We start from the raw sequence: 56,872 nt of genomic DNA on the forward strand, positions 1-56,872 counted from the left end.
TTGCGCTTCGGCGATCCGCCGCCGGGGTCGTTCGTCGCGCGCAAGCTGGTCGACACCCGCATCCTGACCGTCGCGGCCCCTGCCTATCTCGCCGCGCGCGGCCGGCCGTCCCATCCGTCGCAACTCGGCGCGCATGACTGTATCGACTTCTGGGACGCCGCGCATGGCCGCGCCTATGACTGGGAATTCCGCCGCGGCGCCGAGATCCTGCCGGTGGCGATCCGTGCGCGGCTGATGACGTCGGATTCGGGGACGATGCTCGACGCCTGCCGGGCCGGCGCCGGCATCTGCCAGATCATGGCGCTCGGCACCGGCGCTGCGGTCGCCGACGGATCGCTCGTCGACCTGTTCCCCGACTGGGATGGCGAACGCTTCGTACTCCACGCGATCCACCCGTCGCGCCGCCACCGCCCGGCCAAGGTCGGCGCCTTTCTCGACTTCGTCGAAGGGGTGCTGGCCGGGCGATGACGCGCGGCGGAGGGCCGCCTTTCGCAGTCCTCCTCAGGCCGTCCGCGCCAGCTTCTCCGCCGGATCGCCGGGCCGCACGAGGTGGATGTCGGTCCCGAACCCCTCGCCCAGCCCCGGCTTGAGCACCTGCCGGCCGTCATAATGGCCGCCATTCTGGGTGCGGAAGGCGATCGGTGCATCATCGAACAGCCCGGCCAGCCGCGCATCCCAGGCCGCGGCGACCGCGGGCCAGTCGGCCTCGGCGAGATGGTTGCTCTGGAAGATCGCGAAGGGCGGCAGCACCGCCATGCCCGGATAGAAGAACATGCCGTGCTGGATCGGCCAGAGGATCTCCTCGAGCCGGCCATTGACCCCGCGATCGCCATAATGGGGTTCGCGGCCGCCGATCGTCACCGCGAGCATCGCCCGGCGGCCGCTGAGCACGCCCTCGCCATAGCGCTCGCCCCAGCGTTCACCGCCATGCTGGCCGACGCCATAAGCGAAGCCGGCGGCATAGACCCGATCGATCCAGCCCTTGAGGATCGCCGGCATCCCGAACCACCATAAGGGGAAGCTGAAGATCACCGCATCGGCCCGGAGCAGCTTCGCCTGTTCGGCGGCGACGTCGGACATCTGCGTCCCCGATGCGAAGGCGTGACGCGACTCCGCACCATAAGCGAGCCGCTCGGGCCGCGCCCGGTCCCGGAAATCGTCGGCATCGGCGACCGCCTTCCAGCCCATGGCGTATAGGTCGGAGACCTCCACCGCATGGCCCTGCGCGGTCAGGGTGGCGACCGCGCGGTCCTTGAGCGCGCTGGTCAGCGACCGGGGTTCGGGATGGGCATGAACGATCAGGATATGGGCCATGATTTCCTCGAATATTTCGCCGGCGCATCGCGACGATCGCCGTCGACGGCCTATCTGGCGACGGCCCAGCCATAGTTGAAATCGAATATCCTCTGTGCTGGTATAAATCCTATGGATATCTTTACGCTCGACCTGACCCTGCTCGCCACGCTCGACATGCTGCTCGCCGAGCGCAACCTGTCGCGGGCGGCGCGGCGGCTGAACCTGAGCCAGCCGGCCTTGTCGGCGCGGCTGGCACGGCTGCGCGACCTGTTCGGCGATCCGCTGCTGCTGCCCGCGCCGCGCGGGATGATACCGACCCAGCGTGCGCTCGAGTTGCAGGCACCGCTGCACGAGGCGCTCGAAGGGGTACGCCAGGTCGTCCAGCAGGGGGCGGCGTTCGATCCCGCCCGCGCGACCGCGACGGTGGCGATCGCCGCGAGCGACTATGGCCAGCTCGCGGTGCTGATGCCGCTCGCCCGGGCGCTGCGCCGCGAGGCGCCGGGCATCCGCATCGCCGCGCGGACGATCGATGCGATGGCGCTCGCCGGCCTGACCGAGCGTGGCGAGATCGACCTGGCGCTGATGACCCCCGAGACCGCGCCCGACATGCTGCGGATGCGGCGGCTCTACCGCGAGGATTATGTCGCGATCGCCCGACACGACCATCCGGCGGTGCGCGGCACGCTCGATCTCGATGGCTTCTGCGCACTCGACCATGTCATCGTCTCGCCGCAGGGCAGCGGCTTCCACGGCCCCACCGACGACGCGCTAGCGGCGGTCGGGCGCAGCCGCAACGTCGTGCTGTCGGCGCCCGGATTCCTGGTGGTGCCCGAGATCGTCGCGCGGTCGGACATGATCGCTCTGGTCCCGCGGCGGATCGTCCGCGACCGCGCCGACCTGCTTCAGCTGCTCGCACCGCCGGTGCCGGTCGCCGGCTTCGAGATTGCGATGGTGTGGCACGATCGGACCACCACCCACCCGCTCCAGCGCTGGCTGCGCGACAGGATCGTCGCGATCGTCGCCGATCATGCCGCCGAATAGCCGGGCATCGTTTCGGGAGGATCGGGCAAGAGAAAGCGAGGATCGGAAGATCGGCTGCGCCGGAGGCTCCCTATATCGGGGCGACACCCGAGAAATGGAGAGACTGGTCATGACCGCAATCTTCGGCGCCACCACCACGACCGACGAACTGCTCGACGGCGTATCGCTGGCCGGCAGGCATATATTGGTGACCGGCGTCTCGGCGGGCCTCGGCATCGAGACCGCCCGCGTCCTCGCCGCGCATGGCGCAAGCGTCGTCGGCGCGGTGCGCGATCTCGCCAAGGCGCGCGCCGCGACCGAGGCGGTGCGCCAGCAGGCCGAAGCCGCGGGCGGCAGCCTCGATTTCGTCGAGTTCGATCTCGCCTCGCTCGCCAGCGTGCGCGCCTGCGCCGACGCGCTGGTCGCCGACGGCCGCGGGTTCGATGCGGTGATCGCCAATGCCGGGGTGATGGCCTGCCCGCAGGGCCTGACCAAAGACGGGTTCGAGACCCAGTTCGGCACCAACCATCTCGGCCATTTCGTGCTGGTCAACCGGATCGCGTCGCTGCTGAACGACGGCGCGCGGGTGGTGAGCCTGTCGTCGGCGGGGCATCGCTATGCCGATGTCGATCTCGACGATCCGAATTTCGAACGCACCCCTTATGAGCCGTTCGTCGCTTATGGCCGCTCGAAGACGGCCAACATCCTGTTCGCGGTCGAATTCGACCGCCGCCATCGCGACCGCGGCATTCGCGCGACCGCGGTCCACCCCGGCGTGATCTACACCGAGCTGGTCCGCCACATGAGCGAGGCCGAGGTCGAGACGCTGATCGCCCAGGTCGCGGCCAGCCATGCCCCGGGCGAGCCGCCCTTCCTGCTCAAGACGATCCCGCAGGGCGCCGCGACCTCGATCTGGGCCGCGATCGTCGCCGATGCCGATGCGGTCGGCGGTCGCTACTGCGCCGATTGCCGGGTCGCCCCGATCAGCACCGACGGCGTCCGCGACGGGGTGCGTCCCTATGCGATCGACCCCGACCATGCCCGCGCCTTGTGGGCGAAAAGCGAGGCGATGGTCGGCGAGACCTTCTGAAGCGCCTGCTCCACTAACCCTTCTTCGTCATCCCGGATGCCATCCGGGATCTCACATCTTCTTCCGCCGCCAAAGGCAAAGAGATTCCGGATCAAGCCCGGAATGACGAAGGAAGGGAGCGCCCGGCAATCATCGGCGGCGGCCAGACATGAAACCGCATCGCCAGCAATATTTCCTCACAAAGCCGGGACATCGGAGCAAAACAGGATCGCCATCTTCTGTTTCAGTAACAATGAGCAGGAGAATATGATGTTGCTTCGCCTCGCCCTCGCCGCTTCGCTGGCCGTCGGCGCGACCGCCGCCTCGGCGGCCGGGATTTCGGAAACCCACACCCGACTGATGCTGCCGCCCGCGAAGGGCCTGGCGCCGGTCTATCGCCCGATCGCCGCCGACAAGGATTGCGCGGTCAAGCCGGCGCAGGTGACCCCGCCGGGCAAGACCGCGCTGCCCGACACCGCTTATGCCGCACGCTGCGCTTCACGCTGACAGTGATGGAGAGGGGCCGGCCGCCAAGGCCGGCCTGAAACGGCAAAGGGGCCGCGGTTCGCACCGCGGCCCCTTTTTCGTTACGCTACAGATGATGCTGCGGAGCCGGCCCCGATGGGACCGGCTCCTTTGCCGTCAGAAAGCCGCCGAGATCGAGAACACGACCTGCTTGCCCGAGATCGGCTTGCCGTTCTTGGTCGAGCCGAAATTGGGACGCAGATAGGTGCCGTCCGACGTGCTGATGTTGGTGTCGGTATAGGCGACCCCGAGCACGACCGGGCCGAGCGCATAGTCGGCGCCCGCCATCCAGTCGAGATATTCGCCGGTCGGCGCGACGCTGGTGCCGTTCGGGCCGAGGCCCGAATTGCCGTGCGAATAGCCGAGATGCGCCTTCACCGTGATCGGCGTGTTCGGGATGCCGCCGCTGACGTCGCCCCACAGATAGAGATTGTCGTTCTTCTTGCCCGGCGCGTCGGGGATGCCCGTCGCATAGGAAGCCGCGTTGTTGTACCATTTGCCGAGCGCCTGCTGCTTGGGCGCATAGGCGACGCCGGCGAGGATCGTCGCGGGGCCATAGGTGGTGCTGAGCTTGATATAGGGCTCGGCGAAGTCGGTGTCCGACGCGCCGCCCGGATACATGTACCACAGCAGGCCGGCGTCGACGGTCAGGCCGTTGCCCAGCGTCTTCTTGAAGCCGCCATAGAGGTCGAGTTCGGTGTTCGAGCCGCCGAACGTGCCCCAGCCCGACAGGTTGGACGCCCAGGTGCCGGCATAGAGCCCGCTCTCATGGGTGACGCTCAGGCCACCCTGGACCGCCAGTTCCTCGTCGGACTGCGAAACGCCGCGGAAACGATAGTCGGACACCAGCGCCACCGAACCCGAGACGGTGAAGGGCCCGGCAGGTGCCTCCTGCGCCGCGGCCGGAGCGACCGCCAGCAGCGAGGCGGCGGTGGCAAGCATGATCTTGGTGCGCATTCAAATCCCCTTATATTGCCTATGTCCCTCCTCCCGTTCAGCGTCGCGATTTTATCGGTGCGGATCCAGTAGCTGGTCCGGCGATCACTATTGAACGATCGAGGACTAACATCGCCCGGCGGTTTGATAATGGGATTTGCGACCGCGTTTACTATGTTGTCACGAATAGTGACTTTGATGATACGGTTATTGTCTGGTGCAATGCTGCAATGTTAACGATATTGTCTAATTCATGTCGAAATGTTTCCGGATGTCGGACAATTATCGGCGCAGGCGGGGCGTGCTCCGTCCGAAACTGGTCCGGCCCGAAGCTGCGGAAGGGGGACCTCCGCGACTCCGGGCCGGTGGGACAGCCTCCGCGCGAAGGGCGCTGCGCGGGGCTACAGGGGGGCCGACCAGGCGTGCCGGCCCCCAAGCTCGATGTGTCTCGTCAATGCGCCGGGGCGAGCCCCTTCAATCGCGTGGGATCGCCATTGAACTCGATGCTTCCGCCACCCGCGCGGCGACGCTGGAGCCATTCGCTGAGCATCTCGGCGCAGGTATGGTCGATATGGCGCAACCGCTGGATGTCGATCCGGACCGGGCGCCCGGCCGGGGTGGCGTCGAGCGCCGCCGACAGCCGCGGCAGCGACAGGAAGGTCGCGGTGCCGTTGAGCACGATCACGCAGCGCTGGTCGTCCTCGCTCTGGTCGACCTTCAGCCGCAGCCTGCGGGCATGCGGGATCAGTTCGATCAGCGTCAGCGCGAGGCCGACGATCACCCCGGTCAGCAGGTCGGTCGCGACCACCATGATCAGCGTCGCCGCCCAGATCACCGCCGGCAGCGGGCCGTAATTCTGGAACAGGTGACGGACATGGTGGAGGCTGACCAGCCGCCAGCCGGTGACGACGAGGATGCCGGCGAGCGCCGCCATCGGGATCTCGCGCAGCAGCCAGGGCAGCAACGCGACGAAGGCGAGGATCCAGGCGCCGTGCAGGATCGCCGACAGCCGGGTCATCGCACCCGCCTGGACGTTCGCCGACGAGCGCACGATCACCCCGGTCATCGGGATCGACCCCGCGGCACCGCACAGCATGTTGCCGATGCCCTGCGCGCGCAATTCCTTGTTATAGTCGGTGCGGACCCCGTCATGCATCCGGTCGACCGCCGCCGCCGACAGCAAGGTCTCGGCGCTGGCGATGAAGGCGATGGCGAGCGCGGTGACGAGGATCGACGGATCGATCAGCCGCGACAGGATATCGGGCCCCGGCAACACGACGGCGGCGACGATCGATTCGGGCACATTGACCCGCACCACGTCGAGCCCGCCAAGGAAGGCGACCAGCGTGCCGGCGACGACCCCGACCAGCGCGCCCGGCACCAGCCGCAGCGCCGCGGGCCGGAACTTCTCCCAGGCGAGCATCGTCCCGATCGTGATCAGGCCGACGAGCACCGCCAGTTCGGCGCCGGCGATACTGGTCGACAGGCCGAGAATCTGGCCCGGCATCGCCGCGAGATTCTGCAGACCGCTGGGCAAGGGCTTGTCGTCGAACATGACGTGGAACTGGCCGACGACGATCAGCACGCCGATGCCCGCGAGCATGCCGTGGACGACGCCCGGCGAGATCGCGCGGAACCAGCCGCCGAGGCGGAAGATGCCGGCCGCGACCTGGAAGATGCCCGCGAGGATCAGGATCGGCCCGAGCGCGGACAGCCCCTGTTTCTGGACGATCTCGAACACGATCACCGCCAGGCCGGCGGCGGGGCCGCTGACCTGGAGCGGTGATCCCGCGAGCGCGCCGACGACGAGACCGCCGATGATCCCGGTGATCAACCCCTTTTCGGGCGGCACCCCCGAGGCGATCGCGATGCCCATGCACAGCGGCATCGCGACGAGGAAGACGACGATCGACGCGGTGAAGTCACGCGACAGCGTCTTGCCGCTGAACATGGACAGCAACGATGTCATTCGGCGGCTTCCGCATGCGCGAACTGCGCGGCGGCGAGGCGCTGCACGGCGGGAACCGCGATCGGCAGCGGACGCTCGGCGCTCAGCAGTTCGAAGGCGCCGGTTTCGCCGTCGAGGCCGAGGATGGTCCCGTCATGGATGTCGACGAACCAGCCATGGAGCGCGATCCTGCCGCGCGCGATCTCGGCGGCGACCGACGGATGGGTGCGCAGATGGTTGATCTGGGCGACGACATTTTCCAGGCTGACCGCGCGGACGCGCTCGGCCTCGTCGAGGTGCGGATAGGCTTCGTTCACCACCTCGAGCGCGGCGTGCGAATGGCGCAGCCAGGCGGCGACGTTCGGCATCCGGCCGAGGCCTTCGAGATTGTTGAGGCCCTTCATCGCGCCGCAGTCCGAATGGCCACAGACGATGATGTCGCTGACGCCGAGCACCATCACCGCATATTCGACGGTCGAGGTGACCCCGCCATTGGCCGAGCTGTAGGGCGGGACGATATTGCCGGCGTTGCGGCAGACGAACAGATCGCCGGGCTGGGCCTGCATGATATGTTCGGGAATGACGCGCGAATCCGCGCAGGATATCATCAGCGCCTTGGGGCTCTGACCATCCCGCACCAGCTTGCCATAGAGCGCAGCCTGGCCGGGAAAAACCTGCTTCTCAAAGCTGAAGACGCGACCGAGAAGCTCGTTCATGGGAGTACTCCTTGCAACATGCGCCCACATCGGGGGCGGATGATACAAGGATGGCGATCGCATTTTGCCGCAGTGCAGCGTTTTTGTAACTTAGTGTTTCTACGCGCTTTTCGGCAATCTAATCTCGACTTTCAGCCCGCCCTGCGGCCGGTTCGACAGGCGTAGCGTGCCGTCCTCGCGCTGGACCGCGGCGTCGGCGATCGCGAGGCCGAGCCCCAGACCAATGGTGTTGCGGCTGCGCGCCGGGTCGAGCCGCTGGAACGGCTTGAGCACGCTTTCCATCGCCGCCTGGGGAATGCCGGGGCCGTCATCCTCGACCGCGATCACCACTTCGCCGGCGGTCGAGCGCAGGGTGACGGTGACCGACTGGCCATATTGGAGGGCATTGTTGACGAGATTGCCGATCGCCCGCTTCATCCCGCTCGGGCGGACGCGGACGTCATAATGGTCGGGACCGATATAGCGCGCCGCGCGGCCATGGTCGCTGGCATCGTCGACGATCGTCGCCAGCGTCACCGCGATGTCGATCGGCACCGGATTTTCGGGATCGCTATCGCCGCCGAAAAAGGCCGACAGCGACGACAGCATCGCATCGACCTCCTCGAGATCGCGGGTCATCGCCTCGCGCAGCGCATCCTGATCGATGCCGTCGGCACGCAACCGCATCCGCGCGATCGGGGTGCGCAGGTCGTGCCCGACCGCGGCGAGCGCCTGGGTGCGGTCGTCGATCAGCCCCGTGATCCGCGCCTGCATGCCGTTGAAGGCATGGATCACCCGGCGCACCTCGCTGGGCCCCTGTTCGGCCAATGTCGTCGGCCGGCCATGGCCGATCGCGTCGGCGGCGGTCGCGAGGCTGCGCAACGGGTTGAGGATATGGCGGACCAGCAGCCCGCCGAGCAGGATGATCGCGAGCGCCGGCACCAGCGCGAGCAGGATGCGGTTGGCGAAGAAGGTGCTTTCCTCGAGCAGCCGCGGCGCGATGAATTCGACCCAGCTGCCGTCGCCGAGCCGCATCTGTCCGAACACGACATTGTTGCGCCCCGGCGACTTGAGCCAGAGGCGCAGCTGGCGCTGGGCGAGCGCCGGTTCCCAGACCGTGACCTGCGACCGCATCTGCGGCAGCGCCGGGGCTGCCGGCGGCGGCTGGCCGCGCTCGGCGCGCCAGCGGATCGTATAGCGTTCGGTGGTGAGCTGGTCGGCGAGGTCGGGCCGGTCGGCGATTTCGCCCGCGGCGAGCACCTTGTTGACGATCACCAGATGCTCGGCGAGGCGATGCGCCTCGTCCTCGCGCACCGACAGCCGGCTGGCCCGCTCGTAGAGAAGCGTGCTGACCGCGAATTCGATCACGACCGTCAGCAGGACGATGGCGAAGATCTGGCCGATCAGGCCGATCGATCGCCGATGAAACAGACTCAAAAGCGGTGCACTTCCTCGTTGAGCATATAGCCGGTGCCGCGCACGGTAACGATCGGCGGCACCCCGCCGCGCAGCGACAATTTGCGGCGCAGCCGGCTAATCAGCACGTCTATGCTGCGGTCCGACGAGTCCGACAAGCGGGTGCGCGACAATTCGATCAGCCGTTCACGGCTGAGCACCCGCTGCGGATGATGGAGGAAGCTCGACAGCAGGTCGAATTCGGCTCCGGTCAGGTCGACCACCGCGCCGCTCGGGCTGAGCAGCTCGCGCCGCGGAAAATCGACCAGCCAGTCGCCGAAACGCGCCTTGCCCTCGCCGCCCGCGCCGTGGCGGCGGTCCATGCCGCCGCGGCGCAGCACCGCGCGGACCCGGGCGATCAGCTCGCGGGTCCCGAACGGCTTGGGCAGATAATCGTCGGCGCCCAGCTCGAGTCCGACGACGCGGTCGGTCTCGCTGTTCTTGGCGCTGACGAAGATGATCGGCACGTCGCTGCGCTGGCGGATCTGGCGGCACAGGTCGATGCCGTTGGTGCCGGGCAGCATCACGTCGAGCAGGACCAGGTCGACCGGCGATGCCTCGAAGCCTATCCACATCTCGGGAGCCGAGCTGGCGGGACGCACTTCGAAGCCATTTTCCTGCAATGCGCGCGAGGTAACCGTGCGCAGGCCGGGATCGTCCTCGACGAGAAGAATGGTGGGTGCTGTCACGTCTGTTTGTGATCCGATTGTTGCGATGATGTCTTGTGTAACACCGAACTAGGTACGCGTTTCCCGGGGGTCAACCGCCCAGCCCCAAGGCTTTCCGCACAGCAACAATTTGTCATCAACCGGCCGCTGGACAGCAAAAGGCCGCCTCCAGATTCGCCATAACGGCCCCGATGGCGGGGTATTGCCAAGGAGATGACGATGCGTTTTGCCAGGATCGCGATGACCGCGCTGCTGATCGGTGCCCCCGCTGTCGCGCTTGCGAACGTCGAATTGCCAAATAAAGTTTACGGGCTGACCCCGGAAAGGGTGCGGGCGGCCGCGCTGGTCGAGGACGACGCGCTCGAACATGTGACGACGATCTCGACCAAGCCCGCTTATGACCGCTTCAACCGGTCGCTCGACACCGTGGCGCTGGCCGACAATCATCTGCGCGCGGTGATCGACAAGCGCACCGGCGCGACCCGCTACGAGGTCCACCAGTTCACCCGCTACTGGGGCCCGCGCCGCGACTATACCCTCGCCCATTATGAGAGCGTCGACGGGCTGAAGACGGTCAAGCCGCTCCACGCGCGCGACGGCACCGACGCCTGCCCGAACGAGGAGACCAACGGGCTGTGCTCCTTCTCGAAAAATGTCGCGTTCGAGGTCGACGAAGCGACGATCCGTCGCCTCGCCGCGAGCTATGCGCCCGGCGCGAAGACGAGTTGGGCTTTCAAGCTCAAGGACAGCGCCGGCGGCGACGTCCGCGACGCGCTGGTCCCCGCCGAGGCGGCCGGCCTGCTCCAGGCGGTCGACGCCTATCGCGCGACGCTGGCGCCCAGGCTCAGCATGAAGTGACGGGATTGGCCGGTTCCGTGGGTGCGGGACCGGCCCTTTTTCGCGCCTCTCTTTAACTTCGTCATGCTGAACTTGTTTCAGCATCCACCGTGCGACAAGGGGCCGTTCCCGAGAGGAAGAGTAGATCCTGAAACACGTTCAGGATGCGGTTTCAACGGCAGCGCACCAAATCTTGCCTGCCGCCCGTTTCAACCGGCCCCGCCCAGATAGCTCTCCGCCAGCGCCGGATCCGCCGCGACCTCCGCAGCCGGCCCCTGCGCGACGATGCGGCCCCCGCTCAGCACATAAGCGCGGTCGGCGATCGCCAGCGCCACATCGGCCATCTGGTCGACGATCAGCATCGCCACCCCCTCGGCGCGCAGCCGGTCGAGCTGGTCGAACAGATCCTCGGTCGCCTTCGGGGAAAGCCCCAGCGAGGGCTCGTCGAGCAGCAGCAGCCGCGGCTCGGCCATCAGCGCGCGGGCGATCGCGAGCATCTGCTGCTCGCCCCCCGACAACAGCCCGGCGCGGCGATGCATCAGCCGGCGTAACACGGGGAAGCGATCGAACATCGCCTCGAGCCGGTCGGCGGCGCCCGCGCGGCGGGTGAAGCCGCCGAGGCGGATATTGTCGCGCACCGACAATTCGGGGAAGACCTGCCGCCCTTCGGGCGACAGGGCGATGCCGTGGCGGACGCGCGCGGCGGCACCCCAGCCATTGGCGCGCTGCCCCTCGAACAGCAGGTCGCCCGCCGCCGGCGCGAGCAGCCCCGACAGCACCCGCATCAGGGTCGACTTGCCCGCACCATTGGCGCCGAGCAGCGCGACGGTCTCGCCGGCCTGGATGTCGATCCAGATATCGTCGAGCACCGGCGCCGCGCCATAGCCGGCACCGACCGCGCCCAGCCGCAGCAGGTCGGCGCGCGGGCGCGCGTCGGCAAGGTGGACGCGCGGCGCCCGCGCCGGGCCGCTGCCGAGATAGGCGGCGCGGACCGCCTCGTCGGCCTGGACCTGCGCCGGGGTGCCGTGCGCGATCGGGATGCCCGCGGCGAGCACGACGATGTCGTCGGCGGTGCCCATCACCAGCCCCATATCATGTTCGACCAGGCCGATGCCGATGCCAGTAGCGGCGATCGCGCGCAGCAGCTCGGCCAGCGCCCGCTTCTCGGCCTGCGACAGCCCGGCGGCGGGCTCGTCGAGCAACATGATGTCGGGATCGGTGGCAAGCGCGCGCGCGATCTCGACCAGCCGGCGGTCGACATGGGCGAGGTCGGCGGCCAGCGCGGCGGGATCGCCGGCATAGCCGCAGGCGATCAGCAGCGCACGCGCGGCGGCGCGCTCGTCGCTGCGGTCGGCCAGCGCCCGGTCGAACAGCCCGCCCGGCCGCCCCTTGCGCATCGCCAGCTGGACATTGGCCTCGACGCTGAGACTCCCGAACAAGGCCGAGCTCTGATAGCTGCGGGCGATCCCGGCGCGGGCGAAACCGAAGGCGCGGCCGAGCGGAAGCGGCGCATCGCCGATCGCGATCGCCCCGGCCTGCGGGCGATAATAGCCGCTCAGCATCGCGAGCGCGGTCGACTTGCCCGCGCCATTGGGCCCGATCAACGCGGTGATCCGTCCGGGGACGACCGCGATGTCGAGCCCATCGACCGCGCGCACCCCGCCGAATCCGATCGCGAGACCGCTCGCGCTCAGCCCGGCGCGCGGGCGCGCCGCGGCCAGCGCGATCCGTGCGGGAGCGGGACCGATCCCGGTCCGAATCCCGACCAGCCGGGCGAGCGCACCGGCGACGCCGCCCGGCGCCACCCACAGCACCACCAGCACCAGCAGGCCGTAAGCCAGCGTGCGATAGGCCTCGAACGCCGACAGTATCTCGGGCAGCAGGCCGACGATCAGCGCGCCGAGGATCGGCCCCGACAGCGTCCCCGCCCCGCCGATCACCACCACCAGCACAACCATGATCGACAGCGAGAAACCGAAGCTCTGCGGGGTGACGAACGCCGCCATCGGCGCGAACAGCCCGCCGGCCAGCCCGGCGCAGAAGGCCGACAGCGCGAAGGCGGCGATGCGGATGCGCACCGGATCGATGCCGATCGACGCCGCCGCGACGTCCGAATCGCGCACCGCGCGCAGCGCCGCGCCCCAGGGGCCGGCGGCGATCCGGCGCGCGGCGACGAAGGCGGCGGCAGCGGCGAGCAGCGCGATCGCCACCGCACCGCGATCGCCGAGATCGATCCCGAAGAGATGGATCGAGGGGATGTCGAGGATGCCGTTCTGGCCGCCGGTCAGCGGCTCATACTCGATCAGCGCCTGCTCGACGATCAGCCCGAAGGCGATCGTCACCATCGCCAGATAGGGGCCCTTCACCCTGAGCGCCGGGATCGCCAGCAACACCCCGAGCGCCGCCGCGACCGCGGCGCCGACCGGCCAGGCGATCCAGAAGCTGATCCCGTAGCGCGAGGTTGCGATCGCGACCGCATAGGCGCCGATCGCATAGAAGCCGGCATGACCGAACGAGATCTGGCCGTTGAGGCCGATCAGCAGGTTGAGCCCGATTCCGACCAGCGCGAGCAGCGCGATCTGGCCAAGCACGAACACATAATAATCGTTGAGCAGCAAAGCCGCGGCGAGCGCCCCCGCCAGCCCGGCGAGCGCGAGGCCGGCGGCGAGCGCCGGGGCGAGCAGCAGCCGGCTCATATCTTGCGCACCGCGGCGCGGCCGAGCAGCCCGTCGGGGCGCACCGCGAGCGCGGCGATCACCACCGCGAAGCTGATGATCAGGGTGAAGCCCGATCCGAGGCCCAGCGTCACAAGCGCCTCGCCGACCCCGAACAACAGGCCGGCGATCACCACCCCCCAGGCGCTGCCGAGCCCCCCGAGGATCGCGACGGCGAACGCCTTGAGGCCGAGGATCATCCCCATGTCGGTCTGCACGTTGAGCAGTGGCGCGATCATGATCCCGCCGACGCCGGCGAGCATCGAGGCGATGACGAAGGCGATGCCGATCACCGCGCCGGCGGGAATCCCGACCAGGCTGGCGGCGTCGCGGTTCTGCGCGACCGCGAGCATCGCGATCCCGCCGAGCGTGCGGCGGCGGACGAGGTCGAGCAGCGCGGCCAGCCCGATCGCGACCGGCGGGATCAGCAAATGGAGCGGGTGGACGCCCAGATCATGGCCGGCGAGGCGCACCGTGCCCTCGGCGAGCGACGAGCCGAGGCTGCGCGGCTCGGCGCCGAAGATCATCATCGCGACATTATCGGTGACCAGCCCGAACGCGACCGTCGCCATCAGCCAGGCATCCGACCGCTGCGCCAGGAACGGCCGCACCGCGATCCGTTCGACGACCAGGCCATAGCCGCCGCAGAGGATCAGCGCGACCGGGATCGCGGCGACCATCGGCAGCCCGGCCTGGACCAGCATCAGCGTCGCGACCGCGCCGAGCATCGCGCATGACCCTTGCGCGAAGTTCATCGCCCCCGACACCGACGCGGTGATGTGGAAACCGAGCGCGATCAGCGCATAGACGCTGCCGAGCGCCAGCCCGCCGAGGATCGCGGCGATCATGGGTGCGCACCCTGACGATCGCCCGCCAAACCCCAATCGCCACCCCGGACTTGTTCCGGGGTCCACTGGACCGGTAGCGCTCCGCTCGAAATCGATGCGCTCGTTGCCCGGTGGACCCCGGAACAAGTCCGGGGTGACGGATAAGGGACGTGCGAATGTCGATGCGCCATCACGCGCCCGCTCAAACCGCCGGCGCCGGCGCGACCGGCCGGATATGATCGCCCTCGAACTGCGCCCAGATATAGTCGGTCTCGGTCAGCGCATCATGGCCGCCGCCGGCGAACGGCTTGTCGTAGCGCTTGATCAGCCCGTCATAGCCGTCGACCTTGGCGAAGCCCTGGCGGATCGCGTCGCCGTCGATCGATCCGGCGGCGGCGATCGCCAGCGCGGCGAGGTGCATCGCATCATAGGCGTTGGCGACCCCGACCGCCGGGGTGACGTCCTCGGGGCCCTTGATCTCGGGATATCTCGCCTTGAGCGCCGCCATCACCCGATCGCGAACCTTGGCCCGCTCGGGCGACGGCGTCCCGAAGAAGCTGTAGGTCTGGATGAACTTGACCCGCGACGCATGCGCGCCCGCCAGTTCGCCGAAGCGACCGCCGGCCGGGCCCCAGTGCGACACCACCGGCACGTCCCAGCCCATCCGGTCGAGCGACTTGACCACCTGCGCCGACGGACCGACCGTCGCGACCATCATCAGCACGTCGGCGCCGGCGGCGCGCAGCCGGCTCAGCTGCGGGGTGATGTCGACATCGGTGCCTTCGAACTTTTCGTAACCGGCGGCGGGCAGGCCGGCCGCGGCGAGCGCGGTCGCCAGCCCCTTGGCGTTGGATTCGCCCCAGGGGTTGTTCTGCAGGATCATCCCCGGCTTCTTCGCGGCATAGCGCGCCTTGGCGAAGCCGACCATCGCATGGTCGACCCGCTCGTCGACCGCCGAGACCCGGAACACATAATTGGGATCGGTGCCGTTGGCGGTGATCGCGGTGCCCGCCGCCCAGGGGACGACGAACGGGATCTTCGCCGCGGTCGCGACCGGCACGATCGCGCGGGCGACCGGCGTGTCGAGCCCACCGAACAGGATCGCGACGCCCTCCTTGTGGATCAGCTCGCGCGCGGCGATCACCCCTTTGGCGGGATTGCTCTCGTCGTCGCGGCGCACCAGCTCGAGCATCCGCCCGCCGAGCAGCCCGCCGGCGGCGTTGATTTCGTCGATCGCGATCGTCAGCCCCTTCGAGATCGCCTCGCCGGCGCGCGCCGATTGTGCCGACAGCGCGGTGATCAGCCCGATCCGGATATTGCCGTTGCGCTTGCAGCCGCCGACCGCGACGGTGGCGGCGGCGCCCAGGATCGCGGCGATGATGGCTCGGCGGGAAGGATCGAACATGATTCGCACCTCAGCAGGATTGTCGGACTTTGCCGTTGGCGATCAGAAACATTATTTACGACAAATCGTCAACGATTTTATTATTTATTGATTTACGATTTTTGATCCCATAAGGTGACATCATCGGATCGACGGCGTGTCCCGCAGCCGCGTCGATCCGGCCGGAGGATGGTTTCGGGCAGATGTGCAAAGCGTCGCCCGCGAAAGGCATGACAGATGGAACGGAAGATGCTGGACATGGACTCGGATCAAGACGCCCCGGCCCCGCGCAGGACGCGCGGACGCCCGCCCAAGCCGCGCGCCGAGGCGCCCGCTCCGGTGGCATCGCAGGCCGACGCCGACGCCGCGGTCGATATCGAACGGAAGATCTACCAGACGGTGTTCGACGGGGTGCTCAACCAGCGGCTGACGCCGGGCACCAAGCTGCCCGAACCGGCTCTGTGCGAACTGTTCGGGGTCAGCCGGGCGGTGATCCGCAAGGTACTCCAGCGGCTCGCGCACGACCGGATCGTCGAGCTTCGCCCCAATCGCGGCGCGGTGATCGCCGCCCCCACCCCCGAGGAGACCCGCGAGATCTTCGAGGCGCGACGCGCGCTCGAAATGGCGCTGGTCGAGATCGCGGTGATGCGGCACGGTGGCAAGCCGATCGAGGAGCTCGACGCGCTGATCGACAAGGAGCGCGAGACGCTCGACAACAGTTATCAGCCCGCCTGGGCGCAGCGCGCGCGCGATTTTCATCTCAAGATCGCGACGCTGGCGGGCAACCCTATCCTCAGCGCCTATCTGACCGAGCTGATGTCGCGCTGCTCGCTGATCGTCGCGCTCTACGCACCGGCGGGCAATGCCGAATGCGAACATGCCGAGCATCGCAAGATCGTCGCCTATATCGCCAAGGGCGACGTCGCCTCGGCCCGCGCCGAAATGGCCGCGCATCTGCGGCATCTCGAGGACAGCATCATCCTGCAGCGGCCAGCCTCGGCGCAGTCGCTCGCGCAGATGCTCAACCTCGGATGATCGCCGCCGAACCACCCTTCCCGCCCACCGATCATGTCGATTTCGGGGCGCTCAGCGCCTATCAGCGCTACAAGCTGATGGCGAGCCTGATCGTGCCGCGGCCGATCGCACTGGTGACCAGCATCAACGCCGACGGGGTGGTCAATGCGGCGCCGTTCAGCATGTTCAACATGCTCGGCGAGGACCCGCCGCTGGTGATGATCAGCGTCAACCGGCTGACCGACGGCGCGCTCAAGGACACCGCCGCCAACATATTGCGATCGAAGGAATTCGTCGTCCATATCGCCGACGAGGCGATCGCCGCGCAGATGCATGGCTGCGGGGTCAGCCTGCCCCCCGACCAGAGCGAACTGGCGCTGGTCGGGCTCACCCCCACCTCCTCGCTCGGGGTCGCCCCGCCGCGGATCGCCGAGGCGCCGGTCGCGTTCGAATGCGTGCTGTGGGAGGTGATGGAGACCGACAGCCGCTATATCTTCTTCGGCAAGGTGCTCCACCTCCACGCCCGCGAAGGGCTGGTCGATCCGGTCGCCTGGCGGGTCAACCTCCAGACCTATTTCCCGGTCGCCCGCTTCGGCGCCAGCTTCTACGTCAACACCCGCGAACGCTTCTCGCTCGAGGGCGACGGGGTGGCGGAAGTGCGCGAGACGCCGATCGATTCGATGTAGGCTTGGCCTGGGCTGCTCCGCGAGAAGGCGCCTCCCCTCCCCCATCACCGTCATGCTGAACTTGTTTCAGCATCCACTCTCATACTCGGGAACGCTCCCCCGTCGCACGGTGGATGCTGAAACAAGTTCAGCATGACGGCGATTTTTGGGTGCTGGCCGGGCGACTCTGACCAATGCCGTCGCCCCCATGCGCATTCCCACGAATCGTCAACGATTCGCGAAACGAATCGTCGCAACCGCCTCCGACCGACGCTTTTCCGCGGCTTTCGCCACCGCCAAGCTCCTCCCCACATCCGTTAACCCTCGACAAAATCAACGTTTACGAATTATTTTTAAATCGTTGACGATTTTTGCTTGGATGATGAACGGAGTTGAACCTATTGTTGCACTGCGATGACGCTCTCGCCGGCTGCACAGGGGCAGACCGGCGGCACCGATAGGGGGTGCGGCAGCAGGCCGGGCGGGTTCGATAAAGGGGTTCGACATGACACGTCCGTGGAAATACGCGTCCGGTGCGGCCTTCGGGGCGATCAGCCTGGCGATGCTCGCCGCGCCGTCCGCAGTGCACGCGCAGATCATCACCGGGTCGATCAACGGCCGGCTGACCGATGCCGGCGGCGCGCCAATGGCCGGCGTGCCGATCACCATCGTCCATGTCCCCTCGGGCACCACCACCAATGTCGTGACCAGCGGCGACGGCGCCTTCGCCGCGCGCAACCTGCGCCCGGGCGGCCCGTACAGCGTCACCGCCAGCGCGCCGTCGGGCAAGCGCACGGTCGAGGTCGCCGCGATCAACACCGGCGACGCCTATCAGCTCGACTTCGCGATCGAGGACCAGGCCGCCGAGATCGTCGTCACCGGCGCCACGGTGCGCGGTGCGGGGCTCAAGACCGGCCCCAGCTCGAACTTCTCGGCCGCGCAGATCATGACCGCGCCGTCGATCAGCCGCGACCTCAAGGATCTCGCCCGGATCAACCCGTTCGTCGCGATCGATCCGACCAACAGCGACGCTTTGGTGTGCGGCGGCGCCAACAACCGCACCAATTCGCTGACGATCGACGGCGTCCGCCAGAACGACGATTTCGGGCTGCAGGCGAACGGCTATCCGACCCAGCGCTCGCCGATCTCGCTCGACGTGGTCGAAACGCTCGGGGTCGAGCTCGCCCCCTATGACGTCAATTACGGCCAGTTCGGCGGCTGCACCCTCAACGCCACCACCAAGTCGGGCGGCAACCTGTTCCACGGCACCGCCTTCTTCGAATATACCGGCCAGCAGCTCCAGGGTAAGGATTTCGAATATACCGACTTCCAGGACGGCACCGATCAGAAACGGGTGCTCGGCGGCAAGTTCCACGAGAAGACCTATGGTGCGACCCTGTCGGGACCGATCATCAAGGACCGGCTGTTCTTCACCTTCAACTATGAGAAGTTCGAACGCAGCGAACCCTCGCTGGTCGGCCCGACCGGATCGAGCTTCGCCAACCAGGTGCCCGGCGTCACCGCCGCCCAGGCCGACCAGGTCCGCCAGATCATCCAGAACGTCTATGGCTATGATCCGCTCGGCTATCAGGCGACCAAGCTGCCCAGCAAGGACGAGAAATTCTTCGGCAAGCTCGACTGGAACATCACCGACGGCCAGCGCGCGGTCGTGTCGTACCAGCAGACCAAGGGATCGACGATCCAGTCGAACGGCAACGTCCTGACCGGCAGCAGCACCTCGCTGGGGCTGCTCTCCAAATGGGTCGAGCGGCAGAATAATCTGTGGGTCTACAAGGGCCAGCTCTTCTCCGACTGGACCGAGAATTTCTCGACCGAGCTGTCGGCGTCGTACAAGAAGATGGACAATCCCAGCCAGCCGCTGGCCGGCGCCGACTATGCCCAGTTCCGGGTGTTCCTCAACGGCACCACCACCGGCCCCAGCATCTATGCCGGCACCGACGCCGCCTATCAGGCGAATGCGCTGACCACCTATCTCCAGCAATATCGCGCCAAGGCGACCTACAGCGCCGGATCGCACAAGATCACCGGCGGCTATGAGCGCGAGACGCTGAAAATCTACGACCAGTTCGTGGTCAACGCCAACGGCGCCTACACCTTCAACTCGATCGCCGACCTGCAGGCGCGGATCGCCTCGTCGCTCAGCTATTCGAACGCGCCCAGCAACGACAAGGCCGACGCTTCCTTCACCTTCCACACCACCACCAACACCCTCTATCTGCAGGACGAATGGTCGGTGACCCCGCGGCTGACCCTGAAGGCCGGCCTGCGCTACGACTTTTACGACCAGAAGGACGCGCCGCCGACCAACCCGATCGTCACCGCCCGCTACGGCATCTCGAACAGCGAGAATCTCGACGGCAAGCATCTGCTGCAACCGCGCTTCGGCTTCAACTGGAAGCCCGACCCGACCCTCACCGTCTATGGCGGGGTCGGCCTGTTCGGTGGCGGATCGCCGACGGTGTGGACCGCCAACACCTATTACAACACCGGCCTCGCGCTCGGGAACGTCAACTGTACCCGCAACGCCAGCGCCTCGGCCGCCTGCCTCGCCGCGATGAGCAATGTCAGCGCGACCGCGGTCAATGGCGGGATACTCGCGCTCAACACCGCCAGCGCCTCGCTCGGCCAGGGGCTGATCAACGCGCTCGACAAGGACTTCAAGCCGCAGTCGACCTGGAAGGCGTCGATCGGCGTCCAGAAGAGCTTCGACCTCGGCCGCTTCGGCGACGGCTGGCGGCTGGCGAGCGAATATATCCACAGCTCGGTGCAGGATGCGGTCGCCTGGTACGAACTCTACGGCGCCGCCAACCAGGGCCCTAACGCCCCCGACGGCCGCCCGACTTTCCTGCGCACCCGCGACAACCGCGCCGACATCCTCGTCACCAACACCTCGAAGGGCCATGCCGATCAGATCGCCTTCGCGCTGGGCAAGGCGTGGCGCGCCGGCCCGCTCGAGGGGCTCGACATGCAGTTCTCGCACACGATCATCAAGTCGAAGGACGTCAACCCCGGCATCACCACCGTCGCCGCGTCCAACTATAGCGGGGTGGCGACCGCCGATCCGAACGATCCGCCGCTGGCCACCTCCAACTATGAATATCGCAACCTGACCAAGCTGGTCGCGAGCTATGAGAAGAAGCTGTTCGGCGACTATCGCACCCGCATCTCGCTGTTCGGTCAGCGCCGCTCGGGATCGCCGTTCAGCTACACCTTCGATGTCGCCGCCAACACCGCGGTCGCCGATACGCTGGTCGGCGAGGCCGGATCGATCGCCGCGCGCAACCGCCAGCTCGTCTATGTCCCGACCGCGGTCAACGGCGCGGTGACCGCGACCAGCGATCCGATCGTGCGCTATGCGTCGGGCTTCGATCTCAACGCGTTCAACGCCTTCCTCAAGCGGACCGGGCTGATCGACTATGCCGGCGGCATCGCCCCGCGCAACGCCTTCCGCTCGCCGCACGTCACCCAGATCGACATGCGGATCAGCCAGGAATTGCCGGCGTTCATCAACAGCCACGTCAAGACCGAGGTCTATCTCGACATCGAGAATCTCGGCAATCTGCTCAACAACAAATGGGGCGTGATTCAGCAGATCGCCTCGCCCTATGTCTCGGCCAATGTCGCCGCGCGCAACTGCCAGTTCGCCGGGGTCTGCTCCACCCAGGGCAATTTCTACGAATATACCGGCTTCACCAGCCGCGCCGCGACCAGCTTCAACAATGTCTCGGTGTGGCAGATGAAGGTTGGAGCACGGGTAAAGTTCTGAGATGGGTTCGCCACGAGAGGATGACGAGATGAGTTCGAGCACCGACATGACCCGCCGGACCCTGCTGGCCGCGACCCTCGCGGCCGGCGCGGCGACGGCGATCTCCCCGGCCCTCGCGGCCGACCCCACGCCGTCGGCCGACGGCGCCAGCCTCGCGCTGCGCAACGTCCGGCTCGAGACCGGTTACGACCGCGACGCCAACGGCGTCTCGGGCACCCGCACCGAACTGGCGACGGTGATCATCGACAGGGGCAGGATCAAGGCGATCCTCCCCGCCAGTGCGCCGGTGCCCGCCGGCCTGACGGTGCAGGACGCCAAGGGGCTGCTGATGCTGCCCGCCTTTCGCGACATGCACATCCATCTCGACAAGACCTATTATGGCGGGCCGTGGGTGGCGCCGCGCAAGCGCACCAACGGCATCCAGGGCCAGATCCTGCTCGAGCAGAAGCTGCTCCCCGAATTGCTGCCGACGCTGGAATATCGCGCGGGGCGGATCGTCTCGCTGCTCCAGACCAACGGCACCACCTTCGCGCGCGGCCAGTGCAATGTCGATCCGGTCAGCGGCGTCGGCCATGTCGAGCGGCTCAAACATGCCCTCGACCAGCGCAAGGCGACCTTCGGCTATGAGATCGTCGCCTTCCCCCAGCATGGCTTCGTCAGCGCGCATATCGAAAAGCTGATGGCGCAGGCGATGGACGCCGGCGCCACCCATGTCGGCGGCATCGATCCGACCACCCTCGACGGCGGCATGGAGAAATCGCTCGACACTATGCTCGGCATCGCGCTCGACAAGGACAAGAAGGTCGACATCCACCTCCACGAGCCGGGCGCGAGCGGGATCGCCGCGATCCGCTACATGCTCGACGCGACCGATCGCGAGCCGCGGCTGAAGAACCGGATCACGATCAGCCATTGCTTCTCACTGATGTCGATCGGCGATGCCGAGGTCGCCGAGCTGGCCGACCGGATGGCGAAGAACGGCTTCTCGATCGCCTCGACGCTGCCGTTCGGGTCGCGGATGATGCCGGTGCCGATCCTGATGGCGCATGGCGTTCCGGTCTATACCGGCACCGACAGCCTGATGGACCATTGGTCGGTGTTCGGCACCGGCGATGTGCTCGAAAAGGCGAAGCTCGCCTGCGAACTCTATCATTGGAGCGACGAGCTCACGATCTCGCAGTCGCTCAGGATCGCCACCGGCGGCCCGATCCCGCTGAGCTCCACCGGCGAGCGGCTCTGGCCGAAACCCGGCGACGCCGCCGACATCGTGCTGGTGCCGGCCAGTTGCTCGGCCGAGACCGTCGCCCGCCAGCCCCCGCGCACGCTGGTGCTCCACAAGGGCAATGTCGCGGCAGGGGCGTTCCCGGCCTGAGCATTTCCGCCGCCCCGACCGGGCGCCATGGGCATCGGGTCGGGGCGGTCGCCACGCTCTTCATCCCGGACGTCGCCCGACAGGCGCCGATACGGCTCTCCTGAGTCTGCTCTTCGAGGTCCGGCCGCCGCCCGCCCCGAATTTCCGCCGATTTTACAATCATGTCGTTGCGCCAAAGTAACAATAACGCCATGATCCATCGCTATCGGGGGACGGTCGGGGGCTCGATTTGCGAGCGACCGTCCATGGGCGAGGGGGCAAACCCGCATGGAAACTGGCAGGCGAGATTTTCTGGGCGGAGTCGCTTCGGCGGCCGCGCTGGGCCTATGGCCGGAACGGGCCTTCGGTGCCGCCAGCCGCGAGAAATCCTATGGGATGATCCAGATTTCGGCGAGCGGGATGACCGTGGCTGCCTTTCAGTTCGACCTGCAGAAGATCGCCGCCGCCGAGGGTCTCTCGGGTTTCCAGCGGATGGCGCCGAAACGATCGGGCGACCCCTTTTCCACCCTCGCCAGCCCGCTCCGTCCCGGTGCGGAAGGTGATATCGCCCAAGAAACGATCGACGGCGTCGTCGGCTTCATGGGCAAGCTCAAGGATAAATATGGCATCCCGCCCGAGCAGATCGCGGTCGTCATCTCCAGCGGGGTGATGAGCTACTCGGCGTCGCTGATCGACCAGCTCCGGAGCAGGATGAAGGCCCGGACCGGCCTGGATATCGATGTCGTCGATGCCCATAGCGAAGCCCGGCTGACTTTCGACTGGGTGGTGCCGGAAATGCGCCGCGACAAGGTGTTGCTGGTCGATATCGGCAGCGGCAACACCAAGGGCGGCGTCTATGATCGCCGCGGCCGGAAGGGCCGCTTCCTCGATCTCTCCGCCGCCTTCGGCACCAAGACGATGGCCGGCGCGGTCAAGCAGCGCTGGCCGGCCACCCGCACCGACGATTTCGGCCCGCGCTCGCTCGAATTTTACGGCGATACCGTCGCCCCGCTGCTGGCGCCGCAGATCGCCGCGGTTCCGCAGATGATGGACCGGCCGCAGCTCTGCCTGACCGGCGGCATCGTCTGGGCGATGGCGACGATCCTGAAACCGCAGGCGATGGCCGACAAGCGCGAATGGGTGAAGCTCCAGCCCGACGATTTCGCCCGGCTGCTCAAGCTGATCGAGGACGGCACGCCTTATGGCGCGGGGCTGCCCGCGACGATGAGCGAGGGCGACAAGGCGTTTACGCTCAAGGCCCTGACCGCGGTGCGCAACACCTTCAACCCGCACCAGCTCGCCGCCGGCGCCGCGATCGGCGATGGTCTGGCGAAGCAGCTCCGGTTCGACACGCGCGCGCAGCTCGTCTTCGCAAGCTTCGCGAACAACACGTGGAGCTCGCAATATCTGATCGAGAAATTCGGCTGACGGCGATCGTGCGCCGCCAGGCGCACGCCACCGCAACGACGCACGGGGGTGAAGGACATGGTCGGGACGACACGGACATGGTTGAAATGGGGGTCGGCGGCGGTCGCGCTGATCGCGGCGGTCGGCGCCCATGCCCAGTCGCGCATGGCCAATTTCGACCAGCGCATCCTCGCGACCCATAATGCCGAACGCGCCCGGCTCGGCATCGGTCCGCTGCGGTGGAGCCCGGTCCTGGCGGCCAATGCCGCCAAATGGGCGAGCCACCTCGCCGCGCTCGACGAGCTCGAACATGACGATTCGCTCGATGTCGAAGGCGAAAATCTGTGGCGCGGATCGAAGGGCGCCTACACGCCCGAAGACATGGTGACGCTGTGGATCGACGAGAAGAAGGCGTTCAGGAACGCCACCTTCCCCAATGTCAGCATCTCCGGGCAATGGGCCGATGTCGGCCATTATACCCAGGTGATCTGGCGCAGCACCGGGCTGGTCGGCTGCGCCTTCGCGCTCGCGGGCGAGGACGAGGTGCTGGTGTGCCGCTATATGGAAGGCGGCAATATCCTCAACACCATGACCTATTGAGCCGGCGCCGTCGGGTGATGGCAGGCCGGATCGGTCGAGCCGCTATTTTCCGGCTTCCTTCGCCAGCCGCGCGTCCATCGCCGCATCGAACTTCGCCGCATAGGTCTTGCACGCGCCCGGATCGACGAACGGATTGGGCGTCGCGCCGCGCTGGAACGCGGCCATCTTGACGTCGCCGCCGCCCTGATCGGGATGCGCGGTGAACAGGATGTCACACGGCAGCGCTGCGACCACGCCAACGGTCTTGCGGAAGGTCGCGACCCAGGCGGGATGGTCAGTGAAGCGATAATCGTCGCCCGACACCGGGTTGAGGCTGGAGGCGAACACCATGTTCAGGCATTTGCCGCCCTCGCACGATCGCCAGGTCCAGCTCATGCTGCCCGCGGTATGGCCCGGGGTGGCGCGCGCGCTGATCGCCGTCGTGCCGAGCCGGATCGTCTCGCCGTCCTTCACCGCGCGCAGCCTGGTGACCGGCGGGAATTCGGAGAGGATCGACGCCTGCGGATCGTCGGGACCGCTCTTGCCCCGGCGCAGCACCTCGGCGCCGGCAGCGCTCGCGATCACCGTCGCGCCGCTGTCACGCGACAGCGCGGCGAGCCCGCCGCCATGGTCGTAATGCGGTTCGGTGCTGAGGATATATTTGACGTCGCCAAGCTTGAAGCCGAGCTGGCGGACATTCGCCTCGAGTGCTGCGACCGACTGCGGCACCGCGCCGTCGATCATCACCAGCCCGGCATTGGTCTTGATCAGCGCGACATTGAGTCCGCCAAAGCCCACAATATATGTATTGCCGTAAATCCGCACCGGGGTCTGCGGAGTCAGCCAGCGCTTGGCGAACTCGGCCGCGACCGGGCGGGTCAGCGGATCGTCGGCATCGGCCGCAGCCGCGATCGGCGGGGTCGCCACCCCGACCAGCGCTGCCGCTGCGAACGCCCCGATCGAACCCAGTCCCAGATAGGCCGCCACCGATTTCACCACTTCGTCTCCCCGATATGATGCGTGCATGGTGCGGGCGCCAGCCCCAGCGCGCAACGCATCTTATCTCGACAAAGCCATGAATCTGATTCATGCCTTTGTCATGGATCGCGCCCAGTTGCCGCTCAACGCCCTGCGCGCCTTCGAGGCGGCGGCGCGCCATCTCAACTTCACCCGCGCGGCGATCGAACTCCATGTCAGCCAGGGCGCGGTCAGCCACCAGGTCGCCCAGCTCGAACAAAGGCTCGGCGTGCCCTTGTTCCGCCGGCTGCCGCGCGGGCTGGCGCTGACCGACGAGGGGCTGGCGCTGGTGCCGGTGCTCGCCGACGCGTTCGACCGGGTCGGCGAGACGCTCGACCTCTATGCCGGCGGCCGCTTCCGCGAGGTGCTGACGCTCGGCGTGGTCGGCACCTTCGCGACCGGTTGGCTGTTCGAACGGCTCGGCGGTTTCACCCGCGACCATCCGCATATCGATCTTCGGGTGATGACCAACAACAACCGGGTCGATCTCGCCGGCGAAGGGCTCGACCTCGCGATCCGCTTCGGCGACGGCGCCTGGCACGGCACCCATGCCGATCCGATCATGGACGCGCCGCTCACCCCCTTATGCGCGCCCGCGATCGCCGAGCGGCTGGCCGACCCCGCCGACCTCGCCCGCCAGCCGCTGTTCCGCTCCTATCGCGGCGACGAATGGCCGCGCTGGTTCGCCGCCGCCACCACCCCCTGCCCGCCGCTGCGCGGCACCGTGTTCGACAGTTCGGCGCTGATGGCGTCGGCGGCGATCGCCGGCTTCGGGGTCGCGCTGGCGCCGGCGGCGATGTTCGATCGCGAACTGCGCGCCGACCGGCTGGTGCGGCCGTTCGCGGTCGAGGTCTCGGTCGGGCGCTACTGGCTGACCCGGCTGATGTCGCGGCGCGAGAGCAACGCGATGCGGGCGTTTCGGGAATGGCTGGGCGAGGCGGCCAACCAGACCGCGGGTTCATAAATGGCGACGCCGGCTACCGCTTGGTGGCGACCGTCCCCCAGCCGTCATAATGTACGCCATATTGCGCCTCGATACGCAATGCCGCTTCGGTAAGGCCATATATGGCGGCAGGATCCGTGCCCTGCTCGGTTTGAACATCCAGCGCGACCTCCCCTCCATCCAAGGCGACGCGCTGCACGACCCGCCATCCCAAGGCGGCGATTTCACTCTCAAGCTTGGAGACATTGTCGGGCCGACCGACAAACCGCACGTCGACAGGGCGCTTGATGGATGGGACGTCGCCGTTTCGCTTGAGCGATTCCAGAACGTCGGCGTCAGCCTTTGCCTCAGCCTCGAGACGCGCGGGATCGAGCGCCGGCGTCGAGATGACGGCCATTTGCGCGAGGATGAGCGGCAGCAAAAGCGACATACCATCTTATTGCCGATCCGCCGAATGCGCGCAAATGGTACTTGGCGCCCGTCGCTTCCATCGGCGATTGCCGGTCATCAGTGCTATCGAGCCGCTGATTCCAGCCTGGCCGCCCCGCCCGACCATCACCCTGAGCATCTCGAACGCGCGCGCCAGCCGGTCATGGCCGATCGCCCCGCCGATCGATATCCGCACCGCCTGTTCGGTCCGCGCCGGGTCGACCGCGAAAGCATGGCCCGCGACGATCGAAAGCCCGGCTGGGCGCAGCGTCGCGGCGAGATGCGCGGCGTCGACCCCGGCGGGCAGATGCAGCCAGATATGATAGCCCTCGGGATGCGCGGCGTGGTCCATCCCCGCCAGATGACGCGCGGCGATCCGCTGGCGGGCGATCCCCTCGTCGCGCACCGCCGCGACCAGATCGGCGAAGTTGCCGTCGCGCAGCCACAACGTCACCAGCGCGGCGTTGGCGCTACTGGCTGACCCGGCTGATGTCGCGGCGCGAGAGCAGCGCGATGCGGGCTTTTCGGGAATGGGTTGTACAGGACGCCGCTAAGCCCGGCGGATCGCCGTCAGGCCGATCGCTTTGCGTCGGATCATCGTCGTGGAGAAAGCACTCTGTTTGGTCGTCCGGCGATGCTGCTCGATCAACCCTGCTTGCGCCGGAACGGATAGGAAAATTGCGCGCGATATCCGTGCGGCACATGTTCGGGCACCCCATAGCCTTCGGGCCAGCGCCCCTCGGGCAAATGAAAGGTCCCGAACAGCCGGTCGAGCCAGGGGAAGTGGATCGCGAAGTTCACGTCAATCGCTTCCTCCTCGAGCCCATGATGCCAATGATGATAGCGCGGCACCACCAGCCAGCGGCCGAGCCGATCGAAATCGCCGCGCAGATTGGCGTGGATCAGCGACGAATAGACATAAACGAGCGCGATATAGGCCTGGAGCATCGACGGCGCGAAACCGAGCGTCATCATCGGCAGTGCGGTGAAGCCGCGCAACGCGATGATTTCGAGAAAGTGCATCCGCGCGCCGGCCAGCCAGTCCATCGCCTTCGCCGAATGATGGACCGCGTGGAAGCCCCACAGGAACGGCACACGGTGGAAGGCGCGATGGAACCAATATTGGGCGAGGTCGGTCAGGATCATCACCTCGACGAACTGGACCAGCCAAGGCTGGCCGCCGACAGCGATCCGGAACGCATCGAGCGCACCGCTATGCGCCATCACCGCCTTCGACGGCGCGAAGGCGAGATAGGTCAGGATCTGGACCATCATCGAGCTGACCAGATAATAGAAGAGATCCTCGCGCCATTCGCTGCGGAACAGCCGCTGGTCGCGCCGCCGCGGGAACAGCCGCTCGATCGGTGCGAACATCAGCCCGGTCACCACCAGATTGACCATGAAGAAGTCGAGCCCGAAGAAGATGCCCCAGCTGCGCGTTTCCTGCGGCTGGACATTGGCCCCGCCGAGCAGGGCCGCGGCGATCCCGATGATCAATGCCGTGAAGCCGATCGCCTTGGACGGCCGCAGCAACAGGCTGAGCAGCGCCAGCGCATAGCTGCCGAGCAACACGGCGTGGACGCCGACCCGAAAACCCGGCAGGTCGCGCAGCAGCGCCAGTTCGGGCATCGCGAACCAGTCGGGCCAGCGCAGCGCGACCACGAAGCCGAACCCCACCACCGCCAGCAGCAGCGCGAAGAACCCCGCGAACCAGCCGCTGCCGAATCCGCGCGCCTCGAGCGGTGCCTGAAGGTCGCGACCCAGCGCGGATAGTCCGAAGTCGTTGTTGCTCATGCCCCGGGCTTAACAGATTCGTTGGACCGTGCGAGGTGATTGAAATCACGCGGCGATATCCCGAACGATGACGGCTTGCCCCCGGTCGCGAACTCGCTGAAACAGGCGCCATGAGCGCGATCGAACTGGCGGGCATCTCGAAACGCTTCGGCGGTGGCGGCCGCCCGGTCCAGGCGCTCGACGATTTCAGCCTCGCGGTCCCACGCGGCGGGGTGTTCGGGCTGCTCGGCCCCAATGGCGCCGGCAAGAGCACGATGCTGCGGATCATCGCCGGGCTCGTCCGTCAGGACGCAGGCACCGTCCGGCTGCTCGGCGAGGCGGCGGGCCCCGAGGCGCGGCGGCGGCTCGGCTTCCTGATCGACGCGCCACTCTTCTATCCCTTCCTTACGGGCCGCGATCTGCTGACCGTGCTCGCGCGGACCTCGCATGTCGCGGTCGATCCGGCGCCATTGCTGGACCGGGTCGGGCTGCAGGGCGCCGGCGACCGCATGATCGCCGGCTATTCGCTCGGCATGAAGCAGAGGCTCGGTATCGCCGCCGCACTGCTCACGCGGCCCGAGATCGTCATCCTCGACGAGCCGACCAACGGCCTCGATCCCGATGGGATCCTCGACATGCGCCGGCTGCTGCGCGACCTCGCCGATCGCGACGGGATCACCGTGCTGCTGTCGAGCCATCTGCTCGACGAGGTCGAGCGCGTCTGCGACCGGGTCGCGATCGTCAACAGGGGACGGCTCGCGGCGCAAGGCAAGGTCAGCGACCTGCTGCTCCAGGGCGAACGGCTGTGGATCGACGCCAGCCCGGCCGACGCGGTGCTCGCGCGGCTCGGCGACCGCGGCGCGCGCGAGGATGGCGGCGTGGTCGCACAGATCGGCCGGGCCGAGGCGCCCGCACTGCTCGCTGCGATCGTCGCCGACGGCGCCCAGCTGTTCGAGGCACGCTGGCTGCGGCCCGACCTCGAGACGGTCTTCCTCGCCGAGACCCGCGGCTGATGCGCCAGGGTCTTCTGTCATGAGGCTGTCGGTTTCCGCCGAGATCCTCAAGCTGCGCCGCCAGCACGCGGTGCTGTTCTGGGGCTTCCTGTTCGTACCGCTGTTCACCACCTTGCTCGCCTGCGTGCTCGACGGTGGCTTCTCCCCCGCCCCGCCGGGCGTAACCGCGCGCGCGGTCGCGCCGCTGCACGCCGCGGTGCGCGCGCTCCGGGTCGGTGGCAACCCGATCGCCCATCTCTTCTACGCGGTCGGCGCGGCGGCGCTGTTCGCCGGCGAATATCGCTATTCGGGCTGGCGCCACCTCGTGCCCCGCACCACCCGGTCGAGCCTGCTGGTATCCAAATATGCGACCTTTGCGATCTTCGCCGCGCTCAGCCTGACCCTGGCCGCGATCGGCGACGCGGCGGTAACCCTGTCGCTGCCGCTCGGCCGCGGCCTGCGGCCGGTGGTCACCGATGCCGACGGCGCGTCGGCGCTGCTGCTGCTGACCTCCTTCTTGATCTCGCTCGCCGAACTGATGACGCTGGCGGCGATGGTCGCCTTCCTCGCCACGCTCGCGCGTGCGGCGATCGGGGCGATCATCGCTCCCTTCCTGCTGTCGCTGGCGGCAAGCCTGACCGAGGCCTGGCTCGCCGGATCGGCGGGCGCGATCCCGCTGCCCACCTTCGCCGGCGACGCGCTGCGGACCTGGGCGACGACGCCCGACCCCGCCCCTGCCATCATCCATGCCGCATTGATCGGGGTCGCGACGCTGGCCGGCTGGAGCGCGGCCGGTTTCGGCGGGGCGATCTGGCTGTTCGCGCGGCAGGATCTGGTCGGCGAATGATCGCGGATGTGAGGGCGCACCGGATCAGCACGGCATCTGCATTCGATCTGCGCGGCGGCCGATCATGATCGCCGCGAACGCATCGAAAGGCCCCGCCATCCGCTCCCGATCATCCTATGCCATCGCCGCGACCGCCGTCTTCCTGATCGAGGCCGGCATCGCCGTGTTCGTCCATGACAACTTCGTCCGCCCCTATCTCGGCGACAGTCTTGCGGTGGTGCTGGTCTACCTGGCGATCAGGGCGGTGACCCGGCTGGGTGTCCTCCCATCGGCAGCGTCCGCCTTCACGATCGCGTGCGCCATCGAGCTCGGCCAATATTTCCGATTGGTGCACTTTCTGGGCCTCGACGATGTCCCGTTCGCCCGCGTGGTCCTCGGCATCGGCTTCGATCCCAGGGATTTCATCGCCTATGCCGCCGGAGCCGCTGTCGTTCTCGTCGGCGAAATGACCCTGCGCGGGGTGGACATCCTCAAATCATTCCCTGTCCGACGATCATCCTGAGCCTCCCGAAGGCTTGCGCCAGTGGCCATGTCGGATCACCCCGCCAATAGAGATGCGCACTGCCTGCCGTCTCGAGCTTCGGACACCAGGACATGCTCTGAATTGTCTTTGTTTTTCGGATTTTCCGAGCCGCCGGGTGATTCCACCTGACTTGAAGATGCTTCTAGGCATCTTCCTTCGGGGGACATGCCCGAAGCAGGCTCTCCGCACCCCAGAGATTGATGATCTTCGGATCGCCCGTGCGGGTGAAAATGGCCGGCGCGAGAAAGCGGACCATATAAAGCCCCGGCGCGTCCGCTTCTGCGACAAACGGCGCCGTCATCGTCCGGCCGGGCACGATCGTCATATAGTCGCGGTTTCTGCCGTCGGTGTTGTCCAGCCAGAAGGATCGTCCCGAACCTTTGTCGATGAAATGGCCATCGGCCCTGACATTGACCTTGGCCAGCATGATCGGCGGCGCTCTGGTGAGGTGGATACTTACGATTTCAGATCCGAGATTCTGGAATTTGATACTTCCCATGATGATGCACGTCTTGCCTTTGAATGACGACGCATCGATCTGCACTTGAATTCCGAATGCCTTCGAATCCGATATCGCCTTATCATAGGCGATGCGTGCGGATGCACTCTCCAGGACGACAAATCGATAGAAGCCCCACGCTCCTCCGACAAGTATCGCAACGATCAGCAGCCCTTCCTTGATGGTCTTCAGGCGCTGCTCGACATCTCCCCATGTCATGCCGATCTCCAATCTCTCGCTTCGCGATGATCGAATGATAGCATGATATTTGTCGCAGGGGACGAAACGCAGCTTCGCCTCGATATCCGGCTACCCGAGATCGCTTCGACGATACGGCCGCAAGCCGGTTGCGAACAACCGCATTCGCCCGCCGATCACGCGCCGCCCACCATCGCCCTGAGCATCTCGAACGCGCGCGCCAGCCGGTCATGGCCGATCGCCCCGCCGATCGATATCCGCACCGCCTGTTCGGCCCGCGCCGGATCGACCGCGAAGGCATGGCCCGCGACGATCGAAAGCCCGGCGGGGCGCAGCGTCGCGGCGAGATGCGCGGCGTCGATGCCGTCGGGCAGATGCAGCCAGATATGATAGCCCTCGGGATGCGCCGCATGGTCCATCCCCGCCAGATGACGCGCGGCGATCCGCTGGCGGGCGATCCCTTCGTCGCGCACCGCCGCGACCAGATCGGCGAAATTGCCGTCGCGCAGCCACAACGTCACCAGCGCGGCGTTGAGCGGCGGCGCCATCACCGCGGTCTCATGGATATCGGCGGCGAGCCGCGCCGCGGCCGCGACCGACGGCGCGCGGACATGCGCGACGCGCAGCACCGGCGAGATGATCTTGGCGACGCTGGCGATGTGCCAGGTCAGTTCGGGGGCCAGCGCGGCGATCGGCGCGATCGGTTCGGCGGGCAGCCGGCCATAGGCATCGTCCTCGACGATCGCCACGCCGTGCCGCCGTGCGCTCGCGGCGATCGCCGCACGCCGATCGGGGGCAAGGGTCGCGCTGGTCGGGTTGTCGTTGGTCGGGACGATATAGAGCGCCTTGACGCCGCCGCGCACCACGCGATCGAGTGCGTCGGGGTCGACGCCGCCGGCATCGGTGTCGAGCGCGACGACCTCCAGCCCGAAGCGCCGCGCCAGCGCCAGCATCCCCGGATAGGTCGATCGCCCGGCGGCGATCGCATCGCCCGGCGCCAGGATCGTTCCCAGGATCGCATGGAGCGCATTTTGCCCGCCCGCGGTCAGCACGAGTTGATCGGCCTCGGTCGGCAGGCCGCGCGCGGCGAAGGCGGCGGCGGCCTCCTGCCGGTCGCGCACCCCGCCGCCGCTCGGCTGATATTGGAGCAGCGGCGATTGGCCGCCGGCGCGCAGCAACCTGGCCCACCCGTCGCGCATCGCCTCGGGCAACAGCGCGAAGCCGGGCTGCGGCGGCATGATCATCCCGCTGTCGCCGGTCAGGTCGGCACTCGGTAGCCCGGCGGCGTTGCGGACATAGCTGCCGAGCCGCCCCGCCCCCTCGATCAGCCCGGCGTCGCGGGCGAGGCCATAAGCACGGGTGACCGTGGTGAGATCGACGCCGAGCTGCGCGGCGAGATCGCGCTGCGCCGGCAGCCGCTCGCCGGGACGCAACGCGCCGGTCCGCACCGCCTGGTCGATCGCGTCGGCGATCGCGCGATATTTGGGGGCCGATCCCTCGGCGACATGGGTGAGCCAGTTTTGCATGGAGCGGTGCGCCGATTATGTATGGTTGCTACCTCCATACATAAAGCCTACCTCCCCGCCAACGCCTTCGGGAGCCGTCAGCATGTCCGACCCTATCGACACCGTCACCGCCTGGCCCAGGCTCGAGCCGATCCGCACCGGCATCGCCGGCCATTGTCCCCGCTGCGGCAAGGGGCGGCTGTTCGACGGCTTCATCAAGCTGCGCGCGGGCTGCGATCAATGCGGGCTGAGCTATGCTTTCGCCGACCCCGCCGACGGTCCGGCCTTCTTCGTGATCTGCTTCGGCTGCATTCCCGCGGTCACCTTCGCGCTGATGCTCGAAATCCTCGCGAGCCCGCCATTGTGGGTCCATCTCCTCACCTCGTTGCCCTTCCTGCTGGTCACCTGCGTGCTGCCGCTGCGGCCGCTCAAGGGCTGGCTGGTGTGCAGCCAATATTTCTTCAAGGCCGGCGAAGGGCGGATCAGCCGTCCCTGGTATCCTTATGGCGACAAGGGACCGGCGGTGATGCCGCCCGTGGCGCGATGACGCCCGACACGATGACCACAGGCGCGACGATCGCGGCGGCGCGCGCCGCCGCGGCGACGCTGCTGGCCGAGCGCGGCTACGCCGCCGAGGCGGCGACGGTCGCGGCCGGCGATGGTGACGATTTCATCGAGGTCCGACTGGCCGAGGCGCTGATCGCCATTCTCGAACGGCGGCCGCGGGCCGCCGCCGCGCCACGCGCGTTCCGCCGCATCGCCGGCGAGGAGTGCTGAGCTGTATCTGGCGCTGTGGTGGGCCAACATCGTCGCCGTGATGATGCTGGCGATGGGCAAGGACCGGAACCCCGCGCTGTGGCTGCTGGCGGCGATAGCCGGCGGCCCGCTGGCGACCCTGGCGCTGCTCGGCCTGCCGGCGACCGGCCGCGATCCGGCGATCGGCAGCGAGCCCGAGGCGATGGAGCTGTGCGACGCCTGCGAACAGCCGGTACGGCGCGACCGCGATGCATGCCGCTTTTGCGGCGACCGATCTTCGCTGCTCACTCCCCCGTGAAGGTCGGCGTCCGCTTTTCGATGAACGCCGCCACCGCCTCCTCATGGTCCTTCGTCGCATGTGCCAGCGCCTGCAGCCCCGACGACAGTTCGAGGATCTTGTCGAGATCGCTGCGCCACGCCTCGCGCAGCAGCCGGCGGGTCATACGGACCGCGAAGGGCGGGTTGGCGGCGATCCGCGCGGCGAGCTTGTGCGCCGCCGCCATCAGTTCGTCGCCGGGCACGATCTGCGACACCAGCCCGAACCGCAGCGCCTCCTCGGCATGCACCGGATCGCCGGTCAGCGCCATTTCGGTCGCCTTCGAGAAACCGACGATCCGCGGCAGCAGCCAGGCGCCGCCGTCGCCGGGCACCAGCCCGATTTTGACGAAGCTCTCGGCGAACCATGCCTTGTCCGACGCGATCCGCAGGTCGCACATGCAGGCAAGGTCGCACCCCGCGCCGATCGCCGCACCATTGACCGCGGCGATCACCGGGATTTCGAGCGCCTCGATCGCCAGCGGGATACGCTGGATGCCGTCGCGATAGTTGCGGCGGGTGCGCGCCGGCAGCGGGTCGGCGAGGCTTCCGCCCCCGCCCTTCCCCATCGCCTTGACGTTGCCGCCCGACGAGAAGATCGATCCTGCCCCGGTCAGGATAGCGACCCGTACCGCCGGATCGGCGTCGGCCCGTTTCAGCGCATCGACCAGCGCATCGACCACCGGCCGGTCCGAGATCGCGTTGCGCTGTTCGGGCACGTCGATCGTCAGCACCGCGACGCCCTGTTCGAGGCTGTAATGAACGGGTTCGGCCATCTGGGTCCTCGATAATGCATTGATCATTTTGGAAATCGCGCGGAAATCATATTCACACAATCGCGTAAATGGCACTATTGCAACAAAAACACTGTGCTATGCGTAGTTGATCTAGGTTAGGCAGGACACCCGATGCGCATATTATGTGTCGATGACGAAGCGTTGGTGCGCATGGTCACGAGCGATCTGCTCCGTGAGCTGGGGCATGAGGTGCTCGAGGCGCCCGGGCCCGAGGAGGGCCTCGCCAGCATTCGCGCCGCCGCCGAACCGTTCGACCTGCTGCTCACCGACATCATGATGCCCGGGCCGATCGACGGCCGCGGCTTCGCCAAGCTGGCGATCGAGGCGCAGCCCGGCCTGCCGGTGATCTATTTCAGCGGATATTCGCGGATCGTCACCGCCGACGACACCGGCGCCCGCGTCCTGCCCAAGCCCTGCTCGATCGGCACGCTGCAGGCGGCGATCGCCGGTATTGCCTGACGCAGGGCCAGCGAACGACTCCGTTACGCCTCACATCGTCAACGATATACGTCAAACACCCCACCGCCCTGCCCGCCGTCACGGTGATGTTGCGGTATCGCCGCCATCTTCGCGCTTGCAACACAGTGGTAACATGGCGATGGATTGCACTGCATCCCGAACCGGGACCGATCGCGCCGCCAGAAGCGTCGATCAGGACATCGACGTGATGCTTTTCGCGGCGTATCGCAGCGCCCGACAAGCCTGGCGGAGGGGATGATTGGGCAAATAGGTGGCCGGCCGATCGCAGGATCGCGTCCGGCCGTTGTGGTGAATGGGAGCGCGTGGATGTCCTCGACGACGATATGGTCCTGATTTCGCGTCGCACTGCGCCATTCCTCGCCCAGTCCTGTTGCAGTCTGGCCGCACTCACCCTGCTGGCTTCCTGCGGATCGAAGAAGGACGGGCGCGACACCGCCCCGCCCGAGGCCGGCTATGTCGTGCTCAAGACAGAATCGGTGCCGCTGATGGTCGAACTCGCCGGGCGGACCTCGGCGTTCGAGACCTCCGAGGTGCGCCCGCAGGTATCGGGGCTGATCAAGGCGCGGCTGTTCACCGAGGGCAGCATCGTCCATGCCGGCGAGACGCTCTACCAGATCGACCCGAGCCTCTACCGCGCCAGCGTCAACCAGGCGCAGGCCAATCTCGAAAATGCCCAGGCCAGCCGTGAGGCCGCGCAGGCCAAGGCCGACCGCTACAAGCCGCTCGCGAAGATCGAGGCGGTGGCGCAGCAGGATTATACCGACGCCGCCGCGACCGCGAAGCAGGCCGCCGCGACCGTCGCGCAGAACCGTGCCACCTTGGAAACCGCGCGGATCAACCTGAACTTCACCAAGGTGCCCGCCCCGATCACCGGCCGGATCGGCCGGTCGCTGTTCACCACCGGCGCGCTCGTCACCTCGAACCAGGCCGATCCGCTGACCACGATCCAGCGACTCGACCCGATCTATGTCGACATCCAGCAGTCGAGCGCCGACCTGCTCGCGCTGCGCCGCAGCCTGGCGGCGGGCGGGGTCGTGCCGTCGTCGACCGCGGTCAAGCTCAAGCTCGAGGACGGCAGCGACTATCCCGCCGCCGGCCGGCTCGAATTCTCCGAAGCGATGGTCGACGCCAATACCGGCACCGTCACGCTGCGCGCGCGCTTCGCCAATCCGCAGGGGCTGCTGCTGCCCGGCATGTATGTCCGCGCGCGGCTGTCGCAGGCGACCAGCCAGCGCGCGATCCTGGTGCCGCAGACCGGCGTGTCGCGCAATCCGCGCGGCGAGGCGACCGTGCTGGTGGTCGGCCCCGGCAACAAGGCGGTGCAGAAGACGATCACCGCCGATCGCTCGATCGGCGACAAATGGCTGGTGACCGCAGGCCTCAATCCCGGCGACAAGGTCATCGTCGAGGGGCTGATCAAGGTGAAGCCCGGCAAGCCGATCAAGCCGGTGCCGGCCGGATCCAAGCCGCTGCCGATGAAGGGCAAGGGCAAAGGCGGTGACGGCTCGGGTGGTGGTGGATCGGGCGGCGGTGGTTCGGGCTCCGGCGGCGGGGCGCGCGGCTAAGCCATGATCTCACGGATATTCATCGACCGACCCATCTTCGCATGGGTGATCGCGATCGTGATCATGCTGCTGGGCGTCGGCGGCATATTGACCATGCCGGTCGAGCAATATCCCGACATCGCGCCGCCGTCGGTCAACATCCGCGCCAACTATCCCGGCGCCTCGGCCGAGACGGTCGAGACCAGCGTCACCCAGATCATCGAGCAGCAGCTCACCGGGATCGACGGGCTGATCTATTTCTCGGCCAATTCGAACTCGTCGGGGTCGGTCGGCATCACCGTGACCTTCCAGAAGGGCACCGACCCCGACATCGCCCAGGTTCAGGTCCAGAACAAGGTCCAGCAGGCGCTGTCGCGCCTCCCTCAGCAGGTCCAGCAGCAGGGCCTGACCGTCACCAAGTCTAACGCCGACTTCCTGATGGTCGTCGGCATCTATGACGAAACCGACCGGATGACGAGCGCCGACGTCTCCGATTTCCTGGTGTCGAACCTGCAGGATCCGATCGGCCGGCTTCCCGGGGTCGGCGACGTCAATGTGTTCGGCGCCCAATATGCGATGCGCATCTGGCTCGATCCGTACAAGCTTTCGGCGGTGTCGCTGATGCCGAGCGACGTGATCACCGCGATCCAGGCGCAGAACACGCAGGTAGCCGCCGGCCAGATCGGCGGCCAGCCGAGCCCCGACGCGCAGATGCTCAACGCGATCGTCACCGCGCGCTCGCGCCTGACCAATCCCGATGAGTTCCGCAAGATCATCGTCAAGACCCAGACCGATGGATCGAAGGTCCTGCTCGGCGACGTCGCCCGGGTCGAACTGGGCAGCGAAAGCTACAACTCGACCAACCGCCTCAACGGACATCCCGGCACCGGCATCGCAATCCAGCTCGCCCCCAATGCCGACGCACTCAAGACCGCCAAGCTGGTCCGCACCTTCATCGAGCAGAAGGCGAAGAGCTTTCCCGACGGCGTCACCTATGCCTTCCCCAACGACAGCACCCGCTTCATCAAGCTGTCGGTCCGCGACGTCATCGAGACGCTGATCGAGGCGATCATCTTGGTCGTGCTGGTGATGTTCGTGTTCCTGCAGAGCTGGCGCGCGACCCTGATTCCCGCGGTCGCGGTGCCGGTGGTGCTGCTCGGTACCTTCGGCATCCTCGCCGCCGCCGGCTTCACGATCAACACGCTGACCCTGTTCGGGATGGTGCTGGCGATCGGCCTGCTCGTCGACGACGCGATCGTCGTGGTCGAGAATGTCGAGCGTGTGATGGACGAGGACCCCGACATTTCGCCGCGCGATGCGACGATCCAGTCGATGGCTGAGATCAACACCGCGCTGATCGCGATCGCGCTGGTGCTGTCGGCGGTGTTCCTGCCGATGGCCTTTTTCGGCGGATCGGTCGGCGTCATCTACAAGCAGTTCTCGATCACGATCGTGTCGTCGATGGTGCTGTCGGTGGTGGTCGCGCTGATCCTGTCGCCCGCGCTCGCCGCGACCCTGCTCAAGCGGGCGAGCGAGGAGGAACGGGCGAAGCGCGGCCGCTTCGTCGCCAAGGCGCATGACTATGGCGACCGCTTCAACGCCTGGTTCGCGCGCACCTCCGATCGCTATCGCGACCAGGTCGCCCGGCTGTTCGGCCATATGACCGCGGTGATGCTGGTGTTTGGCGTGATCGTGGTGCTGCTCGTCGTGCTGTTCCTGCGGCTGCCGACCAGCTTCCTGCCCGCCGAGGACCAGGGCATCGCGCAGCTCCAATATAATCTGCCGCCGGGCGCCACCCAGGCCCGCACGATGGAGGCGGCCAAGAAGATCGAGCAATATTTCCTCACCCAGGAAAAGAAGAATGTCGCCGCGATGCTGATGGTCGTCGGACAGAGCCAGGCCGGCACCGGCCAGAATGCCGGCCGCGGCTTCATGGCGATGACCGACTGGGCCGATCGCAAGGGCAGCGAGAACACCGCCGAAGCGATCACCAAGCGCGCAACCCGCGCGGTCGGGCACCAGTTGCGCGACGTGCAGTTCTTCGCGCTCAACCCGCCCGCGGTGCGCGGCCTCGGCCAGTCGACCGGCTTCACACTCGAATTCCAGAATTCGGGCGGCCTCAGCCGCGAGGCCTTCAAGGCCGCCCGCGACAAGCTGATCGACGCCGCGTCGAGCGATCCCGCGCTCGCCCAGGTCCGCCAGAACAGCCTCGAGGACACCCCCACCCTCGGCGTCGATATCGACCAGGAAAAGGTCGGCGCGCTCGGGATCAGCCAGGCGGCGGTCGACGCGACCCTGTCGTCGGCCTGGGGCGGCAATTATGTCAACGACTTCGTCGATCGCGGCCGGGTCAAGCGCGTCTATGTCCAGGGCGATGCCCCCTATCGCAGCCGGCCCGAGGATCTGAACAACTGGTTCGTGCGCAGCACCACCGGCCAGATGGCGCCCTTCTCGGCCTTCTCGACCAGCCACTGGACCCGCGCCCCGAGCACCTTGGCGCGCTTCAACGGCCTGCCGACCTACGAGATCCAGGGCCAGGCCGGCGAGGGCAAGAGCTCGGGCGAGGCGATGGACCGCATCGCCGAGATCGCGTCGCAGATCCCGGGGATCAGTGTCGCCTGGGCAGGTCTCTCCTATCAGGAGCGGCTGTCGGGCAGCCAGACCCCCTATCTCTACGCGCTGTCGCTGCTGGTGGTCTTCCTCTGCCTCGCCGCACTCTACGAAAGCTGGTCGATCCCGTTCGCGGTGATGCTGGTGATGCCGCTCGGCCTGTTCGGCGCGACGCTGGCGGTGCTGTTGCGCGGACTCGAGAACGACATCTTCTTCCAGGTCGGTCTGCTCACCACCATGGGGTTGTCGGCGAAGAACGCGATCCTGATCGTCGAGTTCGCCGAGCAGGCCGAGAAGGCCGGCAAGACCCCGACCGAGGCCGCGCTCGAAGCCGCCCGCCTGCGCCTGCGTCCGATCATCATGACCAGCCTTGCCTTCATCTTCGGCGTGCTGCCGCTGGCGATCTCGACCGGCGCCGGCGCCAAGAGCCGGGTCGCGATCGGCACCGCGGTGATCGGCGGCATGACCACCGCGACCGTGCTGGCGATCTTCTTCGTGCCGTTGTTCTTCGTGCTGGTGCGCAAGCTGTTCGGCGCCAAGGGGCATGACGTGGCCCCGCCGGCCGCCCCCGCGACGGAGGCCGAGGCATGATCCGCACCGGACGACTCCTGGCGACCGCGGCGCTTGTCGGTGTGGCTTTGACCGGCTGCACGATGGCGCCGGACTATAAGCGCCCTGCCCCGCCGGTCCCGGTAAGCTGGCCCGCCGGCGACGCCTATCTGCGGCAGAGCGAGGCGACCTTGCCCTCGGTCGGCTATCGCGACATCTTCCGCGATCCGAAGCTGCAGGCGATCATCGGGCGCGCGATCGCCAACAATCAGGATCTGCGCGCGGCGCTCGCCAACGTCACTTCGGCGCGCGCCCAATATCGGGTCGCGCATGCCGCGATCTTCCCGACGCTCGATGCGACCGGGCGGGTGTCGACGGTCAAGAGCGCGAGCGGCGGCGGTTCGGTCAACACCGGGACCACCGGCAACAGCAGCGGCGGCAGCGGTGGCGCCAACACCAGCTATACGCTGCAGGGCGGGGTCACCTCGTTCGAGGTCGATCTGTTCGGCCGGCTCAACAGCCTGAGCAACGCCGCGTTCGACGAATATCTCGGCACCGAGGCGGCATTGCGCGCGGTGCGACTGACGCTCGTCTCCGAGGTCGCCAATGCCTATCTCCAGCTCGCCACCGATCGCAGCCTGCTCGCGATCGCCCGCGATACCGAGGCGAGCGCGGCCAAGGGCGTCGAGCTGACCTCGGCGCGGCTGAAGGGCGGGATCGCCCCGCGCACCGATCTGCGCCAGGCCGAGACCGTGCTGGCGACCGCGCGCGCCGACATCGCCTCGCTGACCACCGCGATCGCGCAGGACCGCAACGGGCTCGAACTGCTGGTCGGCGCCCCGGTAACCGATGCCGAACTGCCGGCCTCGCTCGACGACACCGACGACCAGCTGTCCGAACTGCCCGCCGGGCTCGATTCGTCGATCCTGCTGCGCCGCCCCGACGTGGTGCAGGCCGAATATGTGCTGCGCGCCGCCAATGCCCGGATCGGCGCGGCACGCGCCGCCTTCTTCCCGCGGATCGCGCTGACCGCGATCGCCGGTCTCGCCAGCGGCGGCCTGTCGACCCTGTTCGACAACGGCGCCTTCACCTGGTCGGTGCAGCCCTCGGCGACCCAGACGATCTTCGATTTCGGCGCCAATGCCGGCAACCTCAAGGACGCCAAGGCCCAGCGCGACCGCGCGGTCGCCGACTATGCCAAGGCGATCCAGACCGCCTTCCGCGAGGTCGCCGACGCGCTCGCCCGGCGCGGCACGATCGACGAACAGCTCGCCGCCAACCGCCAGCTCCAGGACTCGGCCGCCGACAGCTTCATGCTCGGCACCGCGCGCTACAAGGAAGGCATCGACAGCTATCTGACGACGCTCGACGCCCAGCGCACCCTCTACAGCGCGCGCCGCACTTTGGCGTCGACCCGGCTCGAACGCGCGCAGAATCTGGTGGCGCTGTACCAGACGCTGGGTGGGGATCAGACGATCGAAGACAAGGCTCTGCCGAAGGCGCGGTGAGGTTACAGCGTCGTGCGCAGCTCCACACTCGTCATCCCGGCGGAGGCCGGGATCTCAGAAGGCAAGGGCGCGCCCCTCAGGCCAGCTTGAACCCTTCCTTGTTCGCCGCCGCGGTCAGCTTCGCATTGCCCGCCTCGCCGAGCCCGGCGTGGAGCGGCGGGAAGATCGAGTCCTCTTCCTCGCGGATATGCGCCTCGAGATCGGCGCGGAATGAAGCGATCTTGTCGAGGAAGACCGGCGACGCATCGTCGAGATTGTCGAGGTCGTAGAGATATTGCTTCACATAGCCATGGTCGTGATTGAGCTTGTCGGCATCGGCCTTGTCGCCCCAGTCGCGTAACGCGGTATAGACGACATTCTCCTCGGTGAAGGCATGTTTGCCGAGCGCATGTTTGAGCTGGGTCAGCAGCACCGCGCGCTTCGCCGGCTGCGCGTCGCTGGTCGCCTCGATCTGGTCGAAAATCGCGAGCGCCAGTTTGTGCTCGACCTTGAGCGCCTCGAGCCAGTCGCCCGCGACCACGCTCGGCGCCTGGACGATCGCCTTGCGGCCGAGATTGACGGCGAGACCGGTGACGATCCCGGCGGCAGCCGCGCCGAACAGCGCGGCGGTGCGGCCGGTGGCGGCGGACTTCGCGCGATCGGCGACCTTGGCCGTGCCCTTGCGGGCGGCGGCGGGCGCCGCGCTCGCCTTGGCGGCGGCGCGCCTGATGCTCTTGTGGGCGGTCTTCGCCAGCGAGGCGGCGCTGTCGGCGGCTTCCTTCGCCGCCGGCGCCACCGCCGCGGCCGGTACCGCCGCAACCTTGGCCGTGGCCGATCGCGCCTTGCCCGCTACCTTGGCAGCGGTCTTTTCGACCTTGACCGCCTCGGCAGCCACCGCGTTGCTCGCCTTGGCAACCGTCTTGCGCACCGCCTTCACCGCAGGAGCCGCCGCCCCCTCGACGTTGGTTATGGTCGAGCGCTTGCGCGCGGGTTTGGCCGGCGTCGCGGTCTTCGCGCGGGCCGGCTTGCCGTCGGCGACCGCCGCCTCGAGCGTCTTGCGGTCGTTGCCGACCTCGGCGATCAGCGCCCGCGTCTCGTCGCGCGTCAGGTCGTGCTTGCGCGCAAAATAATCGACTTCATAGGTTTCACCCGACGCGACCGTATCGCGATCGCCGGCACCGCGCTTGCTCAAATCGTCGACCATGATGCTGCTCCCGAATGTTCGGGCGCTCAACCGTGCAGAAAATCCGCAGTTCCAGCCGTTTCGGTACCGTGTGGATGATTCTCGCTGATCCAGATCAAGTTCCATATCGCCGATCGATCGCCCGCGGCGCACATTCTGTAATGTTTTGGAAATGATTTGGAAATGTTTCTGACCCGATCCGCGCCTACCGCCGCGCGATAATCAGGGGGAACATCATGACCTATCCACTCCGCGCCAACCTGTTGTCGTGCTCGGCGCTGGCGGCGCTTTCGCTGGTTGCCGTCCAGGCCGATGCCGCGACGATCCGCGGCCGTGTCGTCGACCAGGCCAAGGGCGCGTCGCTGCCCGGCGCCACCATCCGCGTCGCCGGATCGTCGGCCTCGACCACCAGCGCCACCGACGGCAGCTTCACGATCGACAATGTCTCCGCCGGGCCGCAGCAGCTCTCGGTCGACTATGTCGGCTATGACAGCGCCAGCGCGACCGCCGAGGCTTCCGATGCACCCAAGCCGGTCGAAATCGGCCTCAAGGTCAGCGGCAATGACGGCGAGGCGATCGTCGTCACCGGCACCCGCCTGGCCGAGGCGCGCGCGCTCCAGACCAAGCAGATCGCGATCAACAATGTCGAGGCGCTCTACGCCAACGATGTCGGCAAGCTGCCCGACCAGAATGTCGCCGAAGCGGTCCGCCGCCTGCCCGGCCTGTCGGTCGCCAACGACCAGGGCGAAGGCCGCTACGTCATCATCCGCGGCATCAACCCCAATCTCGTCAATGTCACCCTCAACGGGCTCACCCTGCCCGCCCCCGAGCCCGACGGCCGCCAGGTCAAGCTCGACGACATCCCCTCGGCGCTGATCAGCGCGGTGGTGGTCACCAAGTCGCTCACCCCCGACCAGGACGCCAACGCGATCGGCGGCGAGGTCGACATCCGTACCCTGAGTGCCTTCGACCGCAACAAGCCCTTCTTCGTCGACGCGCGCGGCGCCTATGGCCGCTACAAGATCAACAAGAAGAACCCCTATGAGCTCGACGGCCAGCTCGGCGGGGTGTTCGGCGCCGACGACCAGTTCGGCGCGGTGATCTCGGTCAATTTTTCGAAGCGGCCGATCGAGTCCGAGAATTTCCAGGGCTCGACCGCGTATAACGCCGCCGGCCAACCCGACCAGTACGGCCTGCGCGACTATAATCTCACCCGCAAGCGGATCGGCGCGGTCGGCAATTTCGACTGGCATCCGAACGACGCCACCAAGATCTGGCTGCGCACCAGCTATTCGAAGTTCACCGACAACGAGATTCGCGACCAGAACCGCGTCGACAGCCTCGCCTATCCGACCGCGACCCCGGGCACCTTCACCGGCCGCGGCAGCCTGCTGATACGCCGCCGCGAGGAGAAGGACAACACCAAGTCGGCGCAGCTCGGCGGCAATTTCGATCTCGGCGCCGGCCATCTCGACCTGTCGGGCGCCTACACCCGCGCGATCAAGAATGACCCGCTGCGGTCCGAATTCAACTTCCGCACCTCGAGCACCACCGCGATCCGCGGCACCTACGACCTCACCCAGTCGCCTTATGCCTTCGTCCAGACGACGACCTACGACCCGACCACGATCCAGCTCAACAGCGTCAATTACGACAAGCGTCACGCCCAGGAGGATCTGTGGCAACTGCGCGCCGATTATACGCTGCCGGTCGCGATCGGCGACGGTTCGACGATCAAGGCCGGCGCCAAATATCTGAACCGCCACAAGACCAACAATCGCGACTTCCAGCAGTTCGGTCGCGGCACCGCCAATTTCTTCGCATCGAACGCGACCTATACCGGCGATACCGATTTCTATAACGGCGACTATATATTCGGCCCGCGGATCGATTACGACCGCGCCCAGGCCTATGCGACCAGCACCGCCAACGCGCTGGCGCAGAGCGCGTCGAACCGCACCAGCACCGTCAACAACAGCCTGGTCAACGACTATGACGTCCGCGAGAAGATCAGCGCCGGCTATGTGATGGCGACGCTCAAATTCGGCGACCTGACGGTGATGCCGGGGGTGCGGGTCGAGCACACCAAGGACAGCAACAAGGCCAAGCTGATCACCGCGACCTCGACCGTCGGCGACGGCTTCAACAGCTTCGGCGGCAAGAGCTACACCGACTTTTTCCCCGGCGTGAATGTCCGTTACGAGCCGGTCAGGAGCGTGGTGGTACGCGGCGCGGTCACCACCGCGATCGGCCGCCCCAACTACCCCGATCTCGCGCCGTTCATCTCGGTCGACACCACCACCAGCCCGGTGACGATCACCAAGGGCAACCCCGCGCTCGATCCGTACAAGGCGGTCAACGCCGATCTCGGCATCGAATATTATCTGCCCGGCCAGGGCGTGCTGTCGGTCGGGCTGTTCTACAAGAATATCGACAACCCGATCTACAGCCAGTCGGTCGCGGTCGCGAACGGCACCTTCGCCGGCCAGACCTTCGCGACCGCCAATGTCGTGACTCCGCTCAACGCCGACAAGGCGATCGTCAAGGGCATCGAGTTCAATGCCCAGACCCGCTTCACCTTCCTGCCGGCGCCGTTCGACGGGTTCGGCGTCTCGGCCAACTACACCCACATCTCGGGCCATGGCGAAGCCTCGTTCCGCAGCGGCAATTTCCCGCTCTTCTTCCAGTCGAAGAATATCGGCACCGCCCAGCTCTTCTTCGAGAAATATGGCTTCGCGGCGCGGATCGCCTATTCCTACCGCTCCAAATATCTCGACGCGCTCGGCGCCACCGCCGCGACCGACCAATATACCGACAATAATGGCCAGCTCGACGTCCATGCCAGCTACCAGATCATTCCGCAGGCGACCGTCTTCATCGACGGCACCAACCTCAACGATGCCGCCTGGCGGCGCTTCATCGGGGTCAAGAGCCAGTTGATCGAGCGCGAGCGCTACGACTATGCCGTCCGTGGTGGCGTACAGGTCCATTTCTAGGATGACGACGATGTCGAGCGCGGCGAAGTTCCTGCTGGCGGCCGCCACCGCCGGGTTCGCCTGCGCGGCCCAGGCGGCGCCCGCCGCACCCACGCTCAGGACCGAACGGGTGGTGCTGCTGATGCGGCACGGCCTGCGCCCGCCGACCAAGAATCCGCCGATGGCCGGGGTCGCCGCCGAGGCCTGGCCGGCCTGGCCGGTCAATCCCGGCTGGCTGACCCCGCACGGCGCCGCCGCGGTGCGGATATTGGGCGGCTATGACCGCGCCCTGCTGGCGCGATCGGGGCTGTTCGCGGCCAAGGGCTGCCCGGCCGCCGGCAGCGTGGCGCTGGTCTCCGACAGCGACCAGCGCACGATCGCGACCGGCGACGCCTATCTCGAGGGGCTCGCCCCCGGCTGCGGCATCGCCAATGTCCACCGGCCGCAGGACCAGCCCGACCCGATGTTCGGCGCGATCGAGGCCGGCGCCGGCGGGTTCGACGCCGCCCGCGCCCGTGCCGCGGTCGAGCAGGCGCTCGGATCCGGCGGGATCGCCGCCGCCGAGGCCGAACAGCGCGACGCGCTCGCGCGGATCGACCGCATCTATTGCGGATCGGCGACCAGCGGCTGCGGGGTCACCGCCAGGCCGAGCGGACTGGCCGACATCCAGCCCGGCAAGCGGCCCAAGCTCACCGGCGCGCTCGACCTCGGATCGACCGCCGGGCAGATCCTGCTGCTCGAATATGGCGATGGCAAGCCGATGGCCGAGGTCGGCTGGGGCCGCGCCAGCCGCGCCGACGTGACCGCGGTCGGCGCGCTCCACGCCGCCGAGTTCCGCATCCTCGCCCGCCCGCTCTACATCGCCGCGCGCAACGTCGCGCCGATCGCGAAGACGATGCTCGGCGCGCTGACCGATCCCAAGGCCGCGAAGCTGACGGTGATCGTCGGCCACGACACCAATGTCGCCAATCTCGGCGGGCTGCTCGACCTCCACTGGCAGGCCGATGGCCTCGCCGCCGACGATCCGCCACCGGGCGGCGCGATCGGTTTCGCGCTGCTGCGCGACGCCAAGGGCGGGCGTTTCGTCCGTGCGATCTTCCGCAGCCAGTCGCTCGACCAGATGCGCGGGCTCAAGCCGCCCGCGGCGAAAGATTTCGTGCAGCTCGCCATTCCGGGCTGCCCGGGCCCGTGCCGGCTCGATACGTTCGAGCGGCTGATGAACGAGCAGCTCAAGGCCGACTGATCGCGGCACGACGTTGCGCACGAACCGAACGCGATCGCTTCCGGTTTCGCAGGCGCAAACCCACACGGCTATATTTCCGCCGACACCGGCCGATTCCGCGCGCCGCGCGTTCGAGCGCGATGCAGATCGATATCCACCACCGCACACGCTACCGGTTCGCGCGCCCGGTGGCGCTGCTCCCGCACCGGCTGTTGTTCACCCCGCGCAGCAGCCATGAGCTGCGGATCGTCGACAGCGCGCTGACGCTCGATCCACCGGCGACGATCGCCTGGACCGACGACATCTTCGGCAACCGCATCGCCACCGCCAGCTTCGCCGCCCCGGCCGACCGGCTGACGATCGACATCGCGCTGACCGTCGAGCAATCGGCGCCCGAATGGCCGGTCTATGCGATCGCGGTCGAGGCGCATGGCTATCCCTTCGCCTATGACGACGACGATGCGACCGATCTCGGTGCGCTCAGGGTCCCCGAGCCGGGGCAGGCGATCGCACAATGGGTCAAGGGCTTCATCGCCGGTGATCGCACCGATACGCTGGCGCTGCTCAAGGACATCAACGCCGGCATACTCGGCCATGTCGCCTATCGCACCCGCGACGAGGAAGGCACCCAGAGCCCCGAGCAGACGCTGGCGCTCGGCAGCGGGTCGTGCCGCGACATCGCCGCGTTGTTCATCGACGCGGTCCGTCACCTGCGGCTGGGGGCCCGTGCGGTGTCGGGCTATCTCCACGATCCGCAGATCGTCGATGCCGAGGGCGGATCGACCCACGCCTGGGCCGAGGTCTATCTGCCCGGCGCCGGCTGGATCGCCTTCGATCCGACCCATCGCCGGGTCGGCGGCGCCTATCTGATCCCGGTCGCGGTGGCGCGCGGCAACCGCCAGATCATGCCGGTGACCGGCGGCTATCTGGGCGAAGCCGGCGACGCGACGGGGATGGATGTCGAGGTCGCGGTACACGCGCGGGAAACATAGGCAACCAGGCAGCCTTCTCGACAATCGTGCGTTGACCGTAACGATGACAGCAGGAGCGGGCATGGACGAGATCGAGGGCGCACGACACGACAAGCTGCTGCGCATCCAGGCGCTCAAGATGGCGGAATCGACCCACGCCTATGTCCGGGGCAACACCGTGCAATTCTACCACTGGCTCGCGGCGTCGCGCTTTCGCGCCGACCTGCCGGTAGGGCCGCCGGTGTGGATCTGCGGCGACTGCCATCTCGGCAATCTCGGCCCGGTCGCCGACGCCGACGGCCGGGTCGAGGTGCAGATCCGCGACCTCGACCAGAGCGTGATCGGCAACCCCGCGCACGACCTGATCCGGCTGGGGCTGAGCCTCGCCACCGCCGCGCGCGGATCGGCGCTGCCCGGGGTCACCACCGCGCGGATGATCGAGGAGATGGTCGAGGGCTATGACCATGCGATCGCCCGCCACGAGAGCGACGACGATATCGAGCCCAATGTCGTGCGCGCGGTGCGGCGCCGCTCGATCGGCCGGCGCTGGCACCATCTCGCCGAGGAACGGCTCGACGATCCCAAGCCGAGCATCCCGCGCGGCAAGAAATTCTGGCCGCTCGCCGACGAGGAGCAGGCCGCGCTCGACACATTGTTCGGCAGCAAATCGGTCAAGGCGATGATCCGGTCGCTCGGCGACCGCGAGGACGGCCACCGCGTCAGGCTGGTCGACGCCGCTTATTGGGTGAAGGGCTGCAGTTCGCTCGGCAATCTGCGCTACGCCGCGCTGGTGGCGATCGGCGGAACGAAGAAGGCGCCCGACGAATATGCGCTGATCGACCTCAAAGAGGCGGTCGCAGCCGCGGCCCCCGCCGCCGCCGGGGCCGACATGCCCCGCGACCATGCCGAACGCGTCGTCGCCGGCGCCCGCGCGCTCGCGCCGCATCTCGGCGACCGGATGCTCGCGACCCATCTGCTCGGCAAGCCGATGGTGCTGCGCGAGTTGATGCCGCAGGACCTCAAGATCGAGCTCGAGCAATTCTCGCGCCAGGAGGCGACCCGCGCCGCGCGTTATCTCGCTTATGTCGTCGGGGTCGCGCATGGCCGGCAGATGACCGCCGATGTCCGTCGTTTCTGGCGCGCGGCGCTCGCCGAACGCCGCGGCGGCACGATCGATGCGCCGTCCTGGCTGTGGAACAGCGTGGTCGAGCAGGTCTCGCTCCACGAGGCGGCCTATCTGGAGCATTGCCGGCGCTTCGCACTGGCGAGCGCGGCTTGAGATTGAAAAATCCTCCCTAAACCGCAGGTTTGGGGAGGGGGGCCGCTCGCAGAGCGGTGGAGGGGTCTGCGCAGCGTTTGCGGAACGGAGAAACCCCTCCACCGCTACGCGGTCCCCCTCCCCATCTGCGATGGGGAGGATCAGGGTTCACCCCTTAGCGCGCAGCCGCCTGGCGTTCGAGGTCACCCGCTTGTGGATCGGTGCCATCGCCCGGTTCGATGCGCCTGCGGCATGTTCGGTGCTGGCCAGCGCGAACGCCATGTTGCGCGAGGCAAGCGTGCCCCATTCGTCCATCGTCGGCAGCCGGCCGCGCAGCATCATCGCGCCGAAATTCTCGAACTCGCGCATCCAGGCGCCATGGGCCTCCCACAGGTCGGTCGCGGCGGCGAGGCCGGCCTTCGACAGCGCCTCGGTCTTCTCGGGCACCATCCGCAGCAGTTCGCGGGTGTCGGCCTCGCCGGGGCGCGACAGCGCGACCCCGATCATCTCTGCCCGCGCCCGGATCACCTCGTTCGAGGCGACCAGCATCTCGACCGCGCGGACATTGGTCTGGGCCATTTCGGCGCCCGCCGCGATCAGGCGCTGCCAGGTGGTGAAGGGATTGAACATGATGCGTTCCTCGACGGCGGCAGGACGGACAAAGAGACGATACAGACCCCGTCACCTTTAACGACAATTCAGATGACGCCCTCGATCAGGCCGAGCGACAGCGCCTCCTGGGCTTCGATGTACCAGTTGGATGGCGCCTTATCGAGTACCGTCGCCATCGTCACGTTCGATCCCGCGATCAGGTTGGCGAAGCCCTCGTTCTGGATCTCGATCGAGCTTTCGATCTCGTGCAGCGTCGCCTTGACGGTGGCGATGCAGGTGGTGAGCGGCCCCTCGATATGGAGCTGCTTGCTGAGCTTGCGCTCGTGGATCATCAGCCGGGTGCCGCGGGTCAGATAGCGGTTCTGGCGCGCGAAGAAGCTCATGAAGGTGGTGCCGGCCGAATAGATCGCCGCCTTGCCGAGGAAGACGAAGCGGCGGTCGGGATCGAGGTCGCTATGGTAGCGGACGTCCTCGCCCATCATCCGCGCGACCTCGGGATCGCCGCCCAGGGTCGACAGTTCGACGACGATCAGCCCCTTGGCTGGCGCCGCGTCGAGCTGGTCGCGGAAACTCTGGTACATCGCATAGTCGACGGTGTCCGACAGCATGACCGCCGGGTCGCGGAACATCGGCGCGGTCAGCGGCCCCGTCAGCGCCTGGGCAGCGTCGCTCATGCGGCGAGCATCGCGCGGATCCGATCAACGATCGCGCTCTGGCTATAGGGCTTGGGCACGAACAGGCCGTGGTCGGGCATGGCGGCGTCGTCGACGCGATGATGCCCCGAGGTCAGCAGCAACCGGATATCGGGCCAGCGCCGGTGCACCAGTTCGAGCAGTTCGCGGCCGTCGAGGCTGCCGGGCATGTCGACGTCGCTGAACACCAGCTGGACGTCTTCGGCGGTCTCGAGAATGGCGATCGCCTCGTCGGCATTCTCGGCTTCGATCACATGATAGCCAGCGCCCGCGATCATGTCCGCCGCGTCCATGCGGACGAGCGTGTCGTCCTCGACCACCAATATGCTGGCGGAGCCGTCCGCCGGATGTTCACGCATATGCTACTCCCAACGCCTTTCGCCGATATGGCCAAAGGCACAAATCGCGCTGATCCGGCGACATTGTCATAATGCTCGGGCAACACGATCGGATGCATGGAAATCGACATCACGGTGTCGAAACTTGGGACACCGCATTTTTTCTTCACATAGGTCTACGACGACTTGCCAACGACTTCCCCCGCCTGCGCAGGAACGAGCTGCCAGGAGGTTCGTTGAATCCGCGATCCCATATCGGGTGGACAGGAGAGATATTATGGAACGCGATGTCCCCAAGGAACCTTCGACGAGCGATCATGGCCATGCGCCAGGCGCGTTCGGCCAGCCCGATGGAAGCTTTTCTGCCGATGGCGGGATCAACCAGGGCACCGGCGACGCGCCGCTGACCCCCGAACAGGCCGCCGAGTTGCAGCGCCGCCGCGCGCTGGGCAATGCCGTCGACAATAATGCCGCCAGCCACCAGGGCGGCATGGGCGCGCAGGGCGGCCAGGCCGATTTCGGATCGGCGGGCAATCTCGCCGGCGGCTTCGGCGGCACCAAGTGACGTCGCACCGACATTGACGATCGCGCCGCGGGTTCGCGCCCGCGGCGGGTACTTTTGTGCAGTCCAGCACATAAAAAGCGCGGAAATAGGGCTTTTCGTCCAACGGGTGATCCCCTCGGCGTTGCTCGCTTGACGCATCGGCGTGCGCCTGCTCAACCGCAATCGTGTCGATGGTCGGCGATGTAGGCTGGCCGGGTGAGATGGTAGACGAACGTGGTGGACGATATTTCCGCAATCGATAGCGCAGACCCTGGCCACGGCGACTGCCGGCTTGCTGCCCTGCTCGGCTATGCGATTCTCGACACGGCGCCAGAACAGGGTTTCGACGATATCGTCCATATCGCGGCCCATGTCTGCGCCGCCCCGATCGCGCTCGTCAGCCTGGTCGAGACAAACCGCCAGTGGTTCAAGGCGAGGGTCGGCCTCGCAGCAAGCGAGACGCCGATCAATCAATCGGTCTGCGCGCTCGGACTGGGCAGTGCCGAACTGCTGATCATCCCCGACCTGACGATCGATCCCCGAACCATCGAGAACACGCTGGTGACCGGCGAGGCCGCGCTGCGTTTCTACGCCGGTGCGCCGCTGATCGCTCCCGGCGGCGAGGTCATCGGCATGTTGTGCGTGATCGACGTCGTGCCCCGGCCCGAGGGGTTGACCGAAGCGCAGCAATCGGTGCTCGCCGCGCTCGCTCGCCAGGTGATCGCTCAGTTCGAGCTGCGTCAGGCGATCGCCAAGAAGGTCAAGGCCGAAGCGGACCAGCAATTGCTCAACGAAGAGCTGAGCCACCGTCTCAAGAACACGCTGGCGATGGTGCAGGGCATCGCCAACCAGACGCTGCGCGACATCGACGACCGCGTCGCGGTGGAAGCCTTCGACGACCGGCTGATGGCGCTGAGCACCGCGCACGACATATTGCTGCAGGGAAGCTGGGCCAGCGCGGACATACGCGCGATCGTCGCGGGCGGCATCGCGGTGCAGGGGTGCCTGCACCAGTGCGAAATCGCCGGCCCTGACCTGCTGATCGGCCCGCGCGCGGCGCTGTCGATGGCGATGCTCGTCCATGAACTGACCACCAACGCGATCAAATATGGCGCGCTGTCGGATCGGGCGGGCGTTGTCGCGATCGACTGGCGCGTCGAAGGCCACGGCGAGGAAGAGCATTTCGTGATGCACTGGGTCGAGCGCGGCGGCCCAGCGGTGGCGACGCCCGAACGGCGTGGCTTCGGATCGAAGCTGATCGGCATGGGCATTGCCGGATCGCGCGATGTCGAGGAACGTTTCGATCCATCGGGGTTGTCGGCACGTTTCAAGGCACGGCTTTCGCGGATGAAGGAAAGCTGATGGGCAGTGATATCAACGGAATCGCGGCAGAAGCCGACCGCAGGCCGACCATCCTGGTGGTCGATGACGAGATCTTCGTGCGACAGATGGCGGTCGATGCGATCGAGGACGCCGGCTATCATGTGCTCGAAGCCGGCGACGCCGACGAAGCGCTGCAGTGCCTCGAAACCCATGGCGACATCGCGGTGATGTTCAGCGACATCAAGATGCCGGGATCGATGGACGGCCTCGACCTCGCGGCGGTGGTCGAGGCGCGGTGGCCGCAAGTCGCGGTGATCCTGACCTCGGGCCATATGCATGTCGACGATCTGCCGCCGACGGCGATCTTCCTGCCCAAGCCCTATCGGACCAGTGTGCTGACCGCGCGGATCGACGAACTGAACGGCTGACGAACCGGGACGCCGCCCGTTTGGCGGCCATCCAATTCCAGTCTCGCAATGTCACGACATCGGCGTTCATGTCGCGGTGGAACGCGATGCGCGTTGTCGCGTCCTGCTGTTCGCGGAAGAGGAGAACCCACAATGCCGATCAAGGCCCAGCCGATTAACTGCACGCTGAAGCGTGGAACGGGAGAAACCAGTTCCACCGACAAGATGATCGGCCTGCTCGCCGCCGAATTGAAGTCGAAGGGGGTCGAGGTCGCCGGGACGATCCGGATCGCCGATCACAATGTCCTGCCCGGCGTGCTGTCCGACGAGGGCGATGGCGACGAATGGCCGGCGCTGCGCGCGCACATCCTCGACGCCGACATCCTGATCTTCGGTACGCCGATCTGGATGGGCCAGGCGTCAAGCGTCGCCAAGCGGGTGCTCGAGCGGATGGATGCGTTTCTCGACGAGACCGACGACCAGGGCCGGATGCCGAGCTATGCCAAGGTCGCGATCGCCGCGATCGTCGGCAATGAGGACGGCGCCCATTTCATTTCGGCACAGCTGTTCCAGGCGCTCAACGATGTCGGCTTCACCATCCCCGCGGTCGCCGCCTGCTATTGGGTCGGCGAGGCGATGGGATCGACCGATTTCAAGGATCTGAAGACGACCCCCGAAATGGTCGCCAAGACCGCGAAGATGGTCGCGTCGAACGCCGCGCATCTGGCGGGGCTGCTGAAGGCGAAGCCCTATCCGGGATAAGGTGGCCCGCCATTCCGCGTTCGCTTTGCTTATTGTTCCCGCCCTTGAGATCACAGCCGCCGAGCGATAGCCTATGTCCAACGATGAAACGCCCGATCCCCGCGTTGACGACGTGACGCAATCGCCTTCGTCCCCTACAGCCGTCCCGATGCAATCGATCGGCAGTTCCCCCCCCCCGACCGGCACCGGCGACATGCGCCGGCTGATCGGCGATCATGACTGGTCGGCGACCGCGCTCGGCGCGCCGGCGGGCTGGCCGCAATCGCTGCGCACGACGATCGCGGTGATGCTCGATTCGCGCTTTCCGATGTGCATGGGATGGGGCGACGGGCTGACCCTGGTCTACAACGATGCCTATGCGCCGTTCCTGGGCGCGCGCCACCCGACCGCGCTCGGCAGGCCGATCGCGTCGGTCTGGGCGGATGTCTGGGACGACATCGAACCGCTGATCGACCAGGCGATGGCGGGCACGCCGACCTGGTCCGAAGACGTTCCGCTGACGATGACCCGCAACGGCTATGCCGAGGAGACCTGGTGGACCTTCTCCTACAGCCCGCTGCGCGACGATGGCGGCACGATCGTCGGCTTCCTCGACATATGTAGCGATTCGACCGCCAAGGTGCTGCAGGAACGGCGGCTCGATGCCGAGCGCGAGCGGCTCGCCGAGATGTTCGAACAGGCGCCCGGATTCATGGCGATCCTGCGCGGGCCCGATCATGTCTTCGAACGGATCAACCCGGCCTATCGCACGCTGATCGGCGATCGCGACGCGATCGGCCGGCCGGTCGCCGACATATTGGAGGATGCCGCCGCCCAGGGCTATGTCGGGATCCTCGACACCGTCTACCGCACCGGCGAACCCTATGCGGCGAGCGGCGCGCTCTATGCGCGGCAGGCCGCGCCGGACGGCCCGGTCGAGAACCGCTTCCTCGATTTCGTCTACCAGCCGATGACCGACGCAACTGGCACGGTCACCGGCATCCTTGTCCAGGGGATCGACATCACCGACCGGCGCGCCGGCGAGGAGGCGCTGCGCGCGAGCCAGGCCCGCCACCGCCAGATCGTCGACAGCGCCACCGACACGGTGATCATCAGCACCGACCTGCAGGGCCGGGTGACGAGCTGGAGCGAGGGCGCGCGCCGGATCATCGGCTATGACGAGCCCGAAATGGCGGGCAAGCCGATCGACCTGTTCTTCACCCCCGAGGATCGCGCCAGCGGGCGCATGCACCAGGAAATGGCCGAGGCGCTGGTCAGCGGCCTCGGCTCGCACGAAGGCTGGCGGGTGCGCAAGAATGGCAGCCGGTTCTGGGCGAGCGGCCAGATGCAGCCGATCCGCGACGAGCACGGCAACGCCACCGGCTTCGTCAAGATCGTCCGCGACCGCACGATCGAACGCGAGGCGATCGACGCGCTCGAGGCGTCGCAGGACCAGCTGAGCCTGGCGCAGAGCGCGGGCGGGATAGGCGTCTTCATCGTCGACGTCACGACCAACGCGATCCGCGTCACCCCCGAATTCTGCCGGCTCTACGGCGTCGCCCCCGGTCTGGCCCGCCGACCCGAGGAGTTCGAGGCGCTGGTGCTCGCCGAGGATCACGATTTCAGCTCGCACGAGGACACAAGGCGGCTCGGCACCGCACCGACCGAGTCCCAATATCGCATCCGGCGGCCGTCGGACGGCGAGATACGCTGGATCCAGCGCAGCGCGCGGCTGGTCCGCGGCAAGAATGGCGACATCGTCCAGATGCTCGGGGTCGCGCAGGACATCACCGAACGGAAACAGGCCGAGGAGACGCTGCGCGCGAGCGAGGCATTGTTCCGGACCTTCGCCCAGTCGATGCCCAACCAGGTATGGACCTCGCCGGGGAGCGGCCATCTCGACTGGTTCAACGACCGGGTCTACGACTATACCGGCCTGGGCCATGACGATCTCTCGGTCGACAAATGGGCCGATATCGTCCATCCCGACGATCGGCCGATGGCGGGCGCGCGCTGGGCGCATTCGGTGCGGACCGGCGACCCGTACGAGACCGAGTTCCGCATCCGCCGCGCCGACGGTGCCTATCGCTGGCATCTGGTGCGCGCGGTGCCGATCGCCGGCGATGTCGGGGTCGCGCGCTGGATCGGCACCAACACCGACATCGACGAACAGCGCGGCGCGCTCGAAACCCTCGAAACCGCGGTCGCCGAACGCACCGCCGATCGCGACCGGATGTGGCGGCTGTCGACCGACCTGATGCTGGTGTCGGATCTTGCCGGCCGGGTGCTGTCGGTCAACCCGGCCTGGACCCGCATCTTCGGCTGGCAGGACAGCGAGATCGTCGGTCGCAACTTCCTCGACCTGATCCACCCCGACGACATCGCCGCGACCCAGGCGGAGGTGGCGAAGCTCGCGCAGGGGATCACCACCCTGCGCTTCGAGAACCGCTATCAGGCCAGCGACGGCAGCTATCGCCCGCTGAGCTGGACCGCGGTGCCCGACAGCGCGCTGATCCATGCGGTCGGCCGCGACATCAGCGCCGAGAAGGCCGCCGCGGCCGAACTCGAGGCCGCGCAGGACGCGCTGCGCCAGGCGCAGAAGATGGAGGCGGTCGGCCAGCTCACCGGCGGCATCGCCCATGACTTCAACAATCTGCTGACCGGGATCATCGGCTCGCTCGAGATGATGCAGCGGCGCACCCGCCAGGGTCGCGTCGCCGATGTCGATCGCTATGCGACCGCGGCGATGACGTCGGCCAACCGCGCCGCCGCGCTCACCCACCGGCTGCTCGCCTTTTCGCGCCGCCAGCCGCTCGCCCCCAGGGCGGTCGACACCAACGAGCTGCTCGGCGGCATGGACGATCTGCTGCGGCGGACGATCGGCGAGGCGGTCCGGCTGGAGATCCGCACCGCCGCCGCGCTGTGGCCGACCAAATGCGATCCGCACCAGCTGGAGAATGCGATCCTCAACCTCGCGATCAACGCGCGCGACGCGATGCCCGACGGCGGCGCGCTGACGATCGAGACCTGCAATGCCGATCTCGAGGCCGACGACGTCGCCCAGAGCCGCGAGGTGCGGCCGGGCCAATATGTCTGCATCGCGGTCAGCGACACCGGCAGCGGCATGTCGCCCGACGTGATCGCCAAGGCGTTCGATCCCTTCTT

General features: G+C 67.3%; 51 protein-coding genes (2 of these 51 running past the window's edge). 31 read left to right on the top strand and 20 right to left on the bottom strand.

Annotation, left to right across the window (positions count from 1 at the left end; genetic code table 11):
- A protein-coding gene (locus AC1RM6_RS25915; protein WP_493106688.1) for a LysR family transcriptional regulator crosses the window boundary here: on the top strand, positions 1-468 show its 3' portion. It extends 438 nt beyond the left edge of the window; the window shows 468 of its 906 coding nt (coding positions 439-906); the start codon falls outside the window, past its left edge; its stop codon occupies positions 466-468.
- 33 nt (positions 469-501) lie between these two features.
- On the opposite strand, the gene AC1RM6_RS25920 is transcribed toward AC1RM6_RS25915, so the two are convergent.
- Entirely contained in the window at positions 502-1,314 is an 813-nt protein-coding gene (locus AC1RM6_RS25920; RefSeq protein WP_493106690.1) for an NAD(P)H-dependent oxidoreductase, read from the bottom strand.
- A 111-nt stretch (positions 1,315-1,425) separates the two neighbouring features.
- Here AC1RM6_RS25920 and AC1RM6_RS25925 point away from each other — a divergent pair, with 111 nt between their 5' ends.
- The 3 genes from AC1RM6_RS25925 (at position 1,426) to AC1RM6_RS25935 (ending at position 3,892) form a co-directional block, all read left to right on the top strand.
- Entirely contained in the window at positions 1,426-2,337 is a 912-nt protein-coding gene (locus tag AC1RM6_RS25925; protein ID WP_493106692.1) for a LysR family transcriptional regulator, read from the top strand.
- Between the two features lie 109 nt (positions 2,338-2,446).
- Positions 2,447-3,406: an SDR family NAD(P)-dependent oxidoreductase gene (locus AC1RM6_RS25930; RefSeq protein WP_493106694.1), complete on the top strand. Its 960-nt coding sequence runs from the start codon at positions 2,447-2,449 to the stop codon at positions 3,404-3,406.
- A 249-nt stretch (positions 3,407-3,655) separates the two neighbouring features.
- Positions 3,656-3,892: a hypothetical protein gene (locus AC1RM6_RS25935; RefSeq protein ID WP_493106696.1), complete on the top strand. Its 237-nt coding sequence runs from the start codon at positions 3,656-3,658 to the stop codon at positions 3,890-3,892.
- 135 nt (positions 3,893-4,027) lie between these two features.
- On the opposite strand, the gene AC1RM6_RS25940 is transcribed toward AC1RM6_RS25935, so the two are convergent.
- The 5 genes from AC1RM6_RS25940 to AC1RM6_RS25960 all read right to left on the bottom strand — a co-directional run bounded on the left by AC1RM6_RS25940 (position 4,028) and on the right by AC1RM6_RS25960 (position 9,633).
- On the bottom strand, positions 4,028-4,867 hold the full coding sequence (locus AC1RM6_RS25940) for a TorF family putative porin (protein WP_493106698.1): 840 nt from the start codon (positions 4,865-4,867) through the stop codon (positions 4,028-4,030).
- A 430-nt stretch (positions 4,868-5,297) separates the two neighbouring features.
- Positions 5,298-6,806 (bottom strand): SulP family inorganic anion transporter, encoded by a 1,509-nt coding sequence (locus AC1RM6_RS25945; RefSeq protein ID WP_493106899.1) that lies wholly within the window; start codon positions 6,804-6,806, stop codon positions 5,298-5,300.
- Positions 6,807-6,811: 5 nt separating this feature from the next.
- Positions 6,812-7,510: a carbonic anhydrase gene (locus AC1RM6_RS25950; protein WP_493106699.1), complete on the bottom strand. Its 699-nt coding sequence runs from the start codon at positions 7,508-7,510 to the stop codon at positions 6,812-6,814.
- Between the two features lie 99 nt (positions 7,511-7,609).
- Complete coding sequence (locus AC1RM6_RS25955; RefSeq protein ID WP_493106701.1) at positions 7,610-8,926, bottom strand: ATP-binding protein; 1,317 nt, start codon at positions 8,924-8,926, stop codon at positions 7,610-7,612.
- Positions 8,923-9,633, bottom strand: coding sequence for a response regulator transcription factor (locus tag AC1RM6_RS25960; RefSeq protein ID WP_493106704.1), 711 nt, complete (start codon positions 9,631-9,633; stop codon positions 8,923-8,925). Before AC1RM6_RS25960 ends, AC1RM6_RS25955 begins: the two co-directional genes overlap by 4 nt.
- A 198-nt stretch (positions 9,634-9,831) precedes the next feature.
- Between AC1RM6_RS25960 and AC1RM6_RS25965 the strand changes: the two genes are divergently transcribed.
- Entirely contained in the window at positions 9,832-10,470 is a 639-nt protein-coding gene (locus tag AC1RM6_RS25965) for a hypothetical protein (RefSeq protein ID WP_493106706.1), read from the top strand.
- Between the two features lie 188 nt (positions 10,471-10,658).
- Here the strand turns inward: AC1RM6_RS25965 and AC1RM6_RS25970 are convergent, their stop codons facing one another.
- The 3 genes from AC1RM6_RS25970 to AC1RM6_RS25980 all read right to left on the bottom strand — a co-directional run bounded on the left by AC1RM6_RS25970 (position 10,659) and on the right by AC1RM6_RS25980 (position 15,395).
- Positions 10,659-13,145 (bottom strand): branched-chain amino acid ABC transporter ATP-binding protein/permease, encoded by a 2,487-nt coding sequence (locus AC1RM6_RS25970; protein WP_493106708.1) that lies wholly within the window; start codon positions 13,143-13,145, stop codon positions 10,659-10,661.
- Positions 13,142-14,011, bottom strand: coding sequence for a branched-chain amino acid ABC transporter permease (locus AC1RM6_RS25975; protein ID WP_493106710.1), 870 nt, complete (start codon positions 14,009-14,011; stop codon positions 13,142-13,144). The genes AC1RM6_RS25970 and AC1RM6_RS25975 overlap by 4 nt, the downstream gene beginning before the upstream one ends.
- Positions 14,012-14,192: 181 nt before the next feature.
- Entirely contained in the window at positions 14,193-15,395 is a 1,203-nt protein-coding gene (locus AC1RM6_RS25980) for an ABC transporter substrate-binding protein (RefSeq protein ID WP_493106712.1), read from the bottom strand.
- Positions 15,396-15,632: 237 nt separating this feature from the next.
- Between AC1RM6_RS25980 and AC1RM6_RS25985 the strand changes: the two genes are divergently transcribed.
- The 6 genes from AC1RM6_RS25985 to AC1RM6_RS26010 all read left to right on the top strand — a co-directional run bounded on the left by AC1RM6_RS25985 (position 15,633) and on the right by AC1RM6_RS26010 (position 24,198).
- Positions 15,633-16,409, top strand: a complete 777-nt coding sequence (locus AC1RM6_RS25985; protein WP_493106714.1) for a GntR family transcriptional regulator — start codon at positions 15,633-15,635, stop codon at positions 16,407-16,409.
- A complete protein-coding gene (locus AC1RM6_RS25990; protein ID WP_493106716.1) occupies positions 16,406-17,074 on the top strand; it encodes a flavin reductase family protein in 669 nt (222 codons plus the stop codon). Before AC1RM6_RS25985 ends, AC1RM6_RS25990 begins: the two co-directional genes overlap by 4 nt.
- Before the next feature lie 484 nt (positions 17,075-17,558).
- On the top strand, positions 17,559-20,840 hold the full coding sequence (locus tag AC1RM6_RS25995) for a TonB-dependent receptor (protein WP_493106717.1): 3,282 nt from the start codon (positions 17,559-17,561) through the stop codon (positions 20,838-20,840).
- Positions 20,841-20,868: 28 nt separating this feature from the next.
- On the top strand, positions 20,869-22,212 hold the full coding sequence (locus AC1RM6_RS26000) for an amidohydrolase (protein ID WP_493106718.1): 1,344 nt from the start codon (positions 20,869-20,871) through the stop codon (positions 22,210-22,212).
- 267 nt (positions 22,213-22,479) lie between these two features.
- Positions 22,480-23,619, top strand: coding sequence for a hypothetical protein (locus AC1RM6_RS26005; RefSeq protein WP_493106725.1), 1,140 nt, complete (start codon positions 22,480-22,482; stop codon positions 23,617-23,619).
- Positions 23,620-23,676: 57 nt separating this feature from the next.
- The gene (locus tag AC1RM6_RS26010; protein WP_493106727.1) at positions 23,677-24,198 is read left to right on the top strand and encodes a CAP domain-containing protein; all 522 of its coding nucleotides are present in this window, start codon (positions 23,677-23,679) and stop codon (positions 24,196-24,198) included.
- 42 nt (positions 24,199-24,240) lie between these two features.
- Here the strand turns inward: AC1RM6_RS26010 and bla are convergent, their stop codons facing one another.
- Positions 24,241-25,176, bottom strand: coding sequence for a subclass B3 metallo-beta-lactamase (gene bla / locus AC1RM6_RS26015; RefSeq protein ID WP_493106729.1), 936 nt, complete (start codon positions 25,174-25,176; stop codon positions 24,241-24,243).
- A gap of 100 nt (positions 25,177-25,276) precedes the next feature.
- Here bla and AC1RM6_RS26020 point away from each other — a divergent pair, with 100 nt between their 5' ends.
- The gene (locus tag AC1RM6_RS26020; RefSeq protein ID WP_493106901.1) at positions 25,277-26,158 is read left to right on the top strand and encodes a LysR family transcriptional regulator; all 882 of its coding nucleotides are present in this window, start codon (positions 25,277-25,279) and stop codon (positions 26,156-26,158) included.
- Between the two features lie 13 nt (positions 26,159-26,171).
- On the opposite strand, the gene AC1RM6_RS26025 is transcribed toward AC1RM6_RS26020, so the two are convergent.
- The 3 genes from AC1RM6_RS26025 to AC1RM6_RS26035 all read right to left on the bottom strand — a co-directional run bounded on the left by AC1RM6_RS26025 (position 26,172) and on the right by AC1RM6_RS26035 (position 28,360).
- The gene (locus tag AC1RM6_RS26025) at positions 26,172-26,567 is read right to left on the bottom strand and encodes a ribonuclease E inhibitor RraB (protein WP_493106731.1); all 396 of its coding nucleotides are present in this window, start codon (positions 26,565-26,567) and stop codon (positions 26,172-26,174) included.
- Positions 26,568-26,573: 6 nt separating this feature from the next.
- A complete protein-coding gene (locus AC1RM6_RS26030; RefSeq protein ID WP_493106733.1) occupies positions 26,574-27,020 on the bottom strand; it encodes a hypothetical protein in 447 nt (148 codons plus the stop codon).
- Positions 27,021-27,211: 191 nt separating this feature from the next.
- A complete protein-coding gene (locus tag AC1RM6_RS26035; RefSeq protein WP_493106734.1) occupies positions 27,212-28,360 on the bottom strand; it encodes a sterol desaturase family protein in 1,149 nt (382 codons plus the stop codon).
- A gap of 110 nt (positions 28,361-28,470) precedes the next feature.
- Between AC1RM6_RS26035 and AC1RM6_RS26040 the strand changes: the two genes are divergently transcribed.
- From AC1RM6_RS26040 to AC1RM6_RS26050, 3 genes are all read left to right on the top strand, one after another.
- A complete protein-coding gene (locus tag AC1RM6_RS26040; RefSeq protein WP_493106735.1) occupies positions 28,471-29,352 on the top strand; it encodes an ABC transporter ATP-binding protein in 882 nt (293 codons plus the stop codon).
- A gap of 19 nt (positions 29,353-29,371) precedes the next feature.
- The gene (locus AC1RM6_RS26045) at positions 29,372-30,178 is read left to right on the top strand and encodes a hypothetical protein (RefSeq protein ID WP_493106737.1); all 807 of its coding nucleotides are present in this window, start codon (positions 29,372-29,374) and stop codon (positions 30,176-30,178) included.
- A gap of 64 nt (positions 30,179-30,242) precedes the next feature.
- Entirely contained in the window at positions 30,243-30,680 is a 438-nt protein-coding gene (locus tag AC1RM6_RS26050; RefSeq protein WP_493106739.1) for a ribosomal maturation YjgA family protein, read from the top strand.
- A 163-nt stretch (positions 30,681-30,843) separates the two neighbouring features.
- Here the strand turns inward: AC1RM6_RS26050 and AC1RM6_RS26055 are convergent, their stop codons facing one another.
- Positions 30,844-31,419: a hypothetical protein gene (locus AC1RM6_RS26055; RefSeq protein WP_493106741.1), complete on the bottom strand. Its 576-nt coding sequence runs from the start codon at positions 31,417-31,419 to the stop codon at positions 30,844-30,846.
- Between the two features lie 155 nt (positions 31,420-31,574).
- A complete protein-coding gene (locus AC1RM6_RS26060) occupies positions 31,575-32,924 on the bottom strand; it encodes an aminotransferase-like domain-containing protein (RefSeq protein WP_493106743.1) in 1,350 nt (449 codons plus the stop codon).
- Between the two features lie 82 nt (positions 32,925-33,006).
- Between AC1RM6_RS26060 and AC1RM6_RS26065 the strand changes: the two genes are divergently transcribed.
- The 3 genes from AC1RM6_RS26065 to AC1RM6_RS26075 are packed head-to-tail and all read left to right on the top strand — an operon-like array spanning position 33,007 to position 33,957.
- On the top strand, positions 33,007-33,450 hold the full coding sequence (locus AC1RM6_RS26065) for a DUF983 domain-containing protein (protein ID WP_493106745.1): 444 nt from the start codon (positions 33,007-33,009) through the stop codon (positions 33,448-33,450).
- A gap of 11 nt (positions 33,451-33,461) precedes the next feature.
- On the top strand, positions 33,462-33,680 hold the full coding sequence (locus tag AC1RM6_RS26070) for a hypothetical protein (protein WP_493106747.1): 219 nt from the start codon (positions 33,462-33,464) through the stop codon (positions 33,678-33,680).
- Positions 33,681-33,732: 52 nt separating this feature from the next.
- Positions 33,733-33,957: a hypothetical protein gene (locus tag AC1RM6_RS26075; protein WP_493106748.1), complete on the top strand. Its 225-nt coding sequence runs from the start codon at positions 33,733-33,735 to the stop codon at positions 33,955-33,957.
- On the opposite strand, the gene AC1RM6_RS26080 is transcribed toward AC1RM6_RS26075, so the two are convergent.
- Positions 33,944-34,750 carry a crotonase/enoyl-CoA hydratase family protein gene (locus AC1RM6_RS26080; RefSeq protein WP_493106750.1) on the bottom strand — a complete coding sequence of 269 codons (807 nt, stop codon included), beginning with the start codon at positions 34,748-34,750 and terminating at the stop codon, positions 33,944-33,946. The two genes, AC1RM6_RS26075 and AC1RM6_RS26080, sit on opposite strands and share 14 nt — an antisense overlap.
- A 132-nt stretch (positions 34,751-34,882) precedes the next feature.
- On the opposite strand from AC1RM6_RS26080, the gene AC1RM6_RS26085 reads away from it, so the two are divergent.
- The 4 genes from AC1RM6_RS26085 to AC1RM6_RS26100 all read left to right on the top strand — a co-directional run bounded on the left by AC1RM6_RS26085 (position 34,883) and on the right by AC1RM6_RS26100 (position 41,462).
- Positions 34,883-35,230 carry a response regulator gene (locus AC1RM6_RS26085; protein ID WP_493106752.1) on the top strand — a complete coding sequence of 116 codons (348 nt, stop codon included), beginning with the start codon at positions 34,883-34,885 and terminating at the stop codon, positions 35,228-35,230.
- 344 nt (positions 35,231-35,574) lie between these two features.
- Positions 35,575-36,816, top strand: coding sequence for an efflux RND transporter periplasmic adaptor subunit (locus tag AC1RM6_RS26090; protein ID WP_493106903.1), 1,242 nt, complete (start codon positions 35,575-35,577; stop codon positions 36,814-36,816).
- 3 nt (positions 36,817-36,819) lie between these two features.
- A complete protein-coding gene (locus AC1RM6_RS26095; protein ID WP_493106754.1) occupies positions 36,820-39,996 on the top strand; it encodes an efflux RND transporter permease subunit in 3,177 nt (1,058 codons plus the stop codon).
- Positions 39,993-41,462 (top strand): efflux transporter outer membrane subunit, encoded by a 1,470-nt coding sequence (locus tag AC1RM6_RS26100; RefSeq protein WP_493106756.1) that lies wholly within the window; start codon positions 39,993-39,995, stop codon positions 41,460-41,462. The genes AC1RM6_RS26095 and AC1RM6_RS26100 overlap by 4 nt, the downstream gene beginning before the upstream one ends.
- 76 nt (positions 41,463-41,538) lie before the next feature.
- Here AC1RM6_RS26100 and AC1RM6_RS26105 read toward each other — a convergent pair whose 3' ends face one another.
- Positions 41,539-42,645, bottom strand: coding sequence for a hemerythrin domain-containing protein (locus AC1RM6_RS26105; protein WP_493106758.1), 1,107 nt, complete (start codon positions 42,643-42,645; stop codon positions 41,539-41,541).
- A gap of 215 nt (positions 42,646-42,860) precedes the next feature.
- On the opposite strand from AC1RM6_RS26105, the gene AC1RM6_RS26110 reads away from it, so the two are divergent.
- The 4 genes from AC1RM6_RS26110 to AC1RM6_RS26125 all read left to right on the top strand — a co-directional run bounded on the left by AC1RM6_RS26110 (position 42,861) and on the right by AC1RM6_RS26125 (position 49,071).
- Complete coding sequence (locus AC1RM6_RS26110; RefSeq protein WP_493106760.1) at positions 42,861-45,620, top strand: TonB-dependent receptor; 2,760 nt, start codon at positions 42,861-42,863, stop codon at positions 45,618-45,620.
- Positions 45,621-45,630: 10 nt separating this feature from the next.
- A complete protein-coding gene (locus AC1RM6_RS26115; RefSeq protein ID WP_493106762.1) occupies positions 45,631-46,842 on the top strand; it encodes a histidine-type phosphatase in 1,212 nt (403 codons plus the stop codon).
- Between the two features lie 119 nt (positions 46,843-46,961).
- Positions 46,962-47,813: a transglutaminase family protein gene (locus tag AC1RM6_RS26120; protein ID WP_493106763.1), complete on the top strand. Its 852-nt coding sequence runs from the start codon at positions 46,962-46,964 to the stop codon at positions 47,811-47,813.
- Between the two features lie 61 nt (positions 47,814-47,874).
- Positions 47,875-49,071 carry a DUF2252 family protein gene (locus AC1RM6_RS26125; protein ID WP_493106765.1) on the top strand — a complete coding sequence of 399 codons (1,197 nt, stop codon included), beginning with the start codon at positions 47,875-47,877 and terminating at the stop codon, positions 49,069-49,071.
- Between the two features lie 147 nt (positions 49,072-49,218).
- On the opposite strand, the gene AC1RM6_RS26130 is transcribed toward AC1RM6_RS26125, so the two are convergent.
- From AC1RM6_RS26130 to AC1RM6_RS26140, 3 genes are all read right to left on the bottom strand, one after another.
- On the bottom strand, positions 49,219-49,680 hold the full coding sequence (locus tag AC1RM6_RS26130) for a hypothetical protein (protein ID WP_493106767.1): 462 nt from the start codon (positions 49,678-49,680) through the stop codon (positions 49,219-49,221).
- A 68-nt stretch (positions 49,681-49,748) separates the two neighbouring features.
- On the bottom strand, positions 49,749-50,336 hold the full coding sequence (locus AC1RM6_RS26135) for a peptidase S14 (RefSeq protein ID WP_493106769.1): 588 nt from the start codon (positions 50,334-50,336) through the stop codon (positions 49,749-49,751).
- Complete coding sequence (locus AC1RM6_RS26140) at positions 50,333-50,713, bottom strand: response regulator (protein ID WP_493106771.1); 381 nt, start codon at positions 50,711-50,713, stop codon at positions 50,333-50,335. The genes AC1RM6_RS26135 and AC1RM6_RS26140 overlap by 4 nt, the downstream gene beginning before the upstream one ends.
- A gap of 256 nt (positions 50,714-50,969) precedes the next feature.
- Between AC1RM6_RS26140 and AC1RM6_RS26145 the strand changes: the two genes are divergently transcribed.
- The 5 genes from AC1RM6_RS26145 to AC1RM6_RS26165 form a co-directional block, all read left to right on the top strand.
- Positions 50,970-51,257 carry a hypothetical protein gene (locus AC1RM6_RS26145; protein WP_493106773.1) on the top strand — a complete coding sequence of 96 codons (288 nt, stop codon included), beginning with the start codon at positions 50,970-50,972 and terminating at the stop codon, positions 51,255-51,257.
- A gap of 216 nt (positions 51,258-51,473) precedes the next feature.
- Positions 51,474-52,598 carry a sensor histidine kinase gene (locus tag AC1RM6_RS26150; protein ID WP_493106775.1) on the top strand — a complete coding sequence of 375 codons (1,125 nt, stop codon included), beginning with the start codon at positions 51,474-51,476 and terminating at the stop codon, positions 52,596-52,598.
- Positions 52,598-52,987, top strand: a complete 390-nt coding sequence (locus AC1RM6_RS26155) for a response regulator (RefSeq protein WP_493106777.1) — start codon at positions 52,598-52,600, stop codon at positions 52,985-52,987. Before AC1RM6_RS26150 ends, AC1RM6_RS26155 begins: the two co-directional genes overlap by 1 nt.
- A 132-nt stretch (positions 52,988-53,119) precedes the next feature.
- Entirely contained in the window at positions 53,120-53,728 is a 609-nt protein-coding gene (locus AC1RM6_RS26160; RefSeq protein WP_493106779.1) for a flavodoxin family protein, read from the top strand.
- Between the two features lie 193 nt (positions 53,729-53,921).
- Positions 53,922-56,872, top strand: the 5' portion of a protein-coding gene (locus AC1RM6_RS26165) for a PAS domain-containing hybrid sensor histidine kinase/response regulator (protein WP_493106781.1). It continues 562 nt past the right edge of the window; the window shows 2,951 of its 3,513 coding nt (coding positions 1-2,951); its start codon is at positions 53,922-53,924; its stop codon lies off the right edge, out of view.

This window comes from Rhizorhabdus sp. GW822-FHT03C02 (genome assembly GCF_058801765.1).

What these genes read in the sequence shown, in the direction of transcription:
- AC1RM6_RS25920 (WP_493106690.1), bottom strand. Translation starts at nt 1,314, where the DNA reads ATGGCCCATATCCTGATCGTTCATGCCCATCCCGAACCCCGGTCGCTG.
- AC1RM6_RS25925 (WP_493106692.1), top strand. Translation starts at nt 1,426, where the DNA reads ATGGATATCTTTACGCTCGACCTGACCCTGCTCGCCACGCTCGACATG.
- AC1RM6_RS25930 (WP_493106694.1), top strand. Translation starts at nt 2,447, where the DNA reads ATGACCGCAATCTTCGGCGCCACCACCACGACCGACGAACTGCTCGAC.
- AC1RM6_RS25935 (WP_493106696.1), top strand. Translation starts at nt 3,656, where the DNA reads ATGTTGCTTCGCCTCGCCCTCGCCGCTTCGCTGGCCGTCGGCGCGACC.
- AC1RM6_RS25940 (WP_493106698.1), bottom strand. Translation starts at nt 4,867, where the DNA reads ATGCGCACCAAGATCATGCTTGCCACCGCCGCCTCGCTGCTGGCGGTC.
- AC1RM6_RS25950 (WP_493106699.1), bottom strand. Translation starts at nt 7,510, where the DNA reads ATGAACGAGCTTCTCGGTCGCGTCTTCAGCTTTGAGAAGCAGGTTTTT.
- AC1RM6_RS25965 (WP_493106706.1), top strand. Translation starts at nt 9,832, where the DNA reads ATGCGTTTTGCCAGGATCGCGATGACCGCGCTGCTGATCGGTGCCCCC.
- AC1RM6_RS25970 (WP_493106708.1), bottom strand. Translation starts at nt 13,145, where the DNA reads ATGAGCCGGCTGCTGCTCGCCCCGGCGCTCGCCGCCGGCCTCGCGCTC.
- AC1RM6_RS25975 (WP_493106710.1), bottom strand. Translation starts at nt 14,011, where the DNA reads ATGATCGCCGCGATCCTCGGCGGGCTGGCGCTCGGCAGCGTCTATGCG.
- AC1RM6_RS25980 (WP_493106712.1), bottom strand. Translation starts at nt 15,395, where the DNA reads ATGTTCGATCCTTCCCGCCGAGCCATCATCGCCGCGATCCTGGGCGCC.
- AC1RM6_RS25985 (WP_493106714.1), top strand. Translation starts at nt 15,633, where the DNA reads ATGGACTCGGATCAAGACGCCCCGGCCCCGCGCAGGACGCGCGGACGC.
- AC1RM6_RS25990 (WP_493106716.1), top strand. Translation starts at nt 16,406, where the DNA reads ATGATCGCCGCCGAACCACCCTTCCCGCCCACCGATCATGTCGATTTC.
- AC1RM6_RS25995 (WP_493106717.1), top strand. Translation starts at nt 17,559, where the DNA reads ATGACACGTCCGTGGAAATACGCGTCCGGTGCGGCCTTCGGGGCGATC.
- AC1RM6_RS26000 (WP_493106718.1), top strand. Translation starts at nt 20,869, where the DNA reads ATGAGTTCGAGCACCGACATGACCCGCCGGACCCTGCTGGCCGCGACC.
- AC1RM6_RS26005 (WP_493106725.1), top strand. Translation starts at nt 22,480, where the DNA reads ATGGAAACTGGCAGGCGAGATTTTCTGGGCGGAGTCGCTTCGGCGGCC.
- AC1RM6_RS26010 (WP_493106727.1), top strand. Translation starts at nt 23,677, where the DNA reads ATGGTCGGGACGACACGGACATGGTTGAAATGGGGGTCGGCGGCGGTC.
- AC1RM6_RS26020 (WP_493106901.1), top strand. Translation starts at nt 25,277, where the DNA reads ATGGATCGCGCCCAGTTGCCGCTCAACGCCCTGCGCGCCTTCGAGGCG.
- AC1RM6_RS26025 (WP_493106731.1), bottom strand. Translation starts at nt 26,567, where the DNA reads ATGTCGCTTTTGCTGCCGCTCATCCTCGCGCAAATGGCCGTCATCTCG.
- AC1RM6_RS26035 (WP_493106734.1), bottom strand. Translation starts at nt 28,360, where the DNA reads ATGAGCAACAACGACTTCGGACTATCCGCGCTGGGTCGCGACCTTCAG.
- AC1RM6_RS26040 (WP_493106735.1), top strand. Translation starts at nt 28,471, where the DNA reads ATGAGCGCGATCGAACTGGCGGGCATCTCGAAACGCTTCGGCGGTGGC.
- AC1RM6_RS26045 (WP_493106737.1), top strand. Translation starts at nt 29,372, where the DNA reads ATGAGGCTGTCGGTTTCCGCCGAGATCCTCAAGCTGCGCCGCCAGCAC.
- AC1RM6_RS26050 (WP_493106739.1), top strand. Translation starts at nt 30,243, where the DNA reads ATGATCGCCGCGAACGCATCGAAAGGCCCCGCCATCCGCTCCCGATCA.
- AC1RM6_RS26055 (WP_493106741.1), bottom strand. Translation starts at nt 31,419, where the DNA reads ATGACATGGGGAGATGTCGAGCAGCGCCTGAAGACCATCAAGGAAGGG.
- AC1RM6_RS26060 (WP_493106743.1), bottom strand. Translation starts at nt 32,924, where the DNA reads ATGCAAAACTGGCTCACCCATGTCGCCGAGGGATCGGCCCCCAAATAT.
- AC1RM6_RS26065 (WP_493106745.1), top strand. Translation starts at nt 33,007, where the DNA reads ATGTCCGACCCTATCGACACCGTCACCGCCTGGCCCAGGCTCGAGCCG.
- AC1RM6_RS26070 (WP_493106747.1), top strand. Translation starts at nt 33,462, where the DNA reads ATGACCACAGGCGCGACGATCGCGGCGGCGCGCGCCGCCGCGGCGACG.
- AC1RM6_RS26075 (WP_493106748.1), top strand. Translation starts at nt 33,733, where the DNA reads ATGGGCAAGGACCGGAACCCCGCGCTGTGGCTGCTGGCGGCGATAGCC.
- AC1RM6_RS26080 (WP_493106750.1), bottom strand. Translation starts at nt 34,750, where the DNA reads ATGGCCGAACCCGTTCATTACAGCCTCGAACAGGGCGTCGCGGTGCTG.
- AC1RM6_RS26085 (WP_493106752.1), top strand. Translation starts at nt 34,883, where the DNA reads ATGCGCATATTATGTGTCGATGACGAAGCGTTGGTGCGCATGGTCACG.
- AC1RM6_RS26090 (WP_493106903.1), top strand. Translation starts at nt 35,575, where the DNA reads ATGGTCCTGATTTCGCGTCGCACTGCGCCATTCCTCGCCCAGTCCTGT.
- AC1RM6_RS26095 (WP_493106754.1), top strand. Translation starts at nt 36,820, where the DNA reads ATGATCTCACGGATATTCATCGACCGACCCATCTTCGCATGGGTGATC.
- AC1RM6_RS26100 (WP_493106756.1), top strand. Translation starts at nt 39,993, where the DNA reads ATGATCCGCACCGGACGACTCCTGGCGACCGCGGCGCTTGTCGGTGTG.
- AC1RM6_RS26105 (WP_493106758.1), bottom strand. Translation starts at nt 42,645, where the DNA reads ATGGTCGACGATTTGAGCAAGCGCGGTGCCGGCGATCGCGATACGGTC.
- AC1RM6_RS26110 (WP_493106760.1), top strand. Translation starts at nt 42,861, where the DNA reads ATGACCTATCCACTCCGCGCCAACCTGTTGTCGTGCTCGGCGCTGGCG.
- AC1RM6_RS26115 (WP_493106762.1), top strand. Translation starts at nt 45,631, where the DNA reads ATGTCGAGCGCGGCGAAGTTCCTGCTGGCGGCCGCCACCGCCGGGTTC.
- AC1RM6_RS26120 (WP_493106763.1), top strand. Translation starts at nt 46,962, where the DNA reads ATGCAGATCGATATCCACCACCGCACACGCTACCGGTTCGCGCGCCCG.
- AC1RM6_RS26125 (WP_493106765.1), top strand. Translation starts at nt 47,875, where the DNA reads ATGGACGAGATCGAGGGCGCACGACACGACAAGCTGCTGCGCATCCAG.
- AC1RM6_RS26130 (WP_493106767.1), bottom strand. Translation starts at nt 49,680, where the DNA reads ATGTTCAATCCCTTCACCACCTGGCAGCGCCTGATCGCGGCGGGCGCC.
- AC1RM6_RS26135 (WP_493106769.1), bottom strand. Translation starts at nt 50,336, where the DNA reads ATGAGCGACGCTGCCCAGGCGCTGACGGGGCCGCTGACCGCGCCGATG.
- AC1RM6_RS26140 (WP_493106771.1), bottom strand. Translation starts at nt 50,713, where the DNA reads ATGCGTGAACATCCGGCGGACGGCTCCGCCAGCATATTGGTGGTCGAG.
- AC1RM6_RS26145 (WP_493106773.1), top strand. Translation starts at nt 50,970, where the DNA reads ATGGAACGCGATGTCCCCAAGGAACCTTCGACGAGCGATCATGGCCAT.
- AC1RM6_RS26155 (WP_493106777.1), top strand. Translation starts at nt 52,598, where the DNA reads ATGGGCAGTGATATCAACGGAATCGCGGCAGAAGCCGACCGCAGGCCG.
- AC1RM6_RS26160 (WP_493106779.1), top strand. Translation starts at nt 53,120, where the DNA reads ATGCCGATCAAGGCCCAGCCGATTAACTGCACGCTGAAGCGTGGAACG.